Source organism: Herbaspirillum sp. GW821-FHT09A12, from assembly GCF_059418325.1.
In genome coordinates, this window is sequence record NZ_JBWKPR010000002.1 from 628,451 (window position 1) to 686,121 (window position 57,671).

The window sequence follows — 57,671 nt, forward strand, 5'->3', positions numbered from 1 at the left end:
GACACAGGCGGACGTCATCAACGCCACCGCGCCTTCTTTGGGATACACGAACTCCACCGGCGCCCCCTGGTCGATGACCGACTGCACGCGGCCATTGCCCCACACCACCAACGCGGCTTCGCCGGTCTGCAGCATCTGCGCCATCTTGCCCGGCGAGGGCTCCCATGCCAGCACGTTGGGGGCGATCTTCTTGATCATGGCATCGAATCCGGGATCGATCTTCTCTTCGCCGCCGCCGTTCAGGCGCGCCATCATCACCAGTGTCAGCAGCCCATAGCCATTGATGATCGGCGGGATCACCACCTTCTGCTTGTACTTCGGATCGCTGAGGTCTTGCCAGGAAGTGGGCGCCTTCCAGCCGTTCTTGGCAAATACCTCCTTGTTATAAGCCAGGCCTGTCGCCACGAAGCCGGTGCCGACCGACTTGTCGCCGATCATCCGCGCATTCTGGTACACATCCTTGATGGAGGCGTCGTCGAGCTTGGTGCACAATCCCTGCCCCACCGCTTGATACATCGGGCCGTCATCCATCATGGCCACGGACATTTCCTGGCGGCTCTTCTGGGCTTGCAACTTGGCCAGGATATCGGTCGAGTTGCCCGGCACGTACACCACCTTGGCGCCCGTCTTTGCCTCGAAGGCGGGAATGATCTTTTCCTTGAAGGCTTGCTCGACCGAACCGCCATAACCGCCGACGTAGATTGTCTCGGCCGCATTCGCATCCAAGGCCGCGATCATTGCCAGCGCCGCCATTACACCAAAAGTTTTGCGCATCACCAGGTTCCCTTTACAAGTCAGCATGAAGAAGAATTGCCTTAGGTAATAACTGCGTTGCCGCTAAGGTTTATACAGTTTATGCATTACCCCCGATTGCAAATATTAAAATTTGATATGCTGCTTATGCCTAAATGTTATACGTTCTTTCGCGGTGCGGAATTCACCTGAAACCCTATGTAAATCCCCTCAAAGAGGCGTTGTTGCACCGCGATGACGCAATCCTTTCAGCATGCCAATAGCGAGATTGTTATATGCGACATTCAGTGAATTTGCGCCAGATAGAAGCCTTTTATTCCGTCATGCGCACCGGCACCGTGGTTGGTGCGGCGCAAATGATGAGCGTGACCCAGCCAGCGGTCAGCCGAGCGATCGCACACCTTGAAATTCGTATTGGCTACCAGCTGTTCGAGCGCAATGGACGAAGGCTCGTGGCGACGCCAGAGGCGCAGGCGCTATATGCAGAACTGGAACCGATCTACGGCAATCTCGACCGCATTGCGCAAGTCGCGCACGATATTGGATTGCAACAGGCCGGCGCACTGCGCATCGTCACCTTGCCGGCACTGTCGCAAAGCCTGATTCCGCGTACCGTGGCCCGGTTCATTGCCTCGCGTCCCCAGGTATCGGTGCTGGTTCAAACCTTGCCTTCCCGGCAAATTGCAGAAATGGTAGCGACCAAACAGTTCGATATCGGCGTGGTCGAGTTACCGCTATCCCAGCCCTCCATTTCCATCGAACCGCTAGATCCGCTGGAGCTGGCGCTTGTTCTGCCCGCCTCGCACCGGCTGGCCCGCCGCAAACGCATATCGCTCAAGGAGTTGGATGGAGAACGCATGATTCTGTTGTCGCGGCACAGCTACATGCGATATCAGATTGACGACGCCTTCTCCAAGCTGCACGTTTCGCCTCAAGTGGTCGCGGAAACCCCGAGCTCATTGATCGCATGCTCACTGGTAGCGGCGGGTGTGGGAATGACGTTCGTGACCCGCATCACAGCCGAACCGTTTGCAAACGCCGACGTAGTGGTGCGCCCCGTGGTGGAAAATATTGGCGGGCGCTGCGCCATTATTTTTCCCTATCCAGGAAAACGGCTGGCGCTGGCGGAGACATTCGCGGCGGACTTGAAGGAGGAGCTTGATCTGCAGCAAAAGTCATATGCCAATGCGGCCAAGGAAGGACAGGCCCGTTTCCCTGAACATTAAAGGCGGTGGCATGGGTTCTTCGAGTAGACGCGTAGCGCCGTATCGAAGGCTCACATCGAAGGCTCACCTGAGCTTGTCGAAGGAGGTACGCCGACAATGGCGCGTCTTCGATACGTTGCTGGCGCAGCTACTCAGTCCGAACGGGTTTCCAGGTTCCGAAAAAATGCCGTTCCGTGCCTAACTGAACGGCATTACCTGTTCACGCGAGAACTTTTCTTGCCGCCAGCTGCCCGAGCTGGTCATCCGTCAATTTCAGGATCTGCTTCAGTGTTTCCCCGGTATCCTTGCCCAGCACAGGCGCCTGGCGCACCGCCGGCGTCTCGCTGGCGGAGAACGAGAGCGGTCCCCTGGGGGCCAGCAGGCGCCCTATTCCGGCTTGCTCGATGGCGCCGAAGATCGGATTGGCCAGCGAGCAGCGAGGATCTTCCTCCACCAGTTGCCTGAAATCCTGATACGGCCCCCACAACACACCGGATCCATCCAGCGCGGCCTTGACCTGTTCCATTGTGCGCGCCGCGAACCACGGCGCCAGCACCGCGCAAATGGCGTCGCGCGCATGGAACAGTCCTCCTTCGGTATCGAGATCCACCTCCATGAGCGCGCCGATCATGGCCAGCTTCCCGGCCAAGCCGGTCGCACGGCCGATGGCGCGCCACTGCCGGTTCGAGATGGCGGCCAGCATGACGCGGCGGCCATCGGCGGTCTTGAAGTCGCGGCCGAAGGCGCCGTAGAGATGGTTGCCGATCGGCTCGCGCGAGGCGCCGTTGATCATCACGTCGCCGATATAGCCGAGATTGCCGACAGTGGCGAGCATCACATCGGACAAGGCCAGGGTGATCTCCTGACCGCGCCCTTCCAGCCGGCGGACCCGTTCCGCCGCGACGATACCCAATGCCAGGTACAAGCCCGCCGCCACATCCCAGGCCGGCAGGACGTGGTTCACCGGTTGCGGCGACTCGCCGGTGGCAATCGGAAAGCCGCTGGCGCAGTTGACGGTGTAGTCGACCGCTGCCGAACCGTCGTGGTTGCCGGTCAGGCGCATCATGATCAGGTCGGGCCGCTGCTGGCACAACTGGGCGTAGCTCATCCAGCCCTTGGGCGGCAGGTTGGTCAGCACGATGCCGCCGTTGGGCGCCGGGTCGCAGATGATGTCCCGGGCCAGGGCTTGGCCTTCCGGCGTATCGAGCGCCAGCGAAACCGACTTCTTGGCCTTGTTCAGGCTGGCCCAGTAGATGCTGTTGCCGTTTGGCGCCAGCGGCCAGCGGTTGATGTCGATGTTGCCGCCGATCGGATCGATGCGGATGACTTCGGCGCCTAGCTGGGCCAGCGTCATGCCGGCCAGCGGCGCGGCCACGAAGGCGGAAATTTCAACAATGCGGAGTCCCTGGAGAGGCGCGTTCATGTTTGCCCTTGATACGTTGACCGGATAATGCCGAAGATTCAGGCGCGCTCGAAGACGGCGGCCAGCCCCTGGCCGCCGCCGATGCACATGGTTTCAAGACCGTAGCGCACCTGGCGGCGCGACATCTCGTGCAGCAACGAGGTCATGATCCGCACGCCTGTCGCGCCCACCGGGTGTCCCAGCGAAATGCCGGAACCGTTGACGTTGAGGATGTCCTGGTCATGCCAGTCCAGGCCTTTCAAGACCGCCAATACCTGGCAGGCGAAGGCTTCGTTGATTTCCACCAGGCCCATCTCTTTCAGGGACAAGCCGGTGCGCCGCAAAAGCTTGTCGATGGCCGGCACCGGGCCGATGCCCATGCGCGCCGGGTCGCAGCCGGCCACGGCCCAGCTGTGCAAGTAGGCCATCGGCTCCAGGCCCAGTGCTTCGAGCTTGTCTTCAGCCACGATCAGGCAGGCGGCAGCGGCATCGTTTTGCTGGCAGCAATTGCCGGGCGTGACGGTTCCGCCCTTGATGAGCGGGCGCAGTTGCGACAAGGATTCCAGGGTGGCGTTGCCGCGGATGCCTTCATCGCGGTCAAAGACGATCGGCTCGCCCTTGCGTTGCGGGATCGCCACCGGCACGACCTCTTCCTCGAACTTCCCGGACTCCCAGGCAGCGGCCGCCCGTTGGTGACTGCGCAGCGCATAGGCATCGGATGCTTCACGGGTGATGCCATATTCGCGCGCCAGCGTCTCGGCCGTTTCCGGCATGCCGGAAATGAAGCCGAAGCGGTGCTCCGGCTGCGCCCGTTCGCGGCCGCGCTCCAGCCGGTCGTGCAATTTCACCGAGCCGGCCTTGCTGCCCCAGCGCATGCTGGTGGTGTAGTACTCGACATTGCTCATGCTTTCGATGCCGCCGGCCAGCACCACATCGGCGGCGCCGGTCTGCACCATCATGGCTGCCGAGATCACGGCTTGCAGGCCGCTGCCGCAACGGCGATCCAGCTGCATGCCGCCCGATTGCAGGGGCAGGCCCGCGTGCAGGGCCAGGTAACGCCCCGTGCATGGCGTCTCGCCATTGGGGAAGGACTGGGCAAAGACCACGTCTTCGATCAAATCCGGATCGAGCCCGGCCTTGGCCAGCACCGCCTTGATCACGGCCGCGCCGAGGTCTTCGGTAGCCACCTTTTGCAGGCTGCCGCCGAAGGCGCCGATGGCAGTTCGCATGGGGGAAACAATCGCTGCGCGTCGCATGGATACTCCTGGATAAATGAATCAGATCTTGCTGAAGTCGGGGGTTTCCTTGGCCCGGAAGGCGCGCACGCCTTCCAGGCTTTCGGCGGAACTGAAGGCCTGGTCGCTGGCGGCGAAGGAGGCTTTCAAGGCCTCTTCCTCCGTCACCTCGAACGCCAGGTCGATGATCGACTTGGCCAGGCGCAAGGCCATGCGCGGACGCTGCGCCAGGGTCTGCGCCAGCGCTTGCGCGACGCCAAGGCTGTCGCCGTCGGCCGCCACGCGGTTGATCAGGCCCCAGGCCAATGCGGTCTGGGCATCGATGGGCTCGCCCAGGAAAATCATTTCCTTGGCGCGGCCCTCCCCGATGCGGCGCGCCGCGCGAAAAGTGCCGCCGCTGCTGGGAAATACGCCAAGTTTGATTTCGGGCAAGGCCAGCCGGCTACGCTGCTCGGCCACGATCAGGTCGCAACACAGGGCGATTTCCAGGCCGCCGCCATAAGCCAGGCCATTGATGGCGGCGATGGTGGGCTTGGGAAACCGATCCAGTTGGAAGAAAACTTCGTTTTGCCGTTGCAACTTCTTCGGCACGATCTGGCCCGGCGCCATCATGTCGGCAAATTCGCCGACATCCGAACCGGCGCAAAACGCCCGTGTCCCTGAACCAGTCAGGATCACCGCACGTACCGCGTCGTCTTCGGCGAGCCGGTCGAGTGCCTGGCCCAGGGCCCCGGTCAAGCCCAGGGTCACCACATTCATCGGGGGATTGTTCAGCGTGAGGGTGGCAATGCCTTCGCTGATGCTGCACAAGACTGCATCTGTACTCATCGTGTTCTCTCAGTCAGTGGTGACGGGAAGATGGTCGAGGATGCGCCGGGCGCGCTCCACCACCGGTTTGTCGATCATTGCGCCGTCCAGCGAGACCACGCCGGCGCCGGCTGCGCGTGCGTTTTCCCAGGCGGCCATCACGGCGACCGCCCAGGCGACTTCCTGCGCCGACGGCGAGAAGGCGGCATTGACGACGGCCACTTGTGCGGGGTGGATGCATAACGCACCACGCAAGCCCATGGCTTGCGCCGTGCGCGCTGTCGCGCCGTATTTGTCGAGGTCTTGAAAATTGGCCAGCGAATCCGGCAATCCGAACGCGCGGATGCCTGCGGCGGCGGCAGCCAGCGCCAGCCACTGGCAGGGCAAGGTCAGCGAATGCGGTGAGGGAGCGGCGCCAAGCTCGCGAGAGAAATCTTCACTGCCGAGCGCGATCCCCAGGAGCCGTGGCGCCGCACAGATCGCCGGCAAATGAAACAGCGCGGCGGGCGACTCCACCAACGCCAGCAAGCCGACACCACCGGCCGGCATGTCGCGCTGCCGCTCCAGGCACTCAATGGCGCTTGCCAGCGCAGCGAGCCGGCCGGCATCTTCCACCTTGGGTACCACGATGCCATCGACACCGGGCCGGACGGCTGCCTGCAAGTCGGACTCGACCCATGCGTGTTCCTGGTTGATGCGCACCAGCAAGGTGGCGCCGTGTGCCTTCAGGCGCGCGATGACCGCCGGCAATTGCTCCCGCGCAGCCGGCTTGGCCGCGTCAGGCACGGCATCTTCCAGGTCCAGGATCAGCGCATCGGCCCCGCGTGTATGGGCCTTCTCGATGATGCGCGGCCGGTCGGCCGGAATGAACAACAATGAACGCCATGAGGCGCCTGCCAATACCGCGCTCATCGCAGCACCACCTTCACCGACATGGCGCTTTGCCCGCCCGGGGTCAGCGCCCACAGTTCAGCGCCATCCGGCGTGGCCGCTCCGCACAGCGTGAAGTCGCCAGTGTCGAACAGCGGCTGCTGACCGCGGATGACGCACGATGCCACCTGCGCCCCGGGGTTGTTGACCAGGAACAGGTCCATCAACAAGGTCGCGGTCAGCGGCCCATGGACCACCAGCCCCGGGTAATGCTCGATCCCTGTGGCGTACGGGCGATCGTAGTGAATCCGGTGGCCATTGAATGTCAGGGCCGAAAAGCGGAATAGCAATACAGGATCGGGCCGGACGGTGCGGCTCCAATCGGCCCGGCGCTGCTCGCCCGCCCCGCTCTGGCCGCGCGCGGCGGCGGACTGTGCCGGCGCTGCCGCCAGTGCTTCGCGGTAGACGATGTCCTGGCTTTCGCTGATAACGAGGCTGCCCTGCTGGAAGATCTCATGCTCGACGGTAACAAACACCAGCTCGCCCGATTTCCCCGAACGGTGTTCAACTGCCGCAATCCGCGATGTGCGCTCCAGCGCGATCTCTACGCTGGCCGGCGCATGGAAATGAATCTTGCTGCCGGCCCACATGCGCCGGGGCAAAGGCACAGGCGGCAGAAAGCCGCCGCGCTTGGGATGGCCGTCCTCCGCAATATCGCCCTGCAACGCCCGCGGCAAGAAATAGAGCCAGTGGCCCAGCGGCGGCAAAAATCGCTCTGGCCAGGGCGGCTGGGCATGATCCAGGGTCGCGGCCAGGGCCTTGAGCGGCGACGCGGCCGGCATATCGCTGGCGCTTTCGGCGCGGCCGATCCAGGCGCTGAAATGATCGAAGTTCATATGACGTTGCGCCCTCGCTCAGCCGTAACGGCCGCCGGTCACATGCAAGGTTTCGCCGGTGATGAAGCTGGCGCATTCGGAGGCCAGGAAGGCGACCGCATTGGCGATATCTTCCGGCTGGCCGGCGCGCGGAATCGGCGTGGACTTGATGGCGCGTTCCTTGATCAGTTCATAGCTGGGCAGGGACTTGATGGCTTCGGTTTCCATGAAGCCGGGGGCGACCGCATTGACGGTGATGTTGAAGCGACCGTCTTCCAGGCTCAGGGCGCGGGTCAGGCCCAGCACGCCGGCCTTGGCCGCCGAGTAGTTGGCCTGCCCCGGGTTGCCGAAATAGGCGCGCGAGGAAATGTTGATGATGCGGCCCCACTTCTGCTCCATCAGGTGGGGCATGACTGCCTTGCAGGTCAGGAAGGTGCCCTTGAGCGCAACCTCGATGACCAGGTCCCAGTCTTCCTCGCTCATTTTTGCCAGGTAATTGTCGCGCGGGAAGCCGGCATTGTTGACCAGTACGTGGATGCCGCCGAATGCCTCGATGGCGCCCTCCACCAGCTTGTTGACCTCGGCCGACTTGGTGATATCGGCCGGGATGCAGATCGTGCCGAGCCCTTCCTCGTTGAGCCTGGCGGAAGTGGCATGCGCCGCGTCTGCCGAAATATCGGTAATCACCACGCGCATTCCCTCCTGCGCCAGCCGGCGCGCCGTGGCGGCGCCCAGGCCGCGTGCCGAGCCGGTGACGATGGCGACCTTGTCTTGCAATCCCAGATCCATGTTGTTTCTCCCAGATAAATTCGGTGAGTTAAATTCAGTGTGTTGCCGCGCCGTCGCCGGCGAGCGTGATCTTTCCCGCGTTCAGAACCACCACGCTGCGTTCCAGCGCGGTCGTGCGGAAGGAAATGACGTCACCGTCCAGCCACAATTCGGTACGCAGGGTATCGCCGGGCAGCACCGCGCCGGTAAAGCGCACGCGCATGGCGCGGATGCGCTCGGCGCGGTACTGCAACATGCCGCGCAGCGCCGCATGGCAGGCCACGCCCATGGTGCACAGGCCGTGCAGGATGGGGCGCTGGAAACCGGCGCCGGCGGCCACTGCCGGATCGGCATGCAGGGGGTTGAAGTCGCCGTTGAGGCGATACAGCAGGGCCGCCTGCGGTAGCGTCGGCAGGTCGCAAACCATGTCGGCGCCACGCGCGGGCATGGCATGCGGCGGTGGCGGTGGGGGTATGTCGGCCGGCCCGCCGAATCCGCCGTCGCCGCGCAGCATGGAAACCTGGTGGATGGTGGCGAGCAGTTCGCCACTGGCCGCATCGCTCACTTGCCGTTCCTGGCACAGCAAGGCGCCCTTCTCCCGCCCCTTGTCATACAGGGCCGAAATCCGGTTGCGGCCGATGACGCGGCCCTCTGGCGCCAGCGGAGCGTGCAGCTCGATCCCCTGTTCGGCATGCACCAGCCGGCGCCAGTCGATGCCGGCATCGGGGTCGCGCGCCCAGAAACCGGGATAGCCCAGGATCACCGGCATGGTCGGGAATACCTTCAGGCGCTCTTCGTAGACGAAGGCCAGTTGGCCCTGGTCCAGCGGATCCGCGCCCAGCCCGATACCCAGTGCGTACAGCATCGTGTCGCGTGCGCAATAACTGTGTTCCAGCGGCGCGAACCGGCGATTGAGCAGGCGCTCGTAGTCGATCGCCATCAACGCGCTCCGGGAACGATGACCGCATCCAGCGCAAACACGCCCTTGCCGGCCTCCAGCGCCACCACCGGATTGAGGTCGATGGAACTGACCAGGTCGGCATTGGCCGCGGCGAACTGGGACAGCTGCGCCAAGGTTTTCGCCAGCGCATCGATATCGGCGGCCGGTTTGCCGCGGAAACCCTTGAGCAGCGCATATCCCCTGGTTTCCTCGATCATCCGGCGTGCTTCGTCTGCGCCGAACGGGGCAATGCGGAAAGTCACGTCCTCGAACAGCTCGGTGAAGATGCCGCCCAGGCCGAACATCACCACCGGGCCGAACACCGCGTCGCGGTTCACGCCCATGATGGTCTCGATCCCCTTGGGAGCCATCGGCGCCACCAGCACACCTTCGATATGGGCATGCGGGGCCCGGGTGCCGGCGCGCTCGATCAGGGTCTGGTAGGCATTGCGGCAGGCCTCATCGCTGTCGACATTGAGGATCACGCCGCCGATCTCGGTCTTGTGCTGGATGTCGGGCGAGACGATCTTCATGACCACGGGATAGCCGGTCTCTTTTGCGGCCGCAACGGCGGCCTCGGCGCCGCACACCACTTGCGACGGCAGGAACGGCAAGCCGGCGCCGGCCAGCAGGCGCTGGGCCGCCGCCTCGGACAGCATTTGCGTGCCGATCTCGCGGCGCAGCGCGGCGTCTACCGCCGGCACCTCGATCTTCTTGTCGAAGCCCTCCTTCAGGTAGGCCAATGCCGAGACTGCCAATGCGGCGCGGTCGGAATCGGAATAGACCAGGAAGCCGGCTTCTTCATAAGAGCGGATGACATCGCGGCCGGCCGCCATGCACAGCAGCGTCGGCCGCCCCTTGTAGTCGGCGGTGCCGGCCTGGATGGCGTCGCACATGCGGGCGCCGTAGGTGGGCGAGGCCGGCAGCATGGTGAAGGAACCGATCACGCTGCCGTAGCCGCCCTCCTCGTACATGACGCGGAAAGTCTTGCTGATGATGCTCATGTCGTTGAGCACGCCGGCGGTGGTGTCGCAGGGGTTGCCCGCGCCGCCGAAAGGATTGATCGTCTTGAGTTTTTCTTGCGATGCGACGGGCAGCGGCGCAACCTCAAGTCCATAACGGTCGGCGGCGTCGCATAACTGGATGCCGAAACCGCCCGACACGGTAATGATGCCCAGGCGCCGGTCCAGCGGATAGACGCCGCGGCTGCAGGCATAAGCCAGGTCGACGTGCTCTTCCGTGGTACGGGCGCGATAGACGCCGTACTGGCGGAAGACGGCGTCGTATACCGCGTCGGACCCGGCCAGCGATGCCGTGTGCGATGCGGCCGCCACCGAACCCGCCTCGGAGCCGCCGACCTTGCCGAAGATGATGGCCTTGCGGCGCGCGTGCGCGGTGCGCAGGGCGTCGATGAACTTGGCGCCGTCGCGGATCCCCTCGGCGAAGGCCATGATAACCGACACGTCATCCTGGCAAGCCAGCCATTTGATGCAATCGGCGACATCGGTATTGAGTTCGTTGCCGGTCGAGACCCAATAGCCGATGCCGACATTGCGTTCGCGGCAGAGATAGGCCAGATGGCCGCCATAGGCGCCGCTCTGGCTGACCACGGCGACATTGCCGTTGCTGACGAAGCCGTCGTCGAAGGCGCTGCTGAAGGTGCCGATGAATCCGTTGCGGGTGGACAGCAGACCCAGGCAATTGGGGCCGAACACGCGCAAGCCTGCGGCATCGGCAATCGCGCGGATTTCCTGTTGCAGCCGTTTCCCCTCTTCACCGGTCTCGGCAAAACCCGACGCGTAGATGACGGCGGCGCCCGCGCCCTTGGCGACGCATTCCCTGACCGCATCCTTGACCTTTTCGGCGGCGATGCAGATCAGGACCATGTCGGGCACTTCCGGCACCGCCGCCAGCGAGGGATAAGCCTTGAGATCCTGCACCGTCTCGCGGCTCGGGTTGACCGGATAGATGCGGCCCGGATAGCCGGCCTTCTTCATGTAGTGCAGGGCGCGGCCGGAGATCCGGGTGGCATCGTTGGAGGCGCCGAGGATGGCGACCGACTGCGGTCGAAACGCCCGTTCGAAGTTGTTCCAGAGAAGATCGGCTGACGAGTCGTTCATTTCATTGTCCATGACTGGCTAGGTAAATACGGCACATGCACTGCGGGAGTCGCGCTGCTGCGGTGTCGCGGGCAAAGCAGTCCCTGCCGCCCGCTCGAGTCGAGGGGCGTTGCCTGAGGAATCTGCCTTGGTTTGCGGGTGGTCGATGGCGCCCGGCGGCGGCGCCGTTACTGCATCAATTCTTCTTGATCGTCAAAATCAGGGTTGCGATGCCGCCCATGACGCAGCAGCCGATGATGTAATAGAGCCCGGTCGAGTAGCTGCCGGTGAGGCTGATGAGATAGCCGATGGCAATCGGTGCGATCGAGGAAAACACATTGCCCATGCCATTCATCATGCCGGCCGCCGACGAGATGCCCTTGCTGGGCACGATGTCCTGCAACAGGGTCCACGCCGCCGGGCCGCCCAGGCCGATACAGCCGATGCCAAAGCCCAGCACCAGCGCCGAGGTCAGGTTGTCTTCGATGTTCACGCCGAAGTAGATGCCCATGCTCACGCCGATCATCGCAAATACCAGCAAGGGCGCGCGCCGCTTCATCTTGTCGCACAGGTAGCCGGAGAGGATCTTGGTGCCCACGCCGAGAATCCACGGCAGCGACGACAGCATGCCCATGGCCTCCCACGAGAACCCGCGCGCCGTCTTGAGGTAGGACGGCACCCACGACATGGTGCCCCACAGCACCGATGCATGCGCCATGTAATAGACCACGATCAGCCAGAAGCGGTAGTTGCTGGTAAAGGACTTGAACTTGCCGATGAAGCCGGCGTCATCGTCCGCCGCCACCGTGTCGCCGACCAGGCCATTCTCGATGTGGGCCAGTTCGGCTTCATTGATCCGCTTGCTGTGGCGCGGCGTGTCGGCGGTGAACTTCCACAGCAGGAACAGCGGGATCAGGCCCATCACGGTCAGCACGAAGAAGCTCTCGCGCCAGCCGGCCAGCGCAATGAGCCAGGTGAACAAGGGCATGGCGATGGCCGGCGCGATGGCCAGGCCGGTGTTCCAGGCGGCATTGGCCTTGCCGCGCTCGGTGACCGGGAACCAGCACTTGATGAACTTGCTCTGCATCGGGAAATGCATGCCCTCGCCCAGGCCCAGCAGCACGCGGGAAAACAGCATCATCATGAAGGTCGGCGCCAGCCCGCCGATGACCAGCGAGATGCCCCAGACGACGATGGAGAGCATCATCCCCTTGCGCGGGCCGAGCACGTCGCCCAGCGGGCTGAGCAACACATTGCCGAAGCTGTAGGCAACCAGGAACACCGACATCAGCATGCCCTTTTGCAGCGCCTGGCCGGTAATGCCCATGTCGTTCAGGAAAGCGTTGTCGACGATGAGGATCGAGACATTGACGCGGTCGATATAGGAAAACACCACCACCAGCATCAGGATCAATGCCAGCCAATACCGTTCATGGGTGGGGTTTTCGCTGGCCGCGAACTTTGCCGCTGCTGCTGGGGCTGCTGCTTTCTGCATTCTGGTCTCCTGATGTTCACGTATTCAAATTTTTATTTGTGCCGATGGTGTCATCCTCCGGGATGGATTTGAAGTATTATTTTCTTAATTCCTGATACGAAATAGATATCACCATGGATTTGCGCCAGCTCCAGCAATTCGTCGTCTTGGCTGAAACCCTGAACTTCCGGGAGGCCGCCGAACGGCTCTTCATGTCCCAGCCGCCGTTGTCGGTATCGATCAAGAAACTGGAAGACGAGATCGGCGTCGCCTTGTTCAACCGCAACAAGCACAAGGTCTTCCTGACCGATGCCGGGCAGGCGGTGCTGGAGGATGCAAGAAAGTCGCTCTTCCACGCCGGCGAGGTGACACGGGTGGCGCGCTCGGCCGCGCTTGGCCTCTCCGGCCATATCCGCATCGGCTTCGTGGGGTCGGCAAAGTATTCGCTCTTGCCGCGCCTTTTGCCGAAATTCCGCAGCCAGTATCCCGATGTCACCATCGCACTGGAAGAAGAAAAAAATGCCCTGATCGTCCAGGCCATCGAAAACAACGATCTCGATCTCGGCATTGTGCGAGTGCCCTTGGCCTGGAAGAGCGTGGTCCGGTACGAGACGGTGGAACAGGATCACTTCGTCGCCGCGCTGCCCGCCGAGCATCGGCTGGCCAGGAAGTCCCGACTCAGTCTCCAGGACTTCAAGGACGAGTCCTTTATCCAATACACCAGGAGCAATATTCCGGGCCTGCATGCGGTCACCATGCTGCTGTTCCAGGAGGCCGGCTTCGTGCCGAAGGTAACGCAGGAAGCGGTGCAGGTGGAGACTTTGCTGTGCATGGTCGAGAGCGGCCTGGGGGTGGCCCTGGTGCCCTCCATCGTCAGGCGCCATCCTTCGCGCAGCATTGCGTTTCGCGAGATATCGGGATTAAAGGAGAGCAATGCCATCGGCCTGGCCATCGCGTATCACCCGGACTTCGAAATGGCAACGTCGCGCCGCTTCCGTGAGCTGGCCAGGGAACTTGCGACATCCTCGCCCGAGCGCTCACGGTGATACGCGCCGCGCATCACCCAAGTCAAAGATCGTGTTGGACGCCATTGCCGTTCTAACGGACGTGATCGGCAAGGCGGGATCGACTCGCCACTGAGAGCCGGCCGTGCGTCTCCAGAAATGGATTGGGACAAGCTGCGCCGCTATCGTGTCGATTGACACCGCGACGCGCGCGAAGAAAGAACTCTGCAACAAACAGAACGACCCCCCGCGCACCAAAAATTCAGGTACGCCCTGCTACGAACTCATTCGCAGCAGGGTTTTTCATGCTTGCAACGACATATCACCGGCGCAAGCGAATTTTCCGCACCGCACTCCATTGCCCTGCGACGGGCAACTTAATGCCGGGCGTGATCCTGCGCTTGTTTGGCAATCAGCTTCATCGCCTGGCGGTCGCCGTTTTGTGCTTCTTTTGCCGTTTGTGCCGCAGTCTCGGTGGCCTCGGCCAATGCCGCCTTGCCGGCGGCGCTGATCGTCACCGTATCGGTTTTCGCGGAGCCCGTAGCCGGGGAAGATGTCGTGGCGCCCTCCTTGTTAATGGCTTGTGCCGATTTGGGCGCCGCTGTTGCAGTGGCGTCTTGAGTTTCCGTTGCTGCGGACCGTGACGTGATTGCGTTGACGTTCATTACTTCCCCCTGAAAAGAACTCCATTGTTGGATAGGACCGCTTCAGCATAGAGCCCTGCAGGCGCAATCCGATAAAAGCAAAATCGCCTGGAGCTCCTACGATATAACGCTACCCGCGTAAACTTAGGGGACACTTAGGGGGGGAGATGACACTGCCGTAGATGATTCGAATCTGTTGCAGGTTAACTCATTTCATGCGGCCTGCGCCTCAGCCGCCGGTTCCGGCGCCAGCCCCGCGGCAGCGATCAGCGCGCGGGTATAAGGGTGGCGCGGAGCGCCCAGCACCTCCTCTGCCTGGCCGTGTTCGACAATCGCGCCATCCTTCATCACGATGACCTCATGCGCCATCGCGTGGATCACGTCCATGTCGTGGGTAATCAGGAAGTAACTCAGGCCGTGCTCCTTTTGCAGCGTCTGCAGCAACGTCAGCACCTGTTTCTGGATGGTGACGTCAAGCGCACTGGTCGGCTCGTCGAGCACCAGCACGTCGGGGCGCGTGATCAGTGCGCGCGCGATGGCGATGCGCTGGCGCTGGCCGCCCGAGAATTCATGCGGATGCCGTTCCAGCAAGCCCGGGAACTGTTCTTCGCCCAGCCCGACAGCCGCCAGCATCTCCAGTATCCGCTGCTTATGCTGGCCGGCGTCGAGCTCGGGCTCATGGAAGGCCAGCGCTTCGCCGACGATACGCCGCACGGTCAGGCGCGGACTCAAGGATGCATAAGGATCCTGGAATACCACCTGGATCCGGCGCCGCAACGCCTTCTGCGCCTCAAAGCCGGCTGCCTTGGCGGCGCCCCAGTTGGAGCCGCATACCGTCATTTCGCCCTTGGCCTGCAACAGGCCAAGCACCGCCTGCGCCAGGGTGGATTTGCCCGATCCCGATTCGCCGATGATGCCCAGCGTGCGTCCCGGCGCGAGCTCGAACGAGACGTCGCGCACGGCGGTGAAATAACGCTGGCCCAACAGCTCGCGCAAGGAACTGGCGGGGACGCGGTAATCGACTTGCACCTGCCGTGCGCGCAAGACCTGTTTTTTTTCAACACCGCTTCCATCGTCAGCGGCCAGCGCGCGCACCGGCCTGCTGTCCAGCAGCTTGCGGGTGTATGGATGCTGCGGATGGCGCAACACCCGGCTGACGGCGCCCTGCTCCACGACCCGCCCGTGCTGCAGCACCACCACGCGATCGGCAAAGCGGCGCACCAGGTTGAGGTCATGGGTGATCATCAGCACGGCCATGCCGCGGGATTTCTGCAGTTGATCCAGCAAGTCGAGGATCTGCAGCCGCAGGCTGACATCGAGCGCGGTCGTCGGTTCGTCCGCGATCAGCAGGCGCGGCTCGCTGGCCAGCGCCATGGCGATCATCGCGCGCTGGCGCTGGCCGCCGGACAGTTGGTGCGGATAAGCGCGGGCGCGGCGCGACGGCTCGGGAATGTCTGTCTCGGCCAGGCGTTCGACCGCCTTGGCCCAGGCGCTGCGCGCGTCCAGGCGATGCTTGACGCGATAGACCTCGGCGATCTGCTCCCCCACCGTATAGAGCGGGTTGAGCGCCGTCATGGGTTCCTGGAAGATGACGGCGACGCCGCGCCCACGCACCGCCACCAGGTCCCGCTCCGGCAAGTGCGCCAGGTCTGCGCCGTCGAAACTGATTCCACCGGACAAGGTGGCGCCGGGAATCAGCTTGAGCGTGCTCAGTGCGATGACGCTCTTGCCGGAACCGGATTCGCCGACCAGGGCCAGCTTCTCTCCTGGTTGGACGTCGAAGGAAACTTCGTGCACCACCTGCTTGGCGCCGAAGTGGATATTGAGATGGTCGATCTTGAGCAGCGGATGTGGTGCGGTAGGCATGGGCGTCTTTCGGTCACGGGCGGCCAGGCCGCCATGGAAAATGGCAGTACAGGGTCAGATGCGCGCACAGGATTGGCGCAGCACCAGTTCCGTCGGTACCTGGATGCTGCTGAAATGCCAGTCATCGCGCCGCTGCAGGCGTTGCAGCAACAACAGCGCCGCTTCACGTCCCAGCTCGTAAGCCGAGTAGCGAATGACCGTCACCGCCGGCTGCACCAGTTCGGCCAGCTCGCTATCGTTGGTGGTGATCAGGGACAGGTCTTGCGGGATGCGCACACCGCGCGCGCGGCAAGCGGACAGCACGCCACGCAACAGATGGCGCCCCAGCGCGAGGATCGCGGTAGGCGGTTCGGGCAGCGACAGCAGTATCTGCGTCTGGCGCAAGCCGAAGGCATCTTCCGCAATCCGCTCGTCTATGCGCAGCAGGCTGGGAGACGGCGTCAGGCCGCGCTCGCGATAGGCATCGGTGAAACCGCGCAGGCGGTCGCGGCCGACGCGGTTGTGGCGTCCGCCGGAAACCAGGGCAATCCGCAGATGGCCCAGGTCCAGCAGGTGGCGCGTGGCCGACAAGGTGCCTTCGTAGTGATTGGCGGTGACGGCGCCGGCGGTCGCCACATTGACATCGCGCTCCAGCATGACCACCGGGAAGCGTGCCCGCGCCAGGCTGTCGAGCACCGCGGCATGGCGTTCGTCGGTGATGGTGAAGATCAGGCCATCGGCCTGGCGTTGGTCGAACAGTTCGATCAGGCTGCATTCCTGTTCCGGCCGGTCATTGCTGCTGCCGACGATCAACAGGTAGCCGGCCTGGGTCAGCACATCTTCCGCGCCCTTGATCATCGAGGCGTACAGCGGGTTTTCCAGATCCGAAAAAATGAAACCGATCATGCGCGATGCCTGGCCACGCATGTTCCGCGCCACCGTGCTGGGCTTCCAGCCGAGAATGCCGATAGCCTCCCTCACCTTGGCGCGTACCGCCGGACTGACGTTCGGTATCTCATTGACCACGCGCGATACCGTACCGATCGACACGCCGGCCAGTTGCGCCACTTCGCGTACGGTCGGCCGGTCGCGTTCTTCGGTGCTATGAGGGATCATCAGGGAGTCGTCGGAAAGGGACATGTCAGGTGGGTGAAGCGGCTTTGCGATTGCCGCCAGCTGCGTTATCTGGAAAGCCAGAAATTAAGTTCCTGTGAAACGGTTCATATGCTGCCATAGCCTGAAATACGAATACAAGCTGGCTTTTTGAATTAGCAAATTACATTAATTGCGCGAAGTTACTTATTGTTAGAACGATTTAGCTTATGAGAATAAGCAACTAGCCGCCGGGCCGCGCCACCGGGCGATTCCAGCCTAAGAATGTCAAGCGCATAAGCATGTATGTAAACATTAGTTTTTGGTCGTTTGATGAATCGTTATCATCCGCCCCATTACGTCCACCACGATGGACTTTCATGGAGCAAAAAGATGTCGATTCGCGTGCCACGCAGCTTTCTCCTCAAGCATCTGGTCGCCCTGCCGCTGCTGGGCAGCCTGTCATTCCTGTTGCCTGTGCCAGGCCAGGCCCAGGTTCAGGCGCAGGCAAGGCATGGCGGCACGCTGCAAGCCATCGTGCAGCCCGAGCCGCCGGTGCTCACCAATGCCTTCAACACCAGTTTCCCCATCGGCGTGGTCGCGACCAATGTGTTCGACGGCCTGATCACCTTCGATGAACAACAGCGGCCGCAGCCCAGCCTGGCCACCAGCTGGAACATCTCCGACGATGGCAAGACCGTCACCTTCAAATTGCGCCAGGGCGTGAAATGGCATGACGGCCAGGAATTCACTTCCGCCGATGTGCAGTTCAGCGCGCTGGAAATCTGGAAGAAGATCCATCCGCGCGGGCGCAACACCTTCGCCGCGATCCAGGCGGTAGACACGCCGGACAAATACACCGCGGTGTTCCGTCTGTCGCATCCATCCCTGGTGATCTTCAGCTCCCTCAATGCCAACGAGGGCCAGATACTGCCGCGCCATCTGTACCAGGGCACCGATATCCTGAAGAACCCATACAACCTCAAGCCGGTCGGCACCGGCCCCTTCCGTTTCAAGGAATGGCAAAAGGGCCAGTACATCGTGCTCGAACGCAATCCGGATTACTGGGATACGGGCAAGCCTTATCTCGACCGCCTGGTCTTTCGCGTGATCCCCGATGCCAGTTCGCGGGCGGCGGCGCTGGAAACGGGCGATGCGCAATACGCGCCGTTCGACCAGGTCCCGCTGTCGGATGTGAAGCGCATCGCCGCCCTCCCCAACCTGGCGGTCAGCCTGGATGGCTATGCCTGGCAGTCGGCGTTCGTGTTCCTGGAGTTCAACCTGCGCAATCCCATCCTGCAAAACCTCAAGGTGCGCCAGGCCATCGCCCATGCGATCGATAAGCAAGCGCTGATCAATACCGTCTGGTATGGCCTGGGCAAGCCCGCCACCGGGCCGATCCCATCCAGCCTGAAGGCTTTCTATACCGTCGACGGCGTGCCGCAATACAACTTCGATACGGCCAAGGCCGAGAAGCTGCTCGACGAAGCCGGCTATCCGCGCAAGGCCGACGGCGTGCGCTTCAGATTGCGCCAGGAATATCAGAACTTCCATGAAGCCTTCAAGAACAATGCCGAATTCATCCGCCAGGCCTTGAAGCGCGTGGGCATTGAAGTGGATATCCGCAACCGCGATATCGCCGGCCACCTGAAGGCGGTCTACACCGACCACGATTTCGATATCAACACCGGTCGTTGGGTACCGACCCTGGACCCGGAAGTGGGCAGCTTCCGCCATTACTGGACCAAATCCATCGCGCCGGGCGTGGCCTGGACCAACGCTTCCGGCTATTCCAATCCCAGGTTCGACAAGCTGATCGAATCGATCCAGGTCGAGCCCAACGCCAAGAAGCGCATCGAGCTGTTCCATCAGTTCCAGCGCCTGGCGGAAACCGACCTGCCGGTGATCCCGTTGATCGAGCAGGCTAACTTCACGGTTTACAACAAGGCCGTGCACGGCCTGGGCAAGGCGCCTGACGCCGCGCTGTCGTCGCTGAAAAACGTCTGGCTGGACCGCTGACTCCACCACTGAAAAGAAGGACTCCAAATCATGGCGAAAGAACTCGCAGGCCGCGTGGCCCTGGTCACCGGCGGCAGCAAGGGAATCGGACTGGCCGTGGCGCGCCGTTTCGCGCAGGAAGGCGCGCGCGTAGGGATCATCTCCCGTTCACAGGACAATGTGGACGCCGCCCGCCGCAGCCTGGCCGCCGAAGGGCTGGACGTCCACGGCGTGGCCGCGGACCTGCTGGATGCCGCCGGGAGCGAGTCCGCAATCGATACCCTGGAAAGCGCCCTGGGCCCGATCGACCTGCTGGTCAACAGCGCCGGCGCGGCCAAACGCCACGAACCGGAAAACCTGACGCCGGTATTGTGGCAGCAGACCTTCGATGCCAAGTTCTATCCCAGCCTGCATGTGCAGCACTTCGTGTTGCAACGCCTGGCCGCGCGGGCTGCCGGCCGCCGCGCGGCCGGTGAGGAAATCGGCGCCATCGTCAACATCATCGGCACCGGCGGCAAGCAGCCCACCAGCACCCACCTCGCCGGCGGCGCCGCCAACGCCGCGCTGATGCTGGCCACCGTCGGCCTGGCCGCGCACTACGCGGCGCTGGGCATTCGCATCAATGGCATCAACCCGGGCTTCACCCTGACCGGGCGCATCGAGCAGGCGCTCCAGCTCGAATCCGAACGGCGCGGCATCAGCCGCGAACAGGCGCTGGCCGAAGGCCAGTCGGCCATTCCGCTGGGCCGCTATGGGCGTCCGGAAGAAGTCGCCGAAGTGGCGCTGTTCCTGGCCAGCCCGCGGGCCAGCTACGTGGTGGGGGCCATCGTCCCCGTGCATGGCGGCGCCGGCCCTGTGATCTGAACGCCCTTCCGAACCAGGCCCCAATGTCTTCATCGCTTATCAACTATATCGGTCGGCGCTTGCTGCAACTGATACCGATCGTGCTGCTGATCGTGCTGGCCACCTATGTGCTGCTGCGGCTGGCGCCGGGCGACATGGCCGATGTCATGGCCGGCGAATCCGGTTCGGCCACGCCGGAATACATGGCCGAGCTGCGCAGCCAGTTCAGCCTGGACCTGCCCGCCAGCACCGTCTTCATCAATTACCTGCGCAACCTGCTGCACCTGGATCTCGGCTACTCGTTCCGCCACGGCATGCCGGTCGCCGACCTGATCGCCACACGCGTAGGACCGACCATGCTGCTCATGCTCAGCAGCATCCTGATCGCCGCCATCGGCGGCATTACCTTGGGAGTACTGTCGGCACGCTATCGCGGCAGCTGGCTGGATGAGGCGATTTCGGCGTTTTCCACCATCGGTTTCGCCACGCCGGTGTTCTGGGCCGGCCTGGTGCTGATCGTGGTGTTTTCGATCCACCTGCGCTGGCTGCCGTCGGCGGGCATGAGCAGCATCGGCGGACCGCCGGCCACCAGCCTCGACGGGTTGCTGGAACGGGGCAAGCACTTGATATTGCCGGCCTCGACGCTGGCCTTCTTCTACCTGTCGATCTATGTGCGCATCACCCGCTCGGCGATGCTGGAAGTGTATGGCCTGGACTTCGTGCGCACCGCGCGCGCCAAGGGCTTGTCGGAGCTGCGCGTATCGCTGCGCCATGTGCTGCGCAATGCGTTGCTGCCGGTGGTCACCCTGACCGGCCTGCAACTGGCTTCGCTCCTGGGCGGCTCGATCGTGACCGAGACCATCTTCTCCTGGCCCGGCCTGGGCCGGCTGGCCTTCGACGCGGTGTTCCAGCGTGACATCAACCTGCTGCTGGGCGTGTTCCTGTTCAGTTCGCTGCTGGTGGTGCTGATGAACCTGATGGTCGACATCCTCTATGCATTTCTCGATCCGCGCATCGCAGGAGGCCGCACATGACCCCGCCAATGAACCGGCTGCAACGCCTGGTGCGCCCGCTGGGCGGCTCCCGCCCCTTGCTGGTGGGCGCACTGCTCCTGGGCGCGATGCTGGCAGCGGCGCTGCTGGCCAATTGGCTGTACCCGCGCGACCCGCTCGATATCGTGGCCGCGGCCAACTTGTGGCCGGGCACGCCCGGGCATTTCCTCGGTACCGACATGATGGGGCGCGACATGGCCTCCGGCCTGGTTCACTCGGCCGGCGTATCGCTGGCGGTGGGCTTTTTTGCCGCGCTGCTGTCTGTCACCATCGGTATCGCCATCGGCGTGGTCGCAGGTTACTGCGGCGGCTGGGTCGATGAAGCGCTGATGCGCGCCACCGAGATGTTCCAGACCTTGCCCAGCTTTTTGTTCTCGATCGTGCTGGTGGTGATCCTGGAACCCTCCATCGCCAGCATCATCTTCGCCATCGGCGTCACCGCCTGGCCCCAGATCGCCCGCCTGGTGCGCGCCGAGGCGATGCGGGTGCGCAATGCGGAATATGTGACGGCGGCCCGCACCATCGGCTTGCCGGGGCGCCGCATCATCCTGCGGCATGTCTTGCCCAACAGCCTGGCGCCGGTAGTGGTGGCGACCTCGGTCCTGATGGCCAACGCCATCCTGACCGAAGCCTCGTTGTCCTTCCTCGGCCTGGGCGACCCCAGCGTGATTTCCTGGGGCAGCATGATCGGCATGGGCCGTTCGACCCTGCGTACCGCCTGGTACATGACGGCCCTGCCCGGTGCGGCGATCTTCATCACCGTAATCAGCTTCATGTTGCTGGGCAATGGCTTGAATGACTATTTCAATCCCCGCCTGAAAAAACAATCCGCCCGGTGATCCGGCTTCCACTCCATTCCATCCCGATGACAATCATAGGCACCGAACTCTCCAGCCGCGCCAAGTCCGTCCGCGAGGACTTGGCCGCAGCCCATCGGCTGGCGGTCTGGCATGACCTGACCGAAGGTATCTACAACCACCTGAGCGCCACCGTGCCGGGCCACGACGACCGCTTCTATGTGCCGCCGTTCGGCCTGCACTGGAGCGAAGTGCGCGCCAGCGAACTGCTGACCGTCGGCTTCGACGGCCGGATACTGGAGGGCGAGGGCATTCTGCAGCGTTCCGCCTACTGCATCCATGCCCCGATCCACGCCGCCCATCCCAACCATGCGGTGATCCTGCACACCCACATGGCCTACACCAGCGCATTGGTGAGGCTGCAAGACCAACGCCTGCAGCCGCTGGGCCAGACCGAGGCGCTGCTCATCGACCAGATCGCCTATGACGAGCATTACGACGGCCTGGCGCGCGAGCCCAGCGAAGGCGAACGGCTGGCCAGGGTACTGGGTGACAAGAGCATCCTGTTCATGGCGCATCACGGCGTGCTGGTGACCGGGCGCACCGTGGCCGAGGCCTATGACCGCCTGTATTCGCTGGAGCGCTATGCCCGCGTCCACATCCACGCGCTCTGGACCGGCCGCCCCACCCGCTCGCTGACGCCGGCCCAGGTGACCAAGGTGCAGGACCAAATCCGCAATACCGCCTTGCACAATGGCGGCGACAGCGCCGGCAAACCGGCCTGCCAGCTGCATTTCGAGGCGCTGCGCCGGCTGCTCGACAAACGTGAACCGGACTATCAATCATGAGCCATCAGGAACGCAGCGCGGACTTGCTGTCCGCCGCCCATCTACTTCAAAAATCTGAACGCCAATCCATCATGACCGATACGACACGCCCCCTGTCGTCGCTGCCCGCCTCCAGTCCGCTCGGGCAAGCGCTGACGCAACCCCTGCTGCTGGGCCTGTTCCTGCCCATCCATAACGGCGGCTGGAGCATGTCCACCCTGCCGCGCGGCACCGACTGGAGCTTTGACTACAATGCCGCGCTCACGCGCCAGGCCGAGCAGCTCGGCTTCGAACTGGCGTTCGGTCCGGCGCATTGGCTCGGCAAAGGCGGCTTCGGCGGCGCAACCCGCTATCGCGAAACCTCGCTGGATGCCTTCATCGCCACCAGCGCGCTGGCCGCCATCACCAGCCGCATCCTGTTGATCTCCACCATCCACATCCTGTACGGGCCGTGGCATCCGCTGCACCTGGCCAAGTTCGGCGCCACCCTCGACCATATCGCCAAGGGCCGCTGGGGCTTGAACATCGTCACCGGTTTTCGCAAGGATGAATGGGCCATGTTCGGCCAACAGCAGATCGCGCATGACGAGCGCTACCAGATCGCCAATGAATTCGTCGACGTGCTCGGCGCATTGTGGTCCGGCGCCGACAACCTCGATTACGAGGGCAGCCGCTGGCAGTTAAAGCAGGCTTTCGTCACGCCAAAACCGCAGTATGGCCGCCCGATCCTGGTCAGCGCCACCAGCTCGGCCGCCGGCATCGCCAGCGCGGTACGCCATTCCGACCTGATCTTCATCACCAGCCCGGTGGGGGCGCGCTTCGAAAAGGCCATCACCGCGCTGCCGGAACTCAATGCACGGGTCAAGCGCGAGGCGGGCGCCGTCGGGCGCGACGTACGCACCCTGATCAATCCCATGATCATCTGCCGCGATACCGAGCGCGAGGCGCATGAGGCCTACCAGGCCATCCTCGATCGCGCCGACCATGGCGCGGTGGAAGGTTTCTTCCATTCGCACGCCACCGGTGACAGCCAATCCTGGCGCGGCCACGAGCGCGATGAGCGCACCGTGGGCGGCAACATCCAGTTGGTCGGTACCCCCGAGCAGATCGTCGACCAGTTGCTCCAGCTCAAGGCCGCGGGCTGCGACGGCATCCAGATCTGCTTCTTCGACTATGAACCCGAACTGGCCTATTTCGGCCAACGTGTCATCCCGCTGCTGGAACAGGCCGGCCTGCGCCATCCGGTGGCAACGGTTCCGGCCTCCCCTTACGCCTCCCTCGCCGCCTGACATCATGACCCAGACTCCCGTTATTTCCGCGCTATCCATTCCTTCGCCCACCCTGGCCGCCTGGCTGCGCGATGGCGAAGAAATCGCCTTGATCGATATCGGCGAAGCCGGCCAGTTCGGCGAAGACCACCTGCTGCTGGCGGTCAATCTGCCGTTGAGCCGCTTTGAACTGGATCTGCCGCGCCGGGTGCCGCGCCTCGATACCCGGCTGGCGCTGGTATCCGGTGACGGCACGCTGGCCCAGGTTGCCGCCGCTGCGGCCCTGTCATTGGGTTATCGCGCGGTGTACTGGCTGGAAGGCGGTACCGCGGCCTGGCGCGCGCATGGCTTCAAGACCTTCCAGGGCGTCAATGTGCCCAGCAAGGCGTTTTCCGAATTCGTCGAAAAGGCCTGTCACACCGGCGACATCGAGGCGCAGGAACTGGCTGCCCGGCAGCGGGCCGGCGACGATCTGGTGTTGCTGGATTCCCGTACCCTGGAAGAGCATCGGCGCTTCCATGTCCCCGGCGCGATCAGTTGCCCGGGCAGTGAAATCCTCACCCGCTTCGCCGATGTCGTGCCTTCGCCCGACACCCTGGTGGTGGTCACTTGCGCCGGCCGCACCCGCGGCATCATCGGCGCCCAAAGCCTGATCGATGCCGGCGTGCCCAACCGCGTGCTGGCGCTGGCCGGCGGCACCCAGGGCTGGCGCCTGGCCGGGCTGGAACTGGAACGCCAGCCGGCCCAGGAAAGCGCCCCCGCGTCGGCCCAGGCCCAGGCCATTGCGCGCGACCGCGCAGCCGCGCTGGAACAACGGGAAGCGCTGCCGCGCATCGACCTCGCCACATTGCGCCAATGGCAAGCCGACCAACGCCGCACCACGTTCATCTTCGATATCCGCACCCGCGCCGAACATGAGCACGGTCACTGGCCCGGCGCCATTTGGGTACAAGGCGTGCAATTGATCCAGTGCCTCGATGAATGGGTGGCGGTACGCAATGCCCATGTGGTCCTGATCGATACCGATGGCAGCCGTGCCGTCATCACAGCCCATTGGCTGCAACGGCTGGGCGTGCAGGTGGCGCTGTTCGCGCCTCCGGCCGAAGTGCCTGACAGCATCGCCGCCGCCCCCTTGCCTGCCTTGGCGCGCCGCTGGGAACAGATCGCCGCGTTGAGCCCCGAGGCTGCGCGGCAATGGGTGCACGACGGCGCGCTGGTGCTGGATGCCGGCAGCAGCGAGCGCTATGGCCGGGTACGCTCGCAAGGCGCCGTATGGAGCAACCGCTCCGCGCTGGGGCCGGCGCTGCTGGCGCGCGTGGCCGCCGCAAACCAGATCGTGGTATCGGGCGACGACGATGGCGTGGCGCGCCTGTTGGCGCTGTCCCTGCTGCAACATCTGGCCGATGGCCATCCGGCGCTGCAGATAGCGGTACTGCCGGGCGGGCTGGAAGGATGGCAGGCAGCGGGCCTGCCACTCGACGATACCCCCGCCTTGCCGGCCCGGGACGAACGCATCGATTACCTGTTCTGGCTGCATGACCGCCATGCCGGCAATGCCCGGGCCAGTGCGGCCTACCTGCAATGGGAAGCCGACCTGCCGGAGCTGGTGGGGGATGCATCGGAAGCCGGATACCGCCTGTGACGGCCGGCTTGCCATTTCCCAATAACGCCCGGGTTAACCGCCGAACCCGGGATACGAATAACCGATACACAAGAGCACAATGACAGCCTTCCCTGAAAAACTATTGCAGCGCATCGCCGACGGCGCCGCCCAACGTGATGCACAGCGCGAGCAACCGTTCGCCCTGATCGATGAAATCAAGGCCACCGGCTTCGGCGCGCGCCGCCTGGCTGCCGAACATGGCGGCGGCGGCGCCAGCCTCGCGGAAACTTTCGACGCCGCCATCACCCTGGCCGAAGCCGATCCCAACATCGCGCATATCTGGCGCAACCACCATGTCGCGATCGAGCGCATCCTCAATACGCCATCCGCCCATCCGGCGGTAGCGCGGCTGCGCGATCGCGTACTGGCGGGCGACATGATCGGCGCGGCCAATACCGAACTGGGCCAGGCCCAGATCGGCGGCGGCGGCCCGTTCTCCAGCAGGCTGGTGCGCGAAGGCAGTGGCTATGTGCTCAATGGCAAGAAGTTTTATTCCACCGGTTCGCTGTTTTCGGATTGGCTCTACATGCCGGTGTCATTGGAAGACGGCACCCGCGTGATCGCCATCGCGCCCAAGGGCCGTGCCGGCCTGGACACGGTCGATGACTGGTTCGGCATGGGGCAGCGCCTTACCGGCAGCGGCACCACCTTGCTGGAGAATGTGCGCATAGAGGCTGACGAAGTCTTGCTGCCGGCCGACATTCCCGGCAAACAGGCCGTCTTCGGCTCGACCATCGCGCAGTTGTTCCTCACCGCGGTGATTGCCGGCGTGGTCTCGGCCGTCGCCCGCGACGCCGCCGAACTGCTGGGCAAGCGCAAGCGCAACTACTACTACGCGCCAACCCCGGTGGGCGCGCAAGATCCGCTGCTGCTGTCCGCCTTGGGCGAACGCGAGGCCGATGCCTTCGCGGTGCGCGCCATCGTGCTGGCCGCCGCACGCGTGGCCGACGACGCCTATGCCGCGCTGCAGCGCCAGGATGCCGATGTCGACCGCCATCTGCAAGCTGCCGCCAGCGCCGCCGCCAAGGCCAAGATCACGGTCGACCGCATTGCCCATCACGCCGCGACCGCCTTGTTCGACATCGCCGGCGCCTCGGCGACCCTGGCGCACCTGAACCTGGACCGCCACTGGCGCAACATCCGCACCATCTCCACCCACAACCACGCTGTGCACAAGTCCTATGCATTGGGCAACCTGAGCATCAACGAAGTGCCGCTGCCGACCCAGGGTTTTTTCTGAACCTTGAACGGCATCGCGCTGAAAAACGCCTGGCGGAAATGCGCCGCGCACTTCATCCATGCCCGCGCCAGCGCGCGCAGGAAAAATTGAAGCGCCGCACAATCGCAGGTAGAATCGCTGCGGTCTTCATATTCTCCCGCTGCCCTTTCCCTCGCCCGCATGAAAAAGCTGCTTACGGCCCTGTTGCTTTCGATTACGCTGATCCAGCTGTGCTGGGCGGCGGTCGGGCCGTACAACGAACATGCGGCGACGCTGGCGCGGCATGCCGGCCACCACCAGCTGCAGCCGCAGTCGGATGGCCTGGACAATGCCGTGCAAGCCGGCAAGAAAACCGGCGCCAAGGATGCCGCAGGTTTTTGCAGCAGCTGCGAAATGCAGGCCGGCAGCCTGGGTTATCCGGCCGCCGCCGCCCGGCGCTTGCTGCGCGCGGCATCGCCGGCGCCAGCCGGTTTCACCATCGCGTTTTCTTCCCACATCCCGGACCATCCCGAAGAGCCCGACTGGCTGGCCGCGCATCCGCGCGGCGTTGCGGCCCGGCTCTGAGCCTCCTTTTCCCTCTTCCCTGAAGACTTGCGCCCGACGGCAATGCCGCCGGCGGCAAGAGCTTGTCCGCACGCCGAATCCTTCCCTTGATCCTGGAGAATTCGATGTTCAAGCACGCCCTCGTGCCGGGACTGGCCACGGCCCTGCTATTGCAGGCCGCGCCCATCCTGGCGCACGCCAATGCGGTACTGGCCGGCGCCGCCTGCCCGGCCAGCCAACCGCCGCTGACGCTGGCCGATGCCCAGCGCCTGGCGCACGACAATAACCCCACGCTGTCGGCCGCCAGGCATGCGCTGGCCGCCACCGATGGCGCCCTGCAACAGGCCGGCGCCTGGCCCAACCCAACGTTTTCGATGGAACTCGAAGACACCAAAAAGGCCACCCGCAGCACCACCTACACCCTGTCCCAAACCTTGGAACTGGGCGGCAAGCGCGGCGCTCGCGTGGCCGCCGCCCGCCTTGGCCAGGATGCCGCGCGCAGCCAGCTGGCGGCGCGCGCGGCCGGCTTGCGCGCCGACGTCGCGCAAGCCTGGTTCGAGGTGCTGCACAGCCGGCAACGCCTGGCGCTGGCGCTGCAAAGCGCCGACCTGGCCGAGCGCATGAGCGACGCCGCCGCCCGCCGCGTGCAGGCCGGCAAGCTGTCGCCGGTGGAACAGACGCGTTCGCGCGTGGCGGCATCGTCCGCCCGCCTGGAAGTGAACCAGGCCGAGAGCGAGGCGCGTATCGCCGGCCACAAGCTGGCGACGCTGCTGGGCCGCAGCGCGTCCTGCCTGGGTGAAGCACAGGGCGACGGCGCCATGCTGCCGCCGCTGCCGCAGATTGCCGACGTGGTGCGCCTGGCCGCCGCCGCGCCGTCCGTGCGCCTGGCCGGGATCGAGGTTGACCGCAACAAAGCATTGGCCGATATCGAAAGCAGCAAGCGCATACCCGACCTCACCGTCAGCCTGGGCAACAAGCGCGACGAGGAGGCCGCCCGCAACATGACCGTCATCGGCGTGTCCCTGCCGTTGCCGCTGTTCGACCGCAACCAGGGCAACCTGCTGGAGGCGCTGCGCCGCACCGACCGGGCGCGCGATGAACTGGCGGCCGCCGAGTTGCAGGCGCAAAGCGCCGCCGCCGAAGGTTACGAAACCTTGCGCAACGCCCGCGCCGAGGCGCAGGCGCTGCAGCAAGACGTGCTGCCGGCGGCGCAGCAGGCCTATGCGGCAGCCGCGCGCGGCTTCGAGCTGGGCAAGTTCGGCTTCACCGAAGTGCTGGACGCCCAACGCACCCTGTTCCAGACCCAAACCCAATACCTGCGCGCGCTCTCCGCCGCGCACCGTGCCGCCGCGAGCCTCGAAGCCTTGCTCGGCGCCGAACTCGCGCGCCTGCCCGGCGCCGCCCAATGAAAGGACACCTCATGGACAAGAAACAGAAACTGGCGATCGCCGCCATCCTCATCGTCACGGCGCTGGCCGCAGGCGCCATCACGCTGGGCGGCAAGTCCGGCAGCGACCAGCATGGCGAGCACGGCAAGGAAGACGCCCACGCCGAACATAAGGAAGCCGGCCACAAGGAAGGCGATGACGAGCATGGCGACGAGCAGAGCGCCAAGGCCGGCGACGCGCATGACGGCAATGAACACGCCGCGGCCGAACGCATCGCCTTCAGCGCCGAGCAGATGCGCGTGGCCGGCATCGTACTGGCCGACGCCGGCCTGTCCGACATGGCCGGCATGCTGCCGCTGCCGGGCGAGATCCGCTTCGATGCCGACCGCACGGCGCATGTGGTGCCGCGCGTGGCCGGCGTGGTCGAGGCGGCGCCGGTGCGCCTGGGGCAGGCCGTGAAGAAGGGTCAACTGCTGGCCAGCATCGACAGCGGCGCCATCTCCGACCTGCGCAGCGAAGCGCAGAACGCCCAACAGCGCCTGGCGCTGGCGCGCGACGGCTATGCGCGCGAGAAAAAGCTGTGGGAAGAAAAGATTTCGGCCGAACAGGATTACCTGCAGGCGCGCGCCGCCTTGCGCGAAGCCGAGATCGCCGCGCGTAACGCCGCGCAGAAGCTGGCGGCGCTCGGCGCCGGCGGGGATGGCGGTTCGGGCGCCTTCCAGATCCGCGCGCCCTTCGATGGCGTGGTGGTGGAAAAGCACATCGCCCTGGGCGAAATGGTGAGGGAAGACACGGCGGTCTTCACCCTCTCCGACCTCAACCAGGTCTGGGCCGAGATCGACGTGCCGGCCAGCGCGCTGGATGCGGTGCGGGTGGGCGCGTCGGCCACGGTCAAGGCCAGCGCCCTGTCCTCCTCGGCCAGCGGCAAGGTGGCCTACGTCGGCGCCCTGCTGGGCGAACAGACGCGCACCGCCAAGGCCCATGTGGTGCTTGCCAACCCCGGCGGCGCCTGGCGTCCCGGCATGTTCGTGACGGTGGAAGTGGCGGCCGGCGCGGCCAGGCAGGTGCTGGCGGTGCCCGATGAGGCCGTGCATACGGTCGACAACCGCAGCGTGGTCTTCACCGTTGCGCAAGGCGGCTTCATCGCCCAGCCGGTCAAGACCGGGCGCAGCCAGGGCGGCCGTACCGAAATCCTGTCCGGACTGGAGCCGGGCCAGCGCTATGCCGCCAGGAATGCCTTCCTGGTCAAGGCCGAGCTGGGCAAGGCCAGCGCCGAGCACGCGCATTGATGCCCGCCATGAACCGATAAAGGAAATTTCCCATGTTTGAACGCATCATCAAATTCGCCATCGAGCACCGCTGGCTGGTGCTGCTGGCCGTGCTGGGGATGGCGGCCTGGGGGCTGTACAGCTACCAGCGCCTGCCGATCGACGCCGTGCCCGACATCACCAACGTGCAGGTGCAGATCAATACCCAGGCACCCGGCTACTCGCCGCTGGAAACCGAGCAGCGCATCAGCTATCCGGTCGAAACCGCCATGGCCGGCCTGCCGCACCTGGAACAGACGCGCTCGCTGTCGCGCTACGGGCTGTCGCAGGTGACCGTGATCTTCAAGGACGGCACCGACATCTACTTCGCCCGCCAACTGGTCAACGAACGGCTACAGGAGGCGCGCGGCAAGCTGCCGCCCGGCGCCGAGCCGGCCATGGGGCCGATCTCCACCGGCCTGGGCGAGATCTACCTGTGGACGGTCGAGGCCGGGGACGGCGCGCGCAAGCCGGATGGCACGGCTTACTCGCCGACCGACCTGCGCGAGATCCAGGACTGGATCATCAAGCCGCAATTGCGCAATGTGCCGGGGGTGACCGAGATCAACACCATCGGCGGCCAGGCCAAGGAGTTCCAGGTCGCGCCCTCGCCGGCCCGGCTTTCCTCCTACGGCCTGACGCTGGCCGACCTCAGCGCCGCGCTGGAGAAGAACAACGGCAATGTCGGCGCCGGCTATATCGAAAAGCGCGGCGAGCAATACCTGCTGCGCGTGCCCGGCCAACTGGGCGGCATCGACGACATCGGCAATGTGGTGGTGGCCAACGCCCAGGGCGTGGCGGTGCGCGTGCGCGATGTGGCCGAGGTGGCCATCGGCCGCGAATTGCGCACCGGCGCGGCCACCGAGAACGGCCGCGAGGTGGTGCTGGGCACGGTGTTCATGCTGATCGGCGAGAACAGCCGCAGCGTGTCGCAGGCGGTCGGCCGCAAGATGGACGAGATCAACCGTTCGCTGCCCGAAGGCGTGCGCGCGGTCACGGTGTACGACCGCACCGTGCTGGTGGACAAGGCCATCGCCACGGTCAAGAAGAACCTGGTCGAAGGCGCGGCGCTGGTGATCGCGGTGCTGTTCCTGTTCCTGGGCAACATCCGCGCCGCCGTCATCACCGCCATGGTGATCCCGCTGGCGATGCTGTTCACCTTCACCGGCATGGTCTCCAACAAGGTCAGCGCCAACCTGCTGAGCCTGGGCGCGCTGGACTTCGGCATCATCATCGACGGCGCGGTGGTGATCGTGGAGAACTGCGTGCGCCGCCTGGCCCATGCGCAGCAGCACGCCGGCCGCAAGCTGACGCGCCCGGAACGCTTCCACGAGGTGTTCGCCGCCGCGCGCGAGGCGCGCCGCCCGCTCCTGTTCGGACAACTGATCATCATGGTGGTCTACCTGCCGATGTTCGCGCTCACCGGCGTGGAGGGCAAGATGTTCCATCCGATGGCGCTCACCGTGGTGATCGCGCTGGCCGGGGCCATGCTGCTGTCGGTCACCTTCATCCCGGCCGCCATTGCCTTGTTCATCGGCGAGCGCGTGGCCGAGAAGGAGAACCGCCTGATGCTGGCCGCGCGCCGCGCCTATGCGCCGTTGCTGGACTGGTCGCTGGGCAACAAGCCGGTGATGCTGACCGCCGCCGGCGCCATGGTGCTGCTGTGCACCCTGCTGGGCGCGCGCATGGGCAGCGAGTTCGTGCCCAGCCTGAACGAGGGCGACCTGGCCCTGCAGGCGCTGCGCATCCCCGGCACCAGCCTGACCCAGTCGCTGGAGATGCAAAAACAGATCGAAGCCGTGCTGGTGGAAAAATTCCCCGAAATCGAGCGCGTCTTCGCCCGCACCGGTACCGCCGAGGTAGCCTCCGACCCGATGCCGCCCAACATCTCGGACGGCTACATCATGCTGAAGCCGGAGAGCGAGTGGCCCACACCGAAAAAGACGCGCGATGCACTGCTGGCCGCCATCCAGCAGGAAGTGGCGCGCCTGCCCGGCAACAACTACGAGTTCTCGCAGCCGATCCAGCTGCGCTTCAACGAGCTGATCTCGGGCGTGCGCAGCGACGTCGCGGTCAAGGTCTTCGGCGACGACATGCAGGTGCTGGAGCGCACCGCGCAAGCCATCGCCCAGGCGCTGCAAGCCACACCGGGAGCGGCCGAGGTCAAGGTCGAGCAGACCACCGGCCTGCCGATGCTGACGGTGGCCATCGACCGCGAGAAGGCGGCGCGCTACGGACTGGCCGTGAGCCAGATCCAGGACACGGTGGCCGCGGCCACCGGCGGCAAGGAAAGCGGCGCGGTGTTCGAAGGCGACCGCCGCTTCGACATCGTGGTGCGCCTGGCCGAGGACTTGCGCAACGATCCGGACGCCTTGCTGCGCCTGCCCATTGCGCTGCCGGCCAACGAAGCCGGCCGGCGCGCGGCCTTCATCCCGCTGGGCGAAGTGGCCAGGCTGGAGCTGGCGCCCGGGCCCAACCAGGTCAGCCGCGAGAACGGCAAGCGCCGCATCGTGGTCAGCGCCAATGTACGCGGCCGCGACCTGGGCTCCTTCGTGGAAGACGCCGCCGCGCGCATCGAACAACAGGTGAAGGTGCCGGCCGGCTACTGGACCAGCTGGGGCGGCCAGTTCGAGAACCTGCAGTCGGCGCGCGAGCGCCTGCAGATCGTGGTGCCGGCGGCGCTGTTGATGGTGTTCGTGCTGCTGTTCGCGATGTTCGGCAACGTCAAGGATGGCCTGCTGGTGCTGACCGGCATCCCCTTCGCGCTGACCGGCGGCGTACTGGCGCTGTCGCTGCGCGGCATCCCGCTGTCGATCTCGGCGGCGGTCGGCTTTATCGCCTTGTCCGGCGTGGCGGTATTGAACGGGCTGGTGATGCTGTCCTTCATCCGCAGCCTGCGCGAAGACGGCATGCCGCTCTCGCGCGCGGTCAGGGAAGGCGCCATGGCGCGCCTGCGCCCGGTGCTGATGACGGCGCTGGTGGCTTCGCTGGGGTTCGTCCCGATGGCGCTGGCCACCGGCACTGGCGCCGAGGTGCAGCGGCCGTTGGCGACGGTGGTGATCGGCGGCATCCTGTCGTCCACCATGCTGACCCTGCTGGTCTTGCCGCTGCTGTATCAACTGGCCTATCGCCGTGAGGATGAGCAAGACGCGGCGGCAATAATCCCCGCATCGACCGAGGATCGCCAGCCCGCAAGCTGACGCGGCGCGCCTCGCCTCACTTCGCCATACCAACGCCCGGCCATGCGCCGGGCGTTTTGCATGGCGCCTTCAGCCGGTGACTCAGCCGGTGACGCGACGCGCGCCCTTCGACAGGCTCAGATTAGGGCCATTTCCCGGAGTTTCCTGCGCGGAACCTTTCATCCAGCCATCGAAAAAACCGAAATCTGCATGGCAGCCCCGGCCGCAGCATCCACGCGCCGGTTTTCGGGGATAGAATCGGCGGCGCAATAGCTGACATACCTAAAAAGATCCTGACTACAACCGGTTCCACGCCGGCCGAGACAGGCACAAGACCGGATACACGGTCCGCCAAACACACAATTGAGGCACACATCATGAGTACATCCACATCTTCGCACTCGAAGCTTTCCACGGTGCTGCGCGTCACCAGCGGCAATTTCATGGAAATGTTCGATTTCTTCCTGTTCGGCTTCTACGCGACCCACATCTCGAAAGCATTTTTCCCCAGCGATAACGAGTTCGCCTCGCTGATGCTGACCTTCATGACCTTCGGCGCCGGCTTCCTGATGCGTCCGCTGGGCGCCATCATCCTGGGCGCCTACGTTGACCGCGTCGGCCGCCGCCAGGGCCTGATCGTGACACTGGCGCTCATGGCGCTGGGCACCATGCTGATCGCCTTCGTCCCCGGTTACGCCACCATCGGCGCGCTGGCGCCGCTGCTGGTGCTGGTCGGGCGCCTGCTGCAGGGCTTCTCCGCCGGCGTGGAGCTGGGCGGCGTGTCGGTCTACCTGGCCGAAATGGCCACCCCCGGCAACAAGGGCTTCTATGTCAGCTGGCAGTCGGGCAGCCAGCAGGTCGCCATCATCGTGGCCGCCGCCATCGGCTACGTGCTGTCCACCACCCTGACGCCGGCGCAAGTGGGCGAATGGGGCTGGCGCATCCCCTTCTTCATCGGCTGCCTGATCGTGCCGGTGCTGTTCGTGATCCGCCGCTCGCTGCAGGAAACCGAAGAGTTCCTGCGCCGCAAGCATCGCCCCACCACCGGCCAGATCTTCCGTTCGATGCTCGAGAACTGGAAGCTGGTGATCGCAGGCATGATGCTGGTCTCGATGACCACCGTCTCGTTCTACCTGATCACCGTGTATACGCCGACCTTCGGCAAGAGCGTGCTGAAGCTGTCGACCGAGGCCAGCCTGATCGTGACCTTGTGCGTGGGCCTGTCCAACTTCATCTGGCTGCCGATCATGGGCGCCCTGTCGGATCGCATCGGCCGTCGCCCCATCCTGGTGGCCTTTACCGTGCTGACCATCCTGACCGCCTACCCGGCCGTGAACTGGCTGGTGCATGACGCCACCTTCGGCAAGATGCTGATCGTCGAGCTGTGGCTGTCCTTCCTCTACGCCAGCTACAACGGCGCGATGGTGGTGGCGCTGACCGAAGTGATGCCGGTCGAGGTGCGCACGGTCGGCTTCTCGCTGGCCTATAGCCTGGCCACGGCCTTGTTCGGCGGGTTCACCCCGGCCATCGCCACCGGCCTGATCCAGTACACCGGCGACAAGGCCGCGCCCGGCATCTGGATGAGCGCGGCGGCCGTGTGCGGCCTGATCGCCACCTTCGTCCTCTACCGCAACCAGGGCAACCAGGCGCCGGGCAAAGCGGTGCCGGCCTGAACCAACCCTGCAAGTCACTATTGAAGATTGAATCGGGCCGCATCTGCGGCCCTTTTTTTGGTCTTGATGGCATTGCGGCAACATTTGCCTCGACATCCATGCAAAAATTCTGCAAGTCTTATATAAGAGTTGAAGCATTTCGGCTCGCTTAGGAGTAAACTACCGTCTGTTTTTTGCCGCGGCATCAGAGGGAAAGACGAGACGCTGCCGGAGGAAACCATTTCCCGAGGGAAATGACGATTCGCCGGCAGGAGATTGCCGATCCAGCCAAGGGCATGCGGATGCCTCAGCCACAAGCACACGATGCATCCGCATACCGGACGACAGGACGGCACATGCAGCACAGCACATCAACACACCAACAGCAAGGACACCATCGTGACTACAGGTAACCCGACCATCATCTATACGCTGACCGACGAGGCCCCCTATCTGGCGACCCACTCGCTTCTGCCCATCGTCAAGAAGTTCACTGCGCAAGCCGGTATTGACGTCGTCGAGAGCGACATCTCGGTGGCCGCGCGTATCCTGGCGGAATTCTCCGAGTTCCTGACCGATGAGCAGAAAGTGCCCGATACGCTGGGCGAGCTGGGCGCACTGACCCAGAAGCCGGAAGCCAACATCATCAAGCTGCCCAACATCAGCGCCTCGATCCTGCAACTGCAGGCGGCCATCCGCGAACTGCAGGCCCGCGGCTACAAGCTCCCGGATTACCCGGAAAACCCCAGCACCGACGAAGAGAAGGCGCTGCAGAAGCGCTATGCCAAGATCTCCGGCAGCGCCGTGAACCCGGTCCTGCGCGAAGGCAACTCCGACCGCCGCGCGCCCAACGCCGTCAAGAACTACGCCCGCAAGCACCCGCATTCGATGTCCAAGTGGAGCATGGCTTCGCGCACCCACGTGGCGCACATGCACGGCGGCGACTTCTACGCCGGCGAAAAGAGCCTGACCATCGACAAGGCGGTCGACGTCCGCATGGACCTGGTCACCAAGTCCGGCGAAACCGTCGTCCTGAAGCCGAAGGTCTCGCTGCAGGCCGGCGAGATCATCGACAGCATGTTCATGAGCAAGAAGGCGCTGTGCAAGTACTACGAAGAGCAGATGCAGGATGCCTTCGAGACCGACCTGCTGCTGTCGGTGCACGTCAAGGCGACCATGATGAAGGTCTCGCACCCGATCGTGTTCGGCCACGCCGTGCGCACCTACTACAAGAACACCTTTGAAAAGCACGCCAAGCTGTTCGCCGAGATCGGCGTGAACCCGAACAACGGCATGTCCGGCGTCTACGAGAAGATCAACACCCTGCCGGAAGCCAAGAAGGCCGAAGTGCTGGCCGACCTGAAGGCCGACGCCGCCCTGCGCCCGCGCCTGGCCATGGTCGACTCCGCCAAGGGCATCGACAACCTGCACGCGCCCAACGACGTAATCGTCGACGCCTCCATGCCGGCCATGATCCGCGCCGGCGGCAAGATGTGGAACGCCGCAGGCAAGACCGAAGACACCAAGGCCCTGCTGCCCGAATCGACCTTCGCCCGCATCTACCAGGAAATCATCAACTTCTGCAAGACCAACGGCGCCTTCGACCCGACCACCATGGGCACCGTGCCCAACGTCGGCCTGATGGCCCAGAAGGCCGAGGAATACGGTTCGCACGACAAGACCTTCGAAATCGCCCAGGACGGCGTGGCCCGCATCGTCACCCTGGACGGCCAGGTGCTGCTGGAAGAAAACGTCGAAGCCGGCGACATCTGGCGCATGTGCCAGGTCAAGGACCCGGCGGTGCGCGACTGGGTCAAGCTGGCGGTCACCCGCGCGCGCCTGTCGGGCATGCCGGCCGTGTTCTGGCTGGACCCATACCGCCCGCACGAAGCCGAGCTGATCAAGAAGGTGCGCACCTACCTGAAGGAACACGACACCAACGGCCTGGACATCCAGATCATGTCGCAAGTGCGCGCCATGCGTTACACCCTGGAACGCGTGATCCGCGGCATGGACACCATCTCGGTGACCGGCAACATCCTGCGCGACTACCTGACCGACCTGTTCCCGATCATGGAACTGGGCACCTCGGCCAAGATGCTGTCGATCGTTCCGCTGATGGCCGGCGGCGGCATGTTCGAAACCGGCGCCGGCGGTTCGGCCCCCAAGCACGTACAGCAACTGGTTGGCGAAAACCACCTGCGCTGGGACTCGCTGGGTGAATTCCTGGCGCTGGCCGTGTCCATCGAAGATGTCGGCATCAAGACCGGCAACGCCCGCGCCAAGATCCTGGCCAAGACGCTGGACGCCGCCACCGGCAAGCTGCTGGACAACAACAAGTCGCCTTCGCCCAAGACCGGCGAGCTGGACAACCGCGGCAGCCACTTCTACCTGTCCCTGTACTGGGCCCAGGAACTGGCCGCGCAGAAGGACGACGCCGAGCTGGCCAAGCACTTCGCACCGCTGGCCAAGGCGCTGGCCGAGAACGAGCAGAAGATCGTGGCCGAACTCAACAGCGTGCAAGGCAAGCAGGTCGACATCGGCGGCTACTACCTGCCGGACCGCGCCAAGACCTTCGCCGTCATGCGTCCGAGCGAAACATTCAACAAGGCGCTGGAAGCGATCTGATTCCACACCGAGGTGAATGAGCGCCGCGCCTCGTGCGACGAGGCGCGGCGCCAGCGCAAATGAAAAGAGCCGCAATGCAAATTGCGGCTCTTTTTCCATTATTGCCCCATTCTTTTTCCGCTCCCGCTTTCCGGCGTGTTTGCGACTGCGCGACAATCCATTAAAAATCATTTTAATTCATTGACTTAAGATACTTTTCTCGAAAAATTCTAGAATAGCTTCGACCACTATTAATACTTTTTAAGTATCTTGCTAGCGTATTCAAGATATTTTACATAGTGAAAACACGCTCCTATAATCCCTCCCAACGACAACAACAATTCGCAGCAGGATGCCCGCATGCGGAGGGAGACGCCCGGTAGCACGTAGCGCATGCCCTCCTGCCGCCCGCATCCTGCCATCTCACGCAACCGACGACGGCAGGCTCAGGAATATGGCGGCACAAAGACACTCCGGAAATGGCAAGGCACAGGCGCTTGACGGGTTTGAAGGGCTTGAAGGCGCGGTGAAGGTGCGCAGCAAGCTGGCGCGCCGGCTGGAAAATTTCGCCTATTTCTCTCCCGGCATCGCGGCCCTGGTCTTTGCCATCGTCGCCCTCATGCTGCCGATGCTGCATGCCCGCGCCGCCGAGACGGATGCCATCGACGATGCGCCCCAGGTCATCCGGATCGGCGCCGGCCAGCCTTATTCCTTCGCCGTCTATGCCAACCGCAACCTGCAACAGTTGCCCGCCCATGTCGTCCGTGCGGTGGTGTTCGTGCATGGCGTCAAGCGCAATGCCGACGACTACTTCCAGATCGGGCTGCAGTTGCTGAAAATGGCGCAATTCAGCGCCGCCGACACCCTGCTGGTCGCGCCCAATTTCATGGTCCAGGCCGACCGGGGCTCGTCATCGGCCATGCCGCTGTGGAGCGGCAGCACCTGGATGCAAGGCGAAGCCTCCGAGCGCGGGGTCGATGGCGTGACCTCCTTCCAGGCCCTGGACGACATCGTGCATTACCTGGCCGACCGCAAGCAGTTTCCCGACCTCAAGGAGATCGTGATGATCGGCCACTCCGCCGGCGCCCAGTTGATGCAACGCTATGCGGCGCTGAACGAACTCGACGGCCCGCTGCAGCAGGCCGGGATCGCGCTGCGCTATGTGATCTCCAGCCCTTCGTCTTACGTCTATTTCGAGGCCAGCCGGCCCGACGGCGACGGTTTTTCCCTGCCGAAATCGATCATCTGCCCGGGCTATAACAATTACCGCTACGGCATCGAGAATGCGCCGGATTACCTCAAGCGCCAGAACCTGGACGGCGAACAACTGTTCCGCCGCTACGCCGGCCGCAACATCACCTATATGGTCGGCGCACGCGACGTCAACCCCAACCATCGCTACCTCGACAAGGCTTGCGGCGCCGCGATGCAAGGCGCGACACGGGTCGAGCGCCAGCTCAATTTCGTGCGCTACGAGCGCTTCCTGTCGAACCAATGGCAGATCCCGGTGAACCATCCCGAATTCCAGGTCAAGGGCGCGGCCCACGAGGCTGACAAGCTGTTCCGCTCGGAAGACACGCTGCGCAGGATTTTCCCGCAGCAGTAATGGCACATCGCAGCACCAGCATCCAGCGCTGGATACCGACCGGACGCCAAAGCAGCGTCCGGCAATAGCAGGCAAGGCCGGAGCGCAACAGCGCTCCACGAGGAGGGACCGGTCCACGTCCAATAAAAACCAGACCGGTTGAGGCAAATAACTATAAATCGAGACACAAGATGAAAAAGATCCGCTTTTCCGGATCCGCGCGGCATTTGCTTGCGCGGCGCATGTTCACGCTGATGGCGGCGGCCCCCATCATCCAGTTGATGCCGACGGCGGCGCTGGCGCAAAGCGCCCCGCCCTCCGCCGGCAGCATGTTCGAGACCAACCGCCCCCAGTTGTCGCCGGCAGAACGGGCTCCGGCCATGCCGCAATCGCGCGTGCGCATCGAAAAGGAAAGCGAACCGGGCGATGAAACCCAGGCGCCGGCCGGCGATGTGCGCGTGCATGTGGCCGGATTCAGGCTCTCCGGCAACCAGTCGCTGCCCGACGCCCGGCTGCAGGCCGAACTGGCCGGCCTGGTCGGCCAGGAACTGGATTTTCGCGGCCTGCGCGAAGCGGCCGCCCGCATTACCGCGCTGTACCGCGCCCAAGGCTATCCGGTGGCGCGCGCCTACCTGCCGGCGCAGGAAATTGCCGGCGGCGTGGTCCAGATCGGCGTGCGCGAAGGCGTGATCGGCGCCGTCAGCGCGCAAACCGACCCGCACACGCGGCTGGGCCGCGACACCCTGCAGCACTTCATCGATGCCTTGACGCCCGGCAGCGTGATCCGCGAAGCCGATCTGGAGCGCGTACTGCTGCGCCTGTCCGACATCAATGGCGTATCGGTGCGCGCAGTGCTGCGCCCTTCCGCCCAGGCCGGCGCCGCCGACATCGTATTGATGCTCTCCGAGACGACCGCCTGGACCGCCCGCGCCGCCTTCGACAACTACGGCAACTACTACACCGGCGCCAACCGGCTGTCCGCCACGCTGGGCCTGAACGATGCCCTGGGCCTGGGCGAGAGCTTTACGTTGAATACCCAGAACTCGTTTGAAGGGCTGCGCATCGCCGGGCTCGGCTATGCGATGCCGATCGGCGCCACCGGCGTTTCCATCGGCGCCAATTTCGCCGAGCTGCAATACAACGTCGGCAAGAACCTCAAGGACGCGCAAGCCAGCGGTTCGGCCAAGGTCTCGACCTTCTTCCTCAACAGCTCGCTGCTGCGCAGCCGCAACGCCAACATCAACCTCGGGCTGGCGGCCGAATACCGCCATTTCCAAGACATCACCTCGGCCACCGTGGTCGACAAGTCGGCCGACTTCTGGAGCGCCAGCCTGTCGGGCGACTGGCGCGACAATCTCCTGGGCGGCGGCGGCAACCTGTGGAGCATCCGCGCCGGGCGCGGTTCGCTGGACAAGGAAACGCCCAACGACGCCGCGCTGGATGCGATCACCTCCAGGGCGGCCGGCAACTACAAGAAGGTCAACCTCGGCTTCTCGCGCCTGCAGCAACTGGGCAACGGCTACTCGCTGCTGGGCTCGGTGTCGGCGCAATGGGCCGACAAGAACCTGGATGCCTCCGAAAAGATGAGCCTGGGCGGCCCCAACGGCGTGCGCGCCTATCCGGTGGGCGAAGCGGCCGGCGACCAAGGCGTGCTGGCCCGGCTGGAGCTGCGCAAGCGGCTGGGCATGATCGGCGACGCGGTGGCCGAAGGCGTGCTGTTCGGCGACGCCGGCCGCGTCACCGTCAACAAGACGCCGTGGGACAACAGCCCCAACCGCCTCTCGCGCTCGGGCTATGGCGTGGGCCTGAACCTGTACCACAAGGACATCGTGATGAATGCCGCCTTCGCGGTGTCGCCCGGCGTCGACCCGGCCACCGAGCAGCGCAATGCGCGTCGCGTGTGGGTCTCGGTATCGGGCTCGCCGCAGGCTTTCGCCGGCCTGGCCAGCGACTTGAGAAGCAAGGGCGAGGATTTCGAAGAGCCGGAAAACGCATTCGTCCTGTACGGCTCGCTGGGACTGGTCCCCGAATACGTGAACCGCTACGGCTCCACGCCGCAGGCGGCGGCCGACCAGAGCAAGCTGGCCACGCCCAACGGCCGCAACATGAACAGCTTTTGGCGCGTGCGCGACAACGTCTCCTACATCGGCGCACGTAGCGGCATCCCGTTGTACCAGCAATGGAAATTCCTGTGGCAGCTGGAACTGGGCCTGTCCCTGAACTACACCAACCGCAGCGATCCGTCGGTGCCCGACTGGACCCACTCGCAAGACCTGCGCAACACCGGCGTGGCGCTCAACAACCCGGCCTACGGCACCCTGATGTACGGCAACTGGGATACCCCGATGAAGGAGAGCATGACCTCGCTCGATCCCTTCCAGGCCCGCACCAGCGCCGCGCACTACAACCTGATCGGCTCGCCGGGCTTCATCACCAGCATCACCAAGAACTCAGGCCCGGTCGGCACCGCCTCCTCGTCCAATAACGACGATGCCGCCTTCAACCGCCGCCAGGCCGGCCTACTGGCCTACTGGACACCCAAGTGGAATGGCCTGCAAGCCAAGCTGGCCATCTCGGACAACAGCATGAAGGCCGCTGCCGACGTCAATACCGGCTACCTGTACAGCGGCAGCCTGAGCTGGGAATATGGCGGCTTCACCGCCATCGTCGCCGCCGAGCAGCACATCAATTACTTCGGCATCGCCAGCCTGGGCCGCAATGCGCGCGGCGTGGGCAGCAACACCGCGGTCACCGCCGGCACCTCGTCTTCCGACTTCAGCTTGCGCTACGGCCTGGGCTACGACTTCGGCGCCACCAAGGTATCGCTGATCGCCGACGACCTCTCTTACTCCGAATACGGCGTCGTCAACACCAGCACCACCTCGACCGACCTGTCCAACTACCGCCGCCGCGCCTACATGCTGGGCCTGTCGCACAAGATCGGCGCCTGGACGCTGCTGGCCAATGCCGGACGCGCCCTGCCCGGCGAATGCAGCATGATCTCGGGCAACAACGTGAAGTGCTCCACCGACGGCATGGGCGCCAGCCAGCAGGCCTACGGCTTCTCCTACGCCTGGAGCCGGCAGACCCGCATCTTCGGGCAATACACGGTGCTCAGGAACAACGCGCTGGCCAACTACAACTATGCGGTGGCCGGCGTGTTCGGCGCCAGCGGCCTGTCCTCGGGCGTGGGCACCACCATCCGCGCCATCGGCCTGGGCATCAATTACACCTTCTGAGGAGACGCGATGCACACTTCTTCCACATTCCGCCGCGCGCGCCATGCGGCCCCGCGCCTGCCGGCCCTGTCCCCGATCGCGCATGCGGCGCTGTGCGCCTGTTTCGGCCTGGCCCCGCTGTCGGCCCTGGCGCTCGACGCCGGCGCCCTGCCCGGCAACGGCCAGATCGTCGCCGGCAGCGGCGCCATCGCAACCGCGGGCAATACCATGACGGTGACGCAAAACAGCGACCGCATGGTGACCAACTGGAATACCTTCAACATCGGCAGCGCCGCCACCGTCAACTTCAAGCAACCCACCTCGTCCTCGGTGGCGCTCAACCGCGTGCTGTCCAGCGATGCCTCGCAGATCATGGGCGCGCTCAACGCCAACGGGCAGGTCTACCTGGTCAATCCGTCCGGCGTGCTGTTCGGGGCCGGGTCCTCGGTCAATGTGGGCGGGCTGGTGGCCAGCGCGCTCAACATCTCGGACGCCAACTTCATGGCCGGCAAGAACGTGTTCGAGCTGGATGGCGGCAGCGGCGCGGTGATCAACCTCGGCAACATCACGGCCGCCGACGGCGGCTATGTGGCGTTGCTGGGCGCGCAGGTACGCAACGAAGGCGCCATCGCCGCACGGCTCGGCGCGGTGGTGCTGGGCGCGGGCGAAAAGATCACGCTCGACTTCAATGGCGACGGCCTGATCAGCATGGAGGTCAATAACGCCACCGTCAACGCCAGCGTATCCAACGCCGGCTTGTTGCAGGCCCGCGGCGGCACCGTGCTGATGACGGCGCACGCCGGCAATGCCCTGATGGCCGAAGTGGTCAACAACAGCGGCATCATCGAAGCCACCAGCCTGCAGCAGCGCAACGGCGTGGTGGTGCTGGACGGCGGCAACAGCGGCGTGGTCGCCAACGGCGGCACGATCGACGTTTCCGGGCGCGATGCCGGCCAGACCGGCGGCACGGTGAAGCTGCTCGGCCAATACGTCGGCATGTTCGACGGCAGCCGCATCGACGCCTCGGGCGACGCCGGCGGCGGCACCGTGCTGGCCGGCGGCGACTACCAGGGCGGCAACGGCGTGTTCCAGGCCAGCGCCGCCTACATGGATGCCAATGCCTCCATCAACGCCGGCGCACTCACCTCGGGCAACGGCGGCAAGGTGATCCTGTGGTCGACCGGCAGCACCCGCTTCTACGGCGACATCAGCGTGGCCGGCGGCGGCGGCACCGGCGCCGGCGGGCTGGTGGAAACCTCGGGCCACTACCTCGACGTGTTCGGCGCGGTGAACCTGTCGGCGGCGTCCGGCCAGGGCGGCACCTGGTTGCTGGATCCGTACAACATCAACATCACCAGCGCCGCCAATGCCGGCGGCGCCACCAGCACCAGCCCGTTCACCTCATCCGGTTCGGCCAGTTCCAACCTGAGTTCGGCCACGCTCAACGCCTCGCTGAGCGAAGGCGCCAATATCCTGGTCTGCACCACCTCGGCCGGCGGCACGTCCGGCGACATCAACGTGCTGGACAACGTGAAGGCGGTCGGCAATGCCACGCTGACGCTGCAAGCGCACCGCAACATCGTGATGACCAATACCAGCATCGCCAACGCGGATGGCAAGTCGCTCAACGTCTCGCTGTATTCCAACTTCAACAACACCGGCAACGGTTCGGTGTCGCTCAACAACGCCAGCATCGCCACCAACGGCGGCAACCTGACCATCAGCGGCGCGGTCTCGCCCGGCAGCTCCTATGCCAGCACCAATGTCTCCAATGGCGCCGGCGTAGCCATTACCAACGGCAGCAACATCAGCACCAACGGCGGCAGCATGACCATCCGCGGGGCGACCTCATCGTCGCTGGCGGCCGGTTCCACCGCCAACGCCACCCAGATCTCCGGCAGCACCCTCGATGCCGGCGGCGGCAATATCACCATCGTCGCCTTGCAAGCCAGCGCCGGCGGCACGGGCGATGCCTTTGTGCTGACCGGCGGCGGCAAGATCGTCACCAGCGGCGCCGGCTCGATCAGCATCGACAGCACCAACCTGGGCAGCGGCAACGCCACCCGCATCTTCAGCACCGGCAACACGATCGCCGCCACCGGCTCGGGCAACGTGAGCATCAGCGGCAATGCCACTTCCGGCTATGGCGTACTGGTCTGCTCCACCGCTGCCGCCTCTTCGCAAAACATCAGCGTGGGCAGCGGCAACCTGACCATCCAGGGCAACGGCAACGGCTTTGCCGGCAGCGGCCGCGGGGTATATCTGGCCGCATCGGGCAACGGCGCGGTGGCGCTGGCGGCCGCCGCCGGCGGCAACATCGCCATCAACGGCAACAGCAGCGCCAGCCGCGGGGTCGATATCGCCTCTTCCGGCGCCAGCTCCAACATCAGCATGCGCTCTGCCGGCGGCAATATTTCCGTCACCGGCAATAGCGGCGGCAGCTATGGCACCTTGCTCAATTCGAGCGGCGCGACCTCGTCGATCAGCCTGGCCACCAACGGCAACATCGCCATCACCGGCAACAGTGCCGGCGGCACCACGCCGTCCCTGGCGCTGATCGCCTCCGGCAACGGCACCGCCTCGGCGCCGGGCGCGCAGATCAACGTCCTCAGCACCGCCGGCAACGTCACGCTGACATCCAACAATACGCAGGTCAACACGAGCAGCGGCTCCTTCAAGGCCCTTTCGCTGGATGCCGGCGGCCAATATGCCGCCATCAACCTCGGCGCCGGCAGCGGCCAGTTGCGCCTGGACGGCACCAGCGCCTCGGGACGCGGCGTGGATATCGCCCCATCCGGCGCCAACGCCTCCATCAACCTGGCCACCACCAGCGGCGACATCGTCATCAACGGCAACAGCACCAACAGCTTCGGCGGCTACGGCATCTTCTTCAACTCGACCGGCGGCTCGCTCGGGGTGAACGTTGCCACCGTGTCCGGCAACATCACGCTGACCGGCGACTCGGTCGGCACCTCGGATGCGATTGCCTTGGGCGGCAACGGCACCGCCTCGGCCAACCGCATCACCTCGCAAGGCGGCAACATCACGCTCAACGGCAATTTCCATTCGCCCAACATCCCCGAGCTGGACCACGGCATCGCCATCCTGGCCGTCACCAACGTGATCAGCACCACCGGCAGCGGCAACGTCACGCTCATCGGCAACGCCGCCGACCAGGGCAATGGCGTGGCCTTCTACGGCAACGGCAACGCCACCGTCAGCGTGGAAAACGGCCGGCTTTCCATCACCGGCAGCAGCGGTTATGGCAACGGCATCGGCATGCAGACCGGGGGCAACACGATCCGCGCCACCGGCAGCGGTTCGGTGGCGCTCAACGGCAGCTCGGCCTATGGCAGCGGCATCAGCCTCTATCCGTCCGGCAATGCCAGCGCCAACACTATCGCCACCGTGAGCGGCGACATCGCGCTGACCGGAACCAGCGGCGCCGGCTCTTCCGCCGCCGGCATCCTGATCCGCTCGGCTTCGTCGGCGGCGGCCAACGGCGTTTCCATCTTGTCGGGCAGCGGCAATATCAGCTTGTCGGGAACCGGCAACGGCTCGGGCGAAGGCATCTCCTTCGTCGGTTCCAGCAGCAACGGCTTCAATACCATCGCCACCGGCGGCAGCGGCAACATGAACATCAGCGCCGCCAGCAACGGCGCCTATGGCCTGCGTTTCAGCGGCGGCACCAACACGCTGCGGGTCAACGACGGCGTCCTGGCCATTACCGCCAGCGCGCCCAATGGCAAGCCGATGGGGCAAGCAGGCGACATCACCACCATCGCCGCCATCGGCAAAGGCGTCGTGGTGCGCAACCTGGGCGGCATCACCAGCAATATCCTGACCGATACCAGCACCGCATCGGCCACCGGCTTCCTGCAGACCAACCAGATCAACAACGGCTGGATCGCCCCGCCGCCCGCGGCCATGCGCATGACGCCGATCGGCAACCAGGGCGACCGGGTCAGCATCGACCTGGCACAACTCACTCCCTTCAACGCCGGCATCGGTATCGCGCCGGCGTCCGATGCCGAGGCCGGCCAGCGTTCCGGCAACAGCCCTTCCCGTTCCAACTCATCCACAGAGAGCCAAGACAATGAAAACCAATGATTTGCACCCAACCCCGATCCGTACCCCCGGCAAGCTGCGCCAGCTGGCCGTACTAAGCCTCGCGGCCCTGGCGCTGGCGCCGGCCCTGGCCGCCGACAAGGCCGGCACTGGCCCGCACGATTACTTTTACTTTCTGGGGGAAATGAACAAGGCCTCGACCGTGATGACGATCGAGAACAAGATCGTGCCGCCGGCGCTGGGCAAGAAGATCGTCAAGGCGGTCGACCAGGTGATCAAGGATGGCGACCAGCCCGGCGCCAAGCGTCCCGCCGACTACCTGCAGTATGAGCCGCTGATCCTGGCCTACGCCGGCCCGGACGGCTCGCGCATGCATTCCGGCCGCAGCCGCCAGGACATCCTGTCCACCACGCGGCGCCTGATGCAGCGCGAGCGCGTGCTGAACCTGATGGAGCAGATGAACAAGTCCAAGGCGGTATTTCTGAAGTTGTCCGCGGACAACCTGGATACCATCGTGCCCGCCTACACCAACGGCGTGCAGGCGCAGCCGACCACTTACGCGCACTACCTGCTGGCCTTCGCGGCCGCTTTCGGGCGCGACGCCACGCGCGTCAAGGAAGCCTATGCGCGGCTGAACCTGAACCCGCTGGGGTCGGCCGCGCTGGGCACCTCCAGCTTCCCGGTCGACCGCAACCGCCTGGCCGAGCTGCTGGGATTCGACGGCCCGGTCGAGAACTCTTATGACGCCGCCCAGCTGGGCGCGCTGGACATGGGCGTGGAACTGGTCGGCATCTGCAGCAACGCCGCGCTGACCATGGGCATCCTGGTGCAGGACATGCATACCCAGTACCACAATCCCTACCCCTGGATCATGATCCGCGAGGGCCGCCTGACCGGCACCTCCAGCATCATGCCGCAGAAACGCAACCCTTACGGCCTGAACGTGTTGCGCCTGCAGGCCAGCGACGTGGTCGGCGGCGCCATGACCTTCCAGGTCGAAGCGCATAACGTCACGCCCGGCATGCCCGACTACAAGCGCGACCAGGTGGAAAAGACGCTGGACCTGACCGCCAACGCCTTCGGCAAGCTGGCCGACCTGATGAGCAACCTGGTGATCGACAAGGCGCGCGCGCTGGCCGAGGTGGATGCCGATTACTCGACCACCACCGAGCTGGCCGACATCCTGCAGCGCGACTCGGACGTGCCGTTCCGCGTCGGCCACCACTTCGCCTCGGATCTCGTGACCTATGGCCGCAGCAACAAGATCAAGCCGGCCGACATCCCGTTCGACCAGGTGCAAAAGATCTACGGCGATGCGCTCAAGGCCTTCGACTTCGAGCATGGGCAGTTCCCGCTGACGCAGGAGCGTTTCCGCCAGGCGCTGACGGCACAGAACATGATCGAGTCCAGCCGCGGCCTGGGCGGCCCGCAACGCGCCGAAGTCGAGCGTATGCTGGGCGCCGAGCGCGCGCGCCTGGCGCAGGACGAGCTGTGGCTGAAGGGCCAGCGCGACAAGCTGGCCGCGGCCTCGGAGAAACTGGACCAGGCGTTCTACAAGCTAGGCCAATAAAAGACAAAAGGAAGCAAAAGGAAGATTTAACGCCCGGCTGTGGAGCTGGCGGCGGACGCACTTCGGCGGCACAATGCCGGGTGCGTCCTTTTTTTATTCTTGGATGATCCGATGACGGCCAACACCGACGACCTTTTCTCGCTGGAAAAATTCGAATACCTCTGCTACGCGCGCCAGCAGGAACCGGCCGCGCGCGAACTGGTGCGCCTGCTGGCGCTGATCGACCGCAACTACGGCAAGCTGGCCGGCAACTTCTCGCTGTCGGTCTCGCCGGCGGTGCCGGCCGCGGCGCTGGAGCAGCATGTGCTCACGCGGATCACGAGCGCGATCTCGGCGCTGTTCTCGGATCCCAGCTTCCATATCAGTCCGGACGGATTCGGGCAGTTGATCAATTTCCAGCGCTGGCTGTCTGCGCTGTTCGGCGCCAGCCCTTTCATCAACTGCGACCACATCCTGCGCTCGCTCAACCTGGGCGGGCCGGATGCCAAAGACTTCCAGGTCAAGCCGCTGGACCTGGTGAAGTTCTGCATCCTGTATTCGCCGGAGTCGGAACTGCCGCTGGATGCGGACATGCTGTGGCGCCAGAACAAGCCGCTGGCCGCGGCCTTGTTCATGGCGCTGCTGTCGCCGCGCTTCCTCGGCACGCCGGCGGCGCACTCCAAGCGCGAAGCCCTGCTCGGCTGGCTGCCCGACCGCCTGCAGGAACTGGACAGCCTGGACGGCCTGCCGATCGCCGTGCTGCACGATGTCTACATGCATTGCAGCTACGCCGACCTGCCGCAGCGCCACCGCATCAAGGGCGCCATCAACGTGCTGATCGAAAAGAAGCTGCGCGAAGCCGGCATCGGCGATATCGACAACTTCGACGATGTTGACGATATTGACAATGTCGGCGCTGCGGCCGGCGCTGCCGGAAAGCCGGTACTGCTGGTGTTGCTGGAGTGGTTTTCCGGCGGCCATTCGATCTACCGCACCCACTCCAAGACGCTGGAAGCGGCGCGGCGCCACTTCCATGTGGTGGCCATCGGTTATGAAGCCAACACCGACGCGCTGGGGCGCGCGGTGTTCGATGAATTCGTCGCCTTCGAGAAACCCGGCGACATGCTGGCCTGCCTGGCCCAATTGCGCGCGCTGGCTGTCGAGCGCCGGCCGCAGGTGCTGTACATGCCCAGCGTGGGCATGTTTCCGATCACCATGTTCGCCGCCAACCTGCGCGTGGCGCCGTTGCAGGTGGCCGCCCTGGGCCACCCGGCCACCACGCACTCCAAACGCATCGACTACATCAGCGTGGAAGACGACTTCGTCGGCGACCCGGCCTGCTTCAGCGAAAAGCTGCTGCGCCTGCCGGCCGACGGCCAGCCCTACCGCCCCTCGGCGATCCCCTTCAAGCTGCCCGCACTGGAGCGCACCGACAAGCCCTACGTCAACGTCGCCATCGCCGCCACCACGATGAAGCTCAATCCGCGCTTCCTGATGGCGTGCCAGAAGATCGCCGAACTGGCGCTGCAGCCGCCCGGCGGGCAAGCGCCGAAACAGGTGCGTTTCCACTTCCTGATCGGCCAGGCGCAAGGCCTGCTGTACCCGCAGCTGCAACGGCTGATCCTGCGTTATGTGCCCGGCGCCAGCGTTTATCCGCACCAGCCTTACCAGGAATACCTGTCCATCTTCAACCAGTGCGACATGTTCCTGTCGCCATTCCCCTTCGGCAATACCAACGGCATCATCGATGCCTTCACGGTCGGCTTGCCGGGCGTATGCAAGACCGGACCGGAGGTGTTCGAGCATATCGACGAAGGCCTGTTCCGCCGCGTCGGCTTGCCCGGCTGGACCATCGCCGCCACGCTGGACGACTACATCCTGGCGGCGGTGAGGATGGCCACCGATTTCGGCGAACGCGATGCGCTATGCCGCTACCTGGCCGACCCGCAATACCTGCAGCGCCTGTTCGAAGGACGGCCCGAGTCGCTGGGCGATGCCTTGATCGGCTTGAGCCGGCACCGGGCAGGCGCAGGGCATGCGCCAGCTTGAGTTCCTGTTCGCCCTGGACGGCCTCCGGCGCCGGACGCCGCCAAAGAAAAAGCCGGCCGCCTTGCGGCGCCGGCTTTTTCCATTTCCAGCAGTTCCAGTAGTAAGGGCTCAGACGCGGTAGATTTTCTCCCCCGTTTGAACGATCCTGAACTTCTCATTCGACAAAGGATCCAGCGCCCGTCCGTCGGTCAGCTGGTAAGTACGCTGGCCGGCCGCGACAGAATTTCCCGCTTCGTCCAGCTGGATTTGGTACACCTCTACGTGGTAAGGCGCGCCGGTCTTGCCTTTGGCATCGAATTTTTCTACCAGATCCATATTGTCGTCTCCTTAAGCTTGGCCCTGTGCCAAGGTCAAAGATAGCAGATTTGGCGGCGCTTTCCAGACCATCGTATGCTGCACCGCACAGCCGGCCGCCGCAATCAGAAATGCAGGGTCACGCCGAGGCCGAACTGGCGCGTGACTTCCGCCTTGTTCAGGCCGAATTTGGCGCCGATATCGAGGTCGACCGTATCGTTGGGCGACCAGATCAGCCCCACCAGGCCATACGCCGGCCAGGTGCGCCTGGCGCGTTCGGCATTCTGCATGACGCCGGTGTCGGCCACCAGCCGCCACTGCTCATCGAGCGCATACCAGACGGCTGCCGAGGTGCGCCATACCAGCTTGCGCTTGTCGTTATCGTCGCTGTCGAGTTGATAGCGGCTGTAATTCAGGCCGGCATTGCCGTGCAGGGTCCAGGGGCCGAGCTCGTAGGAAGCGATCGCGGTCAGCCCCAGGCCGCTCTTGCCGTTGCCCAGGCTTTTTTCGGCGTTGCCGCTGGGCAGGAACAGTTCCGGCTTGAACGCCAGCGCCAGGCCGTCCCGGTCGTAGTAGCGCCATTTGGCGCCCAGCGAGTAGTCGCCCACTCCGCTGCCGCCGGGCGACTGGAAGGTCAGCGGCAGGTTGGCGAACAAGTCCAGTTTATCGGTCACGCCATAGGTATAGGTGAACGCGCCGACATGCCCGGAGTCGCCGGCCTGCCGGCTCCAGTCGGTGTTGAGTTCAATCTGGTGACGGCCCTCGCCTTGCACGCCGGCGTCGTCGGTGACCAGCGGGTGGGCGGCAAAGGCCTGATTCATCGTTACGCAGAGCAGCCAGGATGCGCACAGGATTTTTTTCATAAACCACCTGTTCATAAAGCGATGCACGTAACGGACGATCCGTGGTCAGGACGCTTGCCGCTCCCCCGCAGCGCGCGCACTGCAGCCGGCAAGGCAGGCGATGTCATGATGAAGTCGGCCCGCTACGCTATTTTGGTTATTGATGACGGCAAGCGCCGCGGCTTCTTGGATGGATGGGACACGATGCCGCTGGCATCTGGCTGACCGCACTCCGGGCCGGAAGTGGAAAATGTGACATGCGCGAGAGCGCAAGCGGGCGGCCGCCATTCAATGCGAGCCGACCATCCGGGATGACGAGTGGCGCCGGTATCGCAAACGGTGCGAAACGGCGGCCGGCATCCACGTCCAGGCCGGGCGCCATACTAGCATTCAAGGCTGACGCTTCAAATACAAAATCGGGAATTGTGCCAATTTCCAACGAATCGTGAGCGGCATGCCGCCGCATACCGCTACCCGCCGCCATTTGCGAGCCGATGCCCGCCTGGGAGTTCGCCAGGGAAACAGCCAGGAAATCAGGCCGGCGATTGCGCCGCTTCGGCGATCTCGGCGCCGATCTCGGGAAGTACCTGGGTTGGGATATTGAGCAGCGCGCCCCAGTCGCTCCAATCCCACGAGACCCTGGAACAGATGTATTCCACGCTCGACAGCGGCAGCGAGAAGCCTGCGGTCAACTGCAGCAGCCAGGGCAGCAAGCGGCTGCGGGTCGCGGCGTCGGCCACGCAGACATCGGCCACGCAGCCGGCCAGCTCCAGTACGCGCGCCAGCGCCTTCTGGCGGTCGTTGTCATCCAGCCCCGATGCCTCCGGGTTTTCATGGTGCAGGACGGCGGTGCAAAACAGCTTGGGGAAATGCCAGTCCTCCATCATGGCCGCCGCCAGGTCGAGGTGGTCGAAGCCGAAAGCTTCCCGTTCCTGCTCCAGCAATTGCGGCCCTTGCGGCTTGGCATGCAGCACTTCGCCATAGCGCTTGGGACGCGCCGAGGCCAGGCCGAGGCGGCCGATGCCGGCCAACAGGCCGTTGGTGAACATCTCCGCCGGCGGGGCCACCAGCAGCATTTCGCCCAGCGCCTGGCCGGCGCATGCCATCGCCGTGGAGCGGCTCCAGAAGGCGTCGTAGTCGAATTCCTTGCAATCGCCGCGGCGCGCCGACTCCGTCAGCGAAATCGCCAGCGCCATCTGGCGCACGGCGTGCAGGCCGATCAGCAGCAGCAGTTCGATGTTGACCGACGCCACCATGCGCCCTTTGTTGATATTGGGGATGTTGGCGATCTGGATCAGGCGGCCGGCCAGCACCGGGTCGCCCTGCACTTGCGCTACCAGCTCGGGCAGCGATATGTCCTCTTGCTGGCACATCTGCATGATATTGAGCCGCACGCCGGACGGCGCGGGCAATACTTCCGAATCCTGCAGTTCACGAAATGTATGGGGCTCGATATAGGTCGACATTCTTTTATCGCCTTCGTTGATTGTCAGGATGGAAAGTCTATTGCGGCACGGCTCCGGTCTCTCAAGACTGCTGTGCCGTTGTGCTGTTGCGCACAGCCCCGATAGGACAGGCCTTAGGATACCGAATCCGCCTGTTTTTTGCGATGCGCAATCGAAAAAATGCATCCCGGCAAGCGCATGGCCGCGGCGTGCCCGACGCCCGAATAAAGCGTATTATCGTCCGCGGCCGCCGCTGCCCAACGCGGCGGCTATCCGTGCCCAGACACAGGATCCATGGCGCAAGCCCACCCAGCCTGCCCTGCATGCATAACCTCAAGGAGAACAATGTAATGAAATCCCTCAAACCGGTGCTGGCAATCGCCTTCGGACTGTTGTCCGCAACCGCCGTGCAAGCCCGCGCCGACGCCATGGCCGACATCCAGAAAGCCGGCGTAGTGCGCATCGGCGTGCCGCAGGACTTTGCGCCGTTCGGCTCGGTCAATACCGACCTGCAATTGCAGGGCCTGGATATCGACGTCGCCAGGCTGATCGCGCAAAAGATGGGGGTCAAGGTGCAACTGGTGCCGGTGGCCAGCGCCAACCGCATCGCCTACCTGCAAACGCACAAGGCCGACCTGGTGATTTCCACCCTGGGCAAGAACGCCGAACGCGAAAAGGTGATCGACTTCTCGCAAGCCTATGCGCCCTACAACAACAGCGTGTTCGGCGTGGCCGCCATCCAGGTCGCCAACGCCGCCGACCTGGCCGGCAAGACCGTGGGCGTGGCCCGCGGCACCTTCCAGGACCTCCAACTGAGCGAGACCGCGCCCAAGAGCGCCACCATCAAGCGCTATGAAGACAACAACGCCATGATCTCGGCCTACGTCTCGGGCCAGGTGCAATTGGTGGGCACCGGCGACTTCGTGGCCTATGCGCTGGGCGAGAAGGCGCCCAATAACAAGCCGGTGCTGAAGTACATCATCCATGAATCGAGCTGCAGCGTCGGCCTGAACAAGGGCGAGCAAGCGCTGCTGGCCAAGGTCAACGAGACCATCACCGCCGCCAAGAAGAGCGGCGAACTCAACGCCATCGTCCAGAAGTGGCTCAACGTGCCGCTGCCGCAAAAGATCGCGACCACTTACCAGTGACGCCAGTGATGCGCAGTGAAGCCCCGGGGACGCAGGCGCGCGCCAGCGTCCCCGGCGCCGTTTGCGGCGCCCTCCCGTCAGAATTTCGACGCTATCCCCTGCCAGCCAGAAGATCAGATAGCAGAATGAACCTGGCAACGAGCCAGGTCCCTCTGGAAATCGATAGATCAAGCAAGACCGAATGTCTTTCGCAAACCTTTCTCGACCGGCCCGGCAGGCATGAAACGGCGCAACTTGGCCAGCAGCGAGGCCTCACCCTTGGGCGTATGCCTCATCCGCCACGCGCCCAGTGCGGCTGCGGTGATCGTGCGCGCCACGCCGATGGGATCGGGAGCCTGTTGCACGTTCTTCCGGATGGCTTGGGAGACCATCTGGAGCTCCTTGTCGTACTCGGCAATCCGCTCCGCCGTCTGAGGTGCATTCGCATCGAGATTGGTCTTGGTAAAGGATGGCTCCACCAGGCTGACGCGGATACCAAACTGGCGCACCTCATGATCCAGCGTCTCTGAGAGGCCTTCTACCGCATGCTTGGATGCCGAGTAAAGCGCCATGTAGGGCGCCGGCAAGAATCCCAGCACCGAACTGATATTGACGATGCGGCCGGAACGCTGGCTGCGCATGTAGGGAAGTACTGCCTTGACCATGCGCAGGACGCCGAAGAGATTGGTATCGAAGAGCTGCTGGGCCTCCACCATCGAAGTCTCTTCCGCCGCGCCAAGTAGCGTTAGGCCAGCGCTGTTCACTAGTACATCGATCCGGCCAGCTTGGCTGACAAGCTGTGCCACACCTTGCTCAATGGCGGCCTCGTTACGCATGTCCATTTCGATTAGCGTGACGCCAGGGATGGCGTGCGCAGATGTCAGATTGCGGACAGTACCGAATACCTGGCAGCCAAGCGCGACGAATTCGCACGCCGCAGCGCGGCCGATACCAGAAGACACGCCAGTGACAAGGACAACTTTTGCGTTCGACATGCTGATCTTTCGATAGATATGGTTGAGTGAAGTACCGTCTTTAGCGCTGCACAGTGACTGGCCGGATCTTGAACCAGATCGAATACATGGCCGGCAGGAAGACCAGCGTGAGGACTGTTCCCGCGAAGGTGCCGCCGATCAGGGTATAAGCCAGCGTTCCCCAGAATACTGAATGCGTCAGCGGAATGAATGCAAAGATCGCGGCCAGGGCCGTCAGGACGACTGGACGCGCCCGCTGCACCGTGGCTTCCACCACTGCACGGAAGGGATCGAGGCCAGCCTGTTCGTTATGATGGATCTGACCGATCAGGATAAGCGTGTTGCGCATGAGGATGCCCGACAGTGCAATCAATCCGACCAGCGTATTGATGCCGAACGGCTGGCCAAATATCAGCAGCGTGGGAACGACCCCGATCAATCCCAGCGGGCTGGTGAGAAACACCATCACCATGGCTGCCATCGAACGTACTTGCAAAATGATGATCAGCAGCGTCACCGCAATCATGATCGGGAAGATCGGCAGCATCGCGACAGTTGCCTTGTCTGACTCCTCGATGGAGCCTGCTTCGACGATACGGTAGCCACTGGGGAGCTTCTCGATGATGGTTTGCAGTTGCTTGGTGATTGCCGTGGAGACATCGGGCGGCTGCAGGCCGTCCGCAATATCGCCGCGAACGGTGATGGTCGGGACGCGGTCGCGGCGGCGCATGATCGGTTCTTCCATGCGCACCTCGACTTTGCCCACCTGGGAAAGCGGAATGCGCTGACCGTTACTGCCGGTCAAGGTGAAATTGCCGATCCTGGCCGGATCCATTCGGGTCGCCCCCGCTGAGCGCGCAGTCACCTGAACGGTGCGGATGTCTTCGCGTACTGCCGTGACGGGCACGCCATTGAGCAGGAACTGCAGCTGCTGCGCCGCCGAACTGGAACTGAGGCCGACGGCTTGCAGGCGGTCCTGCTGCAAGGTGAAATGCAGGGTCGGGACACGCACGCCCCAGTCGGTGTTCACGGTCCGCATCATCGGGCTGGCATCCATGACCTGATGCACTTGCTCGGCAATCCCACGCAAGACCATGGGGTCCGGGCCGGAGACGCGGTAGGCGACCGGGAAAGGCGAATACGGACCGAACACCAAATTGGTGACGCGAACCCGCGCTTCCGAGGCTAGTCCATCGGCCACAGCCTGACGCAGGCGCAGCTTGAGATCCTCGCGTTCGTTCTGGTTATCGGTGAGAACCACGATCTTGGCAAATGAAGGATCGGGCAATTCCGGGCTCATGGCCAAGTAGAAGCGCGGTGCGCCCTGGCCGATATAGGCAGTCACGATCTTTGATTCGGCCTGGCGGGCGAGCCAGGCTTCCACCTTGGCGGTGGCTGCGCTTGTCTGGGTGATGGAGGTGCCATAGGGCATCTGCACTTCGACCAGCACTTCCGGACGATCAGAAATCGGGAAGAACTGCTTCTTGACCATGCCCATTCCAAGTATGGCGAGGACGAACATTGCCACGACCGATGCGGCGACGATCCACTTGCGCGCGATCACCCGGGCCAGCAACTGGCGGAAGCGGTTATATCGCGGCGTATCGTAGATGGCCTCATGGCCACCCTCGACCTTCTTGAAGTCCGGAAGCATTTTCACGCCCAGGTAGGGAGTGAAGACCACTGCCACGATCCACGAGGCGATCAGTGCAATGCCGACGATCCAGAACATGTTGCTGGTGTATTCGCCTGCAGTTGAGCGCGCGAAGCCATTGGGCATGAAACCCACGGCTGTGACCAGCGTGCCCGACAGCATCGGCGCGGCGGTATGGCTCCAGGCGTATGCAGATGCGGCAATCCGGCTGTATCCCTCTTCCATCTTCACCACCATCATCTCGATGGCGATGATGGCATCGTCCACCAACAATCCCAGTGCCAGAATCAAAGAGCCCAATGTGATTCGGTCGAAGTTCTTGCCGGTGGCCAGCATCACCACGAACACCACCGCCAGCGTCAGCGGCACGGCCGCAGCCACCACCAGCCCGACCCGCCAGCCCATGCTCAGGAAGCTGACCAGCATCACCACCAGCACGGCGGCGAAGAACTTGATCATGAATTCATCGACGGCCGAGCTGATGTTGATAGCCTGGTCCGTGACCTTTGTCAGGCTCATTCCCAGCGCCTGCTCCGCATTGATCTGACCGACCTCAGTGTCCAGCGCGCGGCCCAGTTCCAGACCATTCCAGCCATCGCTCATGACCACGCCAAGCAGCAGCGCCGGCTCGCCGCCGTTACGCACCAGGAACGTCGCTGGATCTTCGTAACCCCGCTTGACCACGGCGATGTCCGAAAGCTTCAGCGTGCGGCCCTGCGATATGACGGGAGTGTTGCGGATTTTGTCGAGCTGATCGAAGGCGCCGTCCAGGCGGACAAAGACTTCGGGGCCGCTGGTTTCAATCGAACCGGCGGGTGTCAGGGCATTCTGGGCGCCCAGGGCAGTGAAGATATCCTGGGGAGTGACGCCCAGCGTGGCGAGCCGTTCATGGGAAAATTCGACATAGATGCGCTCGGACTGCTCTCCGACGATGTTGACCTTCTTCACGCCCGGTACATGCAGCAGGCGCTGGCGCAGTTGCTCCGCATCGCGCACCAGCAGCCGCTGCGGCTCGCCCTTCGCCTTGAGCGCATAAAGGGCAAAGGTGACGTCGGCGTATTCGTCATTCACGAACGGCCCCATCACGCCGGCCGGCAGGTTGCGGATCTCGTCGCCGACCTTCTTGCGCGCCTGGTAGAACTCCTCCTGGACTGCGGAGGGCGGCGTCTTGTCCTTCAGCGTCACGGTGGTGAAGGCGAGACCGGGGCGCGTGTAGGTTTCGGTACGATCGTACCAGCTCAGCTCCTGCATCCGCTTCTCGATCTTCTCGGCGACCTGGTCCTGCATCTCCTGGGCGGTGGCGCCGGGCCATGCCGTGACGACGGTCATGACCTTGATGGTGAAGGAGGGATCCTCTGCCCGCCCCAGCTTGAAGAACGCCATGATGCCGGCGACCGAAATGAGCAGGATCAGAAACAGGGTGATGGAGCGCTCGCGTACCGCCAGCGCCGAAAGGTTGAATCGGCCTTCGCTCACGGACGTGCTCCCTCGGTAGTGGCAGCGGCAATCC

At 64.3% G+C, this 57,671-nt stretch carries 41 protein-coding genes (2 of these 41 running past the window's edge); 22 read left to right on the plus strand and 19 right to left on the minus strand.

Annotated elements, in window-relative coordinates; all coding sequences use genetic code 11:
• A protein-coding gene (locus AC07N6_RS07920) for an ABC transporter substrate-binding protein (RefSeq protein WP_494779763.1) crosses the window boundary here: on the minus strand, positions 1–774 show its 5' portion. It extends 255 nt beyond the left edge of the window; the window shows 774 of its 1,029 coding nt (coding positions 1–774); its start codon is at positions 772–774; its stop codon lies off the left edge, out of view.
• A gap of 266 nt (positions 775–1,040) precedes the next feature.
• On the opposite strand from AC07N6_RS07920, the gene AC07N6_RS07925 reads away from it, so the two are divergent.
• Entirely contained in the window at positions 1,041–1,979 is a 939-nt protein-coding gene (locus tag AC07N6_RS07925; RefSeq protein ID WP_494779764.1) for a LysR substrate-binding domain-containing protein, read from the plus strand.
• 199 nt (positions 1,980–2,178) lie between these two features.
• On the opposite strand, the gene AC07N6_RS07930 is transcribed toward AC07N6_RS07925, so the two are convergent.
• The 9 genes from AC07N6_RS07930 to AC07N6_RS07970 all read right to left on the minus strand — a co-directional run bounded on the left by AC07N6_RS07930 (position 2,179) and on the right by AC07N6_RS07970 (position 12,449).
• Positions 2,179–3,381: a CoA transferase gene (locus tag AC07N6_RS07930; RefSeq protein WP_494779765.1), complete on the minus strand. Its 1,203-nt coding sequence runs from the start codon at positions 3,379–3,381 to the stop codon at positions 2,179–2,181.
• Positions 3,382–3,419: 38 nt separating this feature from the next.
• Positions 3,420–4,616 carry an acetyl-CoA C-acetyltransferase gene (locus AC07N6_RS07935; protein ID WP_494779766.1) on the minus strand — a complete coding sequence of 399 codons (1,197 nt, stop codon included), beginning with the start codon at positions 4,614–4,616 and terminating at the stop codon, positions 3,420–3,422.
• Between the two features lie 21 nt (positions 4,617–4,637).
• Positions 4,638–5,423 carry an enoyl-CoA hydratase/isomerase family protein gene (locus tag AC07N6_RS07940; protein ID WP_494779767.1) on the minus strand — a complete coding sequence of 262 codons (786 nt, stop codon included), beginning with the start codon at positions 5,421–5,423 and terminating at the stop codon, positions 4,638–4,640.
• A 9-nt stretch (positions 5,424–5,432) separates the two neighbouring features.
• Positions 5,433–6,314, minus strand: a complete 882-nt coding sequence (locus AC07N6_RS07945) for an HpcH/HpaI aldolase/citrate lyase family protein (RefSeq protein ID WP_494779768.1) — start codon at positions 6,312–6,314, stop codon at positions 5,433–5,435.
• Entirely contained in the window at positions 6,311–7,168 is an 858-nt protein-coding gene (locus AC07N6_RS07950) for an HTD2 family dehydratase (RefSeq protein WP_494779769.1), read from the minus strand. The genes AC07N6_RS07945 and AC07N6_RS07950 overlap by 4 nt, the downstream gene beginning before the upstream one ends.
• Before the next feature lie 18 nt (positions 7,169–7,186).
• Entirely contained in the window at positions 7,187–7,936 is a 750-nt protein-coding gene (locus AC07N6_RS07955) for an SDR family oxidoreductase (protein WP_494779770.1), read from the minus strand.
• Positions 7,937–7,970: 34 nt separating this feature from the next.
• On the minus strand, positions 7,971–8,855 hold the full coding sequence (locus AC07N6_RS07960) for a MaoC/PaaZ C-terminal domain-containing protein (protein WP_494779771.1): 885 nt from the start codon (positions 8,853–8,855) through the stop codon (positions 7,971–7,973).
• Positions 8,855–10,975: an acetate--CoA ligase family protein gene (locus tag AC07N6_RS07965; protein WP_494779772.1), complete on the minus strand. Its 2,121-nt coding sequence runs from the start codon at positions 10,973–10,975 to the stop codon at positions 8,855–8,857. Before AC07N6_RS07965 ends, AC07N6_RS07960 begins: the two co-directional genes overlap by 1 nt.
• 175 nt (positions 10,976–11,150) lie before the next feature.
• The gene (locus AC07N6_RS07970) at positions 11,151–12,449 is read right to left on the minus strand and encodes an MFS transporter (RefSeq protein WP_494779773.1); all 1,299 of its coding nucleotides are present in this window, start codon (positions 12,447–12,449) and stop codon (positions 11,151–11,153) included.
• Positions 12,450–12,562: 113 nt separating this feature from the next.
• Here AC07N6_RS07970 and AC07N6_RS07975 point away from each other — a divergent pair, with 113 nt between their 5' ends.
• The gene (locus AC07N6_RS07975; protein WP_494779774.1) at positions 12,563–13,474 is read left to right on the plus strand and encodes a LysR family transcriptional regulator; all 912 of its coding nucleotides are present in this window, start codon (positions 12,563–12,565) and stop codon (positions 13,472–13,474) included.
• 335 nt (positions 13,475–13,809) lie between these two features.
• Here AC07N6_RS07975 and AC07N6_RS07980 read toward each other — a convergent pair whose 3' ends face one another.
• From AC07N6_RS07980 to AC07N6_RS07990, 3 genes are all read right to left on the minus strand, one after another.
• Positions 13,810–14,097, minus strand: a complete 288-nt coding sequence (locus AC07N6_RS07980; RefSeq protein WP_494779775.1) for a hypothetical protein — start codon at positions 14,095–14,097, stop codon at positions 13,810–13,812.
• A gap of 192 nt (positions 14,098–14,289) precedes the next feature.
• The gene (locus AC07N6_RS07985) at positions 14,290–15,942 is read right to left on the minus strand and encodes an ABC transporter ATP-binding protein (RefSeq protein ID WP_494779776.1); all 1,653 of its coding nucleotides are present in this window, start codon (positions 15,940–15,942) and stop codon (positions 14,290–14,292) included.
• A gap of 54 nt (positions 15,943–15,996) precedes the next feature.
• A complete protein-coding gene (locus tag AC07N6_RS07990) occupies positions 15,997–17,061 on the minus strand; it encodes a LacI family DNA-binding transcriptional regulator (protein ID WP_494779777.1) in 1,065 nt (354 codons plus the stop codon).
• Between the two features lie 345 nt (positions 17,062–17,406).
• Between AC07N6_RS07990 and AC07N6_RS07995 the strand changes: the two genes are divergently transcribed.
• The 19 genes from AC07N6_RS07995 to AC07N6_RS08085 all read left to right on the plus strand — a co-directional run bounded on the left by AC07N6_RS07995 (position 17,407) and on the right by AC07N6_RS08085 (position 49,825).
• Positions 17,407–19,032: an ABC transporter substrate-binding protein gene (locus tag AC07N6_RS07995; RefSeq protein WP_494779778.1), complete on the plus strand. Its 1,626-nt coding sequence runs from the start codon at positions 17,407–17,409 to the stop codon at positions 19,030–19,032.
• Between the two features lie 30 nt (positions 19,033–19,062).
• Positions 19,063–19,875 (plus strand): SDR family NAD(P)-dependent oxidoreductase, encoded by an 813-nt coding sequence (locus tag AC07N6_RS08000; protein ID WP_494779779.1) that lies wholly within the window; start codon positions 19,063–19,065, stop codon positions 19,873–19,875.
• A 23-nt stretch (positions 19,876–19,898) separates the two neighbouring features.
• On the plus strand, positions 19,899–20,888 hold the full coding sequence (locus tag AC07N6_RS08005; RefSeq protein ID WP_494779780.1) for an ABC transporter permease: 990 nt from the start codon (positions 19,899–19,901) through the stop codon (positions 20,886–20,888).
• Positions 20,885–21,745, plus strand: a complete 861-nt coding sequence (locus AC07N6_RS08010) for an ABC transporter permease (RefSeq protein ID WP_494779781.1) — start codon at positions 20,885–20,887, stop codon at positions 21,743–21,745. The genes AC07N6_RS08005 and AC07N6_RS08010 overlap by 4 nt, the downstream gene beginning before the upstream one ends.
• A 26-nt stretch (positions 21,746–21,771) precedes the next feature.
• Positions 21,772–22,551 (plus strand): class II aldolase/adducin family protein, encoded by a 780-nt coding sequence (locus AC07N6_RS08015; RefSeq protein WP_494779782.1) that lies wholly within the window; start codon positions 21,772–21,774, stop codon positions 22,549–22,551.
• A gap of 71 nt (positions 22,552–22,622) precedes the next feature.
• Positions 22,623–23,819, plus strand: coding sequence for an LLM class flavin-dependent oxidoreductase (locus AC07N6_RS08020; protein ID WP_494779783.1), 1,197 nt, complete (start codon positions 22,623–22,625; stop codon positions 23,817–23,819).
• Positions 23,820–23,823: 4 nt separating this feature from the next.
• Positions 23,824–25,440, plus strand: a complete 1,617-nt coding sequence (locus AC07N6_RS08025; protein WP_494779784.1) for a rhodanese-like domain-containing protein — start codon at positions 23,824–23,826, stop codon at positions 25,438–25,440.
• Positions 25,441–25,519: 79 nt separating this feature from the next.
• Positions 25,520–26,701, plus strand: coding sequence for an acyl-CoA dehydrogenase family protein (locus AC07N6_RS08030; protein WP_494779785.1), 1,182 nt, complete (start codon positions 25,520–25,522; stop codon positions 26,699–26,701).
• Positions 26,702–26,860: 159 nt separating this feature from the next.
• Positions 26,861–27,244 carry a hypothetical protein gene (locus tag AC07N6_RS08035; protein ID WP_494779786.1) on the plus strand — a complete coding sequence of 128 codons (384 nt, stop codon included), beginning with the start codon at positions 26,861–26,863 and terminating at the stop codon, positions 27,242–27,244.
• Positions 27,245–27,348: 104 nt separating this feature from the next.
• Positions 27,349–28,632: a TolC family protein gene (locus AC07N6_RS08040; protein ID WP_494779787.1), complete on the plus strand. Its 1,284-nt coding sequence runs from the start codon at positions 27,349–27,351 to the stop codon at positions 28,630–28,632.
• 11 nt (positions 28,633–28,643) lie between these two features.
• A complete protein-coding gene (locus AC07N6_RS08045) occupies positions 28,644–29,900 on the plus strand; it encodes an efflux RND transporter periplasmic adaptor subunit (RefSeq protein WP_494779788.1) in 1,257 nt (418 codons plus the stop codon).
• A 32-nt stretch (positions 29,901–29,932) separates the two neighbouring features.
• Positions 29,933–33,118 carry a CusA/CzcA family heavy metal efflux RND transporter gene (locus tag AC07N6_RS08050; protein WP_494779789.1) on the plus strand — a complete coding sequence of 1,062 codons (3,186 nt, stop codon included), beginning with the start codon at positions 29,933–29,935 and terminating at the stop codon, positions 33,116–33,118.
• 356 nt (positions 33,119–33,474) lie between these two features.
• Positions 33,475–34,770: an MFS transporter gene (locus AC07N6_RS08055; protein ID WP_494779790.1), complete on the plus strand. Its 1,296-nt coding sequence runs from the start codon at positions 33,475–33,477 to the stop codon at positions 34,768–34,770.
• Positions 34,771–35,148: 378 nt separating this feature from the next.
• On the plus strand, positions 35,149–37,377 hold the full coding sequence (locus AC07N6_RS08060) for an NADP-dependent isocitrate dehydrogenase (protein WP_494779791.1): 2,229 nt from the start codon (positions 35,149–35,151) through the stop codon (positions 37,375–37,377).
• Between the two features lie 433 nt (positions 37,378–37,810).
• Complete coding sequence (locus tag AC07N6_RS08065; RefSeq protein WP_494779793.1) at positions 37,811–38,962, plus strand: hypothetical protein; 1,152 nt, start codon at positions 37,811–37,813, stop codon at positions 38,960–38,962.
• 170 nt (positions 38,963–39,132) lie between these two features.
• Positions 39,133–42,180, plus strand: a complete 3,048-nt coding sequence (locus AC07N6_RS08070) for a ShlB/FhaC/HecB family hemolysin secretion/activation protein (RefSeq protein ID WP_494779794.1) — start codon at positions 39,133–39,135, stop codon at positions 42,178–42,180.
• A gap of 9 nt (positions 42,181–42,189) precedes the next feature.
• Positions 42,190–46,269: a beta strand repeat-containing protein gene (locus AC07N6_RS08075; protein ID WP_494779795.1), complete on the plus strand. Its 4,080-nt coding sequence runs from the start codon at positions 42,190–42,192 to the stop codon at positions 46,267–46,269.
• A complete protein-coding gene (locus tag AC07N6_RS08080; protein ID WP_494779796.1) occupies positions 46,256–47,797 on the plus strand; it encodes an argininosuccinate lyase in 1,542 nt (513 codons plus the stop codon). The genes AC07N6_RS08075 and AC07N6_RS08080 overlap by 14 nt, the downstream gene beginning before the upstream one ends.
• A gap of 111 nt (positions 47,798–47,908) precedes the next feature.
• Positions 47,909–49,825: a peptide transporter gene (locus AC07N6_RS08085; protein WP_494779797.1), complete on the plus strand. Its 1,917-nt coding sequence runs from the start codon at positions 47,909–47,911 to the stop codon at positions 49,823–49,825.
• Between the two features lie 108 nt (positions 49,826–49,933).
• Here AC07N6_RS08085 and AC07N6_RS08090 read toward each other — a convergent pair whose 3' ends face one another.
• The 3 genes from AC07N6_RS08090 to AC07N6_RS08100 form a co-directional block, all read right to left on the minus strand.
• On the minus strand, positions 49,934–50,140 hold the full coding sequence (locus tag AC07N6_RS08090) for a hypothetical protein (RefSeq protein ID WP_494779798.1): 207 nt from the start codon (positions 50,138–50,140) through the stop codon (positions 49,934–49,936).
• A 104-nt stretch (positions 50,141–50,244) separates the two neighbouring features.
• Positions 50,245–50,982, minus strand: a complete 738-nt coding sequence (locus AC07N6_RS08095) for a transporter (RefSeq protein WP_494779799.1) — start codon at positions 50,980–50,982, stop codon at positions 50,245–50,247.
• Positions 50,983–51,494: 512 nt separating this feature from the next.
• Positions 51,495–52,427: an HDOD domain-containing protein gene (locus AC07N6_RS08100; protein WP_494779800.1), complete on the minus strand. Its 933-nt coding sequence runs from the start codon at positions 52,425–52,427 to the stop codon at positions 51,495–51,497.
• Positions 52,428–52,756: 329 nt separating this feature from the next.
• On the opposite strand from AC07N6_RS08100, the gene AC07N6_RS08105 reads away from it, so the two are divergent.
• Positions 52,757–53,554 carry a transporter substrate-binding domain-containing protein gene (locus tag AC07N6_RS08105; RefSeq protein ID WP_494779801.1) on the plus strand — a complete coding sequence of 266 codons (798 nt, stop codon included), beginning with the start codon at positions 52,757–52,759 and terminating at the stop codon, positions 53,552–53,554.
• 167 nt (positions 53,555–53,721) lie between these two features.
• On the opposite strand, the gene AC07N6_RS08110 is transcribed toward AC07N6_RS08105, so the two are convergent.
• The 3 genes in view from AC07N6_RS08110 to AC07N6_RS08120 are tightly spaced (at most 40 nt apart) and all read right to left on the minus strand, a layout consistent with a single transcriptional unit that may run on beyond the window.
• Complete coding sequence (locus tag AC07N6_RS08110; RefSeq protein WP_494779802.1) at positions 53,722–54,528, minus strand: oxidoreductase; 807 nt, start codon at positions 54,526–54,528, stop codon at positions 53,722–53,724.
• A gap of 40 nt (positions 54,529–54,568) precedes the next feature.
• Positions 54,569–57,637 (minus strand): efflux RND transporter permease subunit, encoded by a 3,069-nt coding sequence (locus AC07N6_RS08115; protein WP_494779803.1) that lies wholly within the window; start codon positions 57,635–57,637, stop codon positions 54,569–54,571.
• Positions 57,634–57,671 carry the end of an efflux RND transporter periplasmic adaptor subunit gene (locus AC07N6_RS08120; protein WP_494779804.1) on the minus strand. Its footprint extends 1,063 nt past the window's final position, so the window shows 38 of its 1,101 coding nt (coding positions 1,064–1,101); the start codon falls outside the window, past its right edge — the gene reads right to left on this strand; its stop codon occupies positions 57,634–57,636. The genes AC07N6_RS08115 and AC07N6_RS08120 overlap by 4 nt, the downstream gene beginning before the upstream one ends.

Excerpts from the sequence above, each read along its gene's own strand:
- AC07N6_RS08030 (WP_494779785.1), top strand. The coding sequence starts at position 25,520 with ATGACAGCCTTCCCTGAAAAACTATTGCAGCGCATCGCCGACGGCGCC.
- AC07N6_RS07965 (WP_494779772.1), bottom strand. The coding sequence starts at position 10,975 with ATGAACGACTCGTCAGCCGATCTTCTCTGGAACAACTTCGAACGGGCG.
- AC07N6_RS07945 (WP_494779768.1), bottom strand. The coding sequence starts at position 6,314 with ATGAGCGCGGTATTGGCAGGCGCCTCATGGCGTTCATTGTTGTTCATT.
- AC07N6_RS08050 (WP_494779789.1), top strand. The coding sequence starts at position 29,933 with ATGTTTGAACGCATCATCAAATTCGCCATCGAGCACCGCTGGCTGGTG.
- AC07N6_RS08110 (WP_494779802.1), bottom strand. The coding sequence starts at position 54,528 with ATGTCGAACGCAAAAGTTGTCCTTGTCACTGGCGTGTCTTCTGGTATC.
- AC07N6_RS07970 (WP_494779773.1), bottom strand. The coding sequence starts at position 12,449 with ATGCAGAAAGCAGCAGCCCCAGCAGCAGCGGCAAAGTTCGCGGCCAGC.
- AC07N6_RS08025 (WP_494779784.1), top strand. The coding sequence starts at position 23,824 with ATGACCCAGACTCCCGTTATTTCCGCGCTATCCATTCCTTCGCCCACC.
- AC07N6_RS07935 (WP_494779766.1), bottom strand. The coding sequence starts at position 4,616 with ATGCGACGCGCAGCGATTGTTTCCCCCATGCGAACTGCCATCGGCGCC.
- AC07N6_RS08000 (WP_494779779.1), top strand. The coding sequence starts at position 19,063 with ATGGCGAAAGAACTCGCAGGCCGCGTGGCCCTGGTCACCGGCGGCAGC.
- AC07N6_RS07995 (WP_494779778.1), top strand. The coding sequence starts at position 17,407 with ATGTCGATTCGCGTGCCACGCAGCTTTCTCCTCAAGCATCTGGTCGCC.
- AC07N6_RS08055 (WP_494779790.1), top strand. The coding sequence starts at position 33,475 with ATGAGTACATCCACATCTTCGCACTCGAAGCTTTCCACGGTGCTGCGC.
- AC07N6_RS07985 (WP_494779776.1), bottom strand. The coding sequence starts at position 15,942 with ATGCCTACCGCACCACATCCGCTGCTCAAGATCGACCATCTCAATATC.
- AC07N6_RS08040 (WP_494779787.1), top strand. The coding sequence starts at position 27,349 with ATGTTCAAGCACGCCCTCGTGCCGGGACTGGCCACGGCCCTGCTATTG.
- AC07N6_RS08065 (WP_494779793.1), top strand. The coding sequence starts at position 37,811 with ATGGCGGCACAAAGACACTCCGGAAATGGCAAGGCACAGGCGCTTGAC.
- AC07N6_RS08035 (WP_494779786.1), top strand. The coding sequence starts at position 26,861 with ATGAAAAAGCTGCTTACGGCCCTGTTGCTTTCGATTACGCTGATCCAG.
- AC07N6_RS08070 (WP_494779794.1), top strand. The coding sequence starts at position 39,133 with ATGAAAAAGATCCGCTTTTCCGGATCCGCGCGGCATTTGCTTGCGCGG.
- AC07N6_RS07980 (WP_494779775.1), bottom strand. The coding sequence starts at position 14,097 with ATGAACGTCAACGCAATCACGTCACGGTCCGCAGCAACGGAAACTCAA.
- AC07N6_RS08075 (WP_494779795.1), top strand. The coding sequence starts at position 42,190 with ATGCACACTTCTTCCACATTCCGCCGCGCGCGCCATGCGGCCCCGCGC.
- AC07N6_RS07950 (WP_494779769.1), bottom strand. The coding sequence starts at position 7,168 with ATGAACTTCGATCATTTCAGCGCCTGGATCGGCCGCGCCGAAAGCGCC.
- AC07N6_RS07960 (WP_494779771.1), bottom strand. The coding sequence starts at position 8,855 with ATGGCGATCGACTACGAGCGCCTGCTCAATCGCCGGTTCGCGCCGCTG.
- AC07N6_RS07930 (WP_494779765.1), bottom strand. The coding sequence starts at position 3,381 with ATGAACGCGCCTCTCCAGGGACTCCGCATTGTTGAAATTTCCGCCTTC.
- AC07N6_RS08045 (WP_494779788.1), top strand. The coding sequence starts at position 28,644 with ATGGACAAGAAACAGAAACTGGCGATCGCCGCCATCCTCATCGTCACG.
- AC07N6_RS08010 (WP_494779781.1), top strand. The coding sequence starts at position 20,885 with ATGACCCCGCCAATGAACCGGCTGCAACGCCTGGTGCGCCCGCTGGGC.
- AC07N6_RS07990 (WP_494779777.1), bottom strand. The coding sequence starts at position 17,061 with ATGTCCCTTTCCGACGACTCCCTGATGATCCCTCATAGCACCGAAGAA.
- AC07N6_RS07975 (WP_494779774.1), top strand. The coding sequence starts at position 12,563 with ATGGATTTGCGCCAGCTCCAGCAATTCGTCGTCTTGGCTGAAACCCTG.
- AC07N6_RS08080 (WP_494779796.1), top strand. The coding sequence starts at position 46,256 with ATGAAAACCAATGATTTGCACCCAACCCCGATCCGTACCCCCGGCAAG.
- AC07N6_RS08095 (WP_494779799.1), bottom strand. The coding sequence starts at position 50,982 with ATGAAAAAAATCCTGTGCGCATCCTGGCTGCTCTGCGTAACGATGAAT.
- AC07N6_RS08100 (WP_494779800.1), bottom strand. The coding sequence starts at position 52,427 with ATGTCGACCTATATCGAGCCCCATACATTTCGTGAACTGCAGGATTCG.
- AC07N6_RS07940 (WP_494779767.1), bottom strand. The coding sequence starts at position 5,423 with ATGAGTACAGATGCAGTCTTGTGCAGCATCAGCGAAGGCATTGCCACC.
- AC07N6_RS08105 (WP_494779801.1), top strand. The coding sequence starts at position 52,757 with ATGAAATCCCTCAAACCGGTGCTGGCAATCGCCTTCGGACTGTTGTCC.
- AC07N6_RS08085 (WP_494779797.1), top strand. The coding sequence starts at position 47,909 with ATGACGGCCAACACCGACGACCTTTTCTCGCTGGAAAAATTCGAATAC.
- AC07N6_RS08015 (WP_494779782.1), top strand. The coding sequence starts at position 21,772 with ATGACAATCATAGGCACCGAACTCTCCAGCCGCGCCAAGTCCGTCCGC.
- AC07N6_RS08090 (WP_494779798.1), bottom strand. The coding sequence starts at position 50,140 with ATGGATCTGGTAGAAAAATTCGATGCCAAAGGCAAGACCGGCGCGCCT.
- AC07N6_RS07955 (WP_494779770.1), bottom strand. The coding sequence starts at position 7,936 with ATGGATCTGGGATTGCAAGACAAGGTCGCCATCGTCACCGGCTCGGCA.
- AC07N6_RS08005 (WP_494779780.1), top strand. The coding sequence starts at position 19,899 with ATGTCTTCATCGCTTATCAACTATATCGGTCGGCGCTTGCTGCAACTG.
- AC07N6_RS08020 (WP_494779783.1), top strand. The coding sequence starts at position 22,623 with ATGACCGATACGACACGCCCCCTGTCGTCGCTGCCCGCCTCCAGTCCG.